The organism is Parafrankia soli, assembly GCF_001854695.1.
GTDB classification, from domain to species: Bacteria; Actinomycetota; Actinomycetes; order Frankiales; family Frankiaceae; genus Parafrankia; species Parafrankia soli.
Map to the genome: position 1 here is coordinate 1 of NZ_MAXA01000241.1, position 53,568 is coordinate 53,568.

The window sequence follows — 53,568 nt, forward strand, 5'->3', positions numbered from 1 at the left end:
GTCCGATCCCGCAGCGCCAGGACAGCCAGTGCGCACATGAGCGCAGCCCGATCCCCGACCAGCCGCCCCGCCGCTCGAAGGCGGAGAGGAGGACCAGCCAGCCGCAGGTCGCAGCCGCGAGCCGCCCTGCCCACCCGCAGATCGCGGCTTCSAGATCCGCCAGCGGCGCGGTCTGCGCGTCCAGGCCCGGTATCAGGTCCAGGCCCGGCATCAGGCCGATGTCAGGCGTGGGGGACGCGGCTGTCGGGGAAGGTACCTGTTCGATCACTGTGATCACCKGGCCCAGGGGTGTCGTCGATCAGCGGACACGAGCAGGCTCGCATCCGCCACCGACAGTTTTCCTCCCCGCTGGTCAGGAGCCCGCGGGTGGCCARGGGGCCCGGGGCCCGGGGCTGCGGGCCGGCCCGGGACACCGGCGACGCCCCCGACACCGCCGATCATGACGCCTTTTCCGATCATGGTGTTCCGCGGAACCGCACGGCACCGCAGAACACCCGAACGGCGCGCGGGCGGCGGACCGGCGTGGTCATGACCGGCTGGCGAGGAGGGCCAGGACGTCCTGGGTGGTACCCGTCGCGATCCCCACGACGGTCACCTGGGTGACCTCGTCACCCAGGAGCCGCTGCGCCAGACCCGTCCCGGTGAAGGCGCTACGCGCGTACTTGGTGACGAGGATGTCGCCGGGCCACGAGCTGGACGCCGGGTGCGGCGGGCTCCGGTCAGCGGTGGGGCGGTGGGCGGCTGACCGAGATCACCGCCGCCGGCGGGATGACCATGGCGAGGATCATCATTCCCAGCGCCGCCGGGACGGAGAACAGCCGCACCACTGTTCCCGCCAGCACGAACAACAGGAGGCACACGGCCATCGCGATGAGGTAGCGGCGCCGCTCCCGCGCGTCCGGGTGGGGAACACCGCCATCGGCCCGGCTGACGGGCCGGCTCACCCCGCCCGCGCGGCCGCCCGCGTCAGCCGGGGTGGACGGGGACGCGCCGGGCCGGGCCCTGGCCTCGGCCGACCGGGCGACTCCCAGGTCGTAGGCACGCCGGCGGGCAGGATCGCCCAGGACCCGATACGCCGCATGGACCCGCTGGAACGACCGGGGCCAACCGCCCGCATCCGGATGGGCGTGCTTGGCCGCGCGGCGGTAGGCGGCCCGGATCTCGGCGTCGGTCGCGGTGCGGACGATCCCGAGCACCTCGTACAGCGATCCCTCATCCACCGTCCACCTCGCCAGACGCAGCGGCACCCTGGGGCAGGCTCTTCCCACGGTAGACCGCCGACGTGGAGCGGTGGGATGCCGCCGATCGCTCGCCCACCGCCTCAGGTGGTGCCCGCTCCCCCGAACGGCGGTTCGGTCAGGCGAACGGCTTGTCCTTGGTACCGCCGACAATCTCGAACTTGCCGCCCTTGACGATCTTCAGCAGGACAACGCAGTCGAGCCTGGAGCCGTTTGACCAGGCCGTCCGCACTGTAGTCGGTGAACTTGTTCGTGGCGGCGATCACCGATGCCCGGGCGAAGAAGGCGTTGGCGCTCTGCGCCGGTGGCGCGTCAGAGGTGGTGCTGTCAACGGATTCGTGCGGGTCTTCCGGCACGCACTGGAGCCATGGGAGCGCAGCCCGCGCATGCTGGTGGCGTACCACCGGGCCCGGCTGACGCCCAACGGAAATCCTGCCGATTCTCGAGCGCCTCATGTTCCGGCTGACAAGCGACAACCGGTCCGCCGCCATCGCCGCTCGGACCGGCCGCACACAGACAGAAGACCGCGCGGACGGCGGGTAGGGTTCTGCCCAGTTATGCGGCATGTGTCGGTGCTCCGACACTGGCAGCTTCGGGGGTGCGCGGATGGCGGTCAGCGGGGGGACGCCGCTGCGGGCGGCCGATCCCCGGTCCATCGGAGCGCACGTCCTGGACAGTGTCCTCGGCAGCGGCGGGATGGGCCGGGTGTACCTGGCCCGCGACGAGCGGTACCTGGCCCGGTTCCAGCGGGAGGCCAGGATCGCGTGCAGCGTGGCGCCGTTCTGCACCGCGGAGGTCATCGACTTCGGCGTGGCGCTGTCGCTGGAGTCCGGCTCGCTGCTGACCGGAGCCTCGGACACCGTCGGCACACCCGCCTTCATGGCACCCGAGCAGGCCATGCGGGAGACGACAACCGCGGCCGCCGACGTGTTCGCGTGGGGCGGCGTCGCCGCCTTCGCCGGGACGGGGCAGCCGCCGTTCGGGATCGCCGCCATACCGGTCGTCATGCACCGGGTCGTGTACGACGAACCGCGCCTCGATGGCCTCGATGTCCGGTTGCTCCCGCTCGTCCGCGCAGCGATGAGCAAGGACCCCGCCGACCGTCCGAGCGCCGCCGACCTGCTCGGCGAGCTGACCGGATCGACCCGCCCGGTGGCCGGCGTGCTGGCGGCCCAGTCGCTCGTGCCCGCGGCCGCCCGGGCGCGCGTACCGCTGGACAAGCCGGTCGTGCGGTCGGGCAAGCCGGTCCAGCCGCGGGCCGCGGCGCCGGTCCTGACGATTCCCGGCATCGGACCGCCTCCCGGGCCACCACCCGCGTCGGCCCTCGCGTCCTTACGGTCTCCGACCGTAGAACCGGCGGCACCGGCTACGGCGGCACCGGCTAAGACGGCCCCGGCGAGCACTGTCGTCCAGCCGCCCTCGGAGCAGTCCCGTGCGCAGTACTGGACAGGTGTTCTCGCCACCCTCGACCAGGCCCGGGTGGCCGCCTACGAAACCGTGGACGTCAATCTGCTCGCCCGGGTGTACACCGCGGGCAGCAGCGCGCGGGCCGACGACGAGGCCGCGATCCGGTCCATGGCCGCGATCGGCGGGCACGGGCAGGGCGGCCAGCAGGTCATCGAGGCGGTGACGGTGCTGACCGAGACCTCGTCCATCGCGGTCCTGCATTTCACGTCGCACATGACGCCGTTCGCCATCGTCAGCGCGGGCGGCGCGGTACTGAGCCGGCAGCCGGCCACCAGGTCGGTGGTGCAGGAGATCAACCTCGTCGGCACTCCGGATGGCTGGCGGGTCTCGCAGGTGACCCCGGCCTGAAGGGCAGGAGACAAGGACGCCGACGTGATCGCGACCGTCGACGAGCCCGCCGTGGTCAGGTGGTCCAGCTGACCACGGCGAGCTCGTCCGCGGCCGCCACGACGAGCCCGTTGCCGCCGCAGGAGGGGCAGGGGTCGAGCCGGGCGCCGTCGTACTCGTGCGCGCAGGTGAAGCAGCGCAGCCGGTCCGCCGCGTGCTGCCAGGAGAGGTGGGTGTTCTCGAGGCAGGTTCCGGCGGCGGCGGACTGCCACGCGGCGGTGGCCGAGGCGATGTCGACACCGGCCGCGGCGGCGAGAACCACCGTCCGCACCGGGGTTCCCTCGCTGGCCTCGGCGATGGCGCTGACCGCGGAGCGGGCGAGGCCGGCCTCATGCATGTCCGGGTACCTGCACCTTCTGTTCGGCGAGCACGGGCTCTTCGGCGAGCACGGACCATTCGGCGAGGACGGAGCGGGCCGCGTCGACCAGCGCGTCCACGCGGGCGTCGAGGAGGGGGCTCAGGCCCCAGCGTTCGGTGACGGATTCGGGCACGACGCCCACCAGGGCGACGCGCCGGGGGGCGCAGCCGGCGAGCTCGGTGGCGGCGAGCGCGTCGACGAGGCCGATGTCGTGGGCGGTGGCGCGCACGCCGTGGCCTCGGCGGACGTCCCCGTCGGGGATGACGATGACATCGCCGGGCCGCCCGTGGGCGGTGGAGACGGCGTCGAGGATGAGGACCGCGTCGCGGCCCGCCAGGTAGGGCATGAGCATCAGCCCGAGCGTCCCGCCGTCGAGGACGTCGACCCCGGGGATCGGCGGCGTGCCGAGCCGCCGGGCGGCGACCACGCCGACACCGTCGTCGCCGAGCAGCTCGTTGCCGATGCCCAGCACCAGAACGGGGGCGTCCGTCGGGGTGGTGGACGCCCGGAGGTCGGCCGGGTCCGTCACAGGTGGTCCTTCGGGAGGAACTTGTGTCCGGAGAAGATCGAGGTCAGGACGCCGGTGCCCTCCACCCGGTCGACCAGGATGGCGCTGTAGAGATGGTGGATCATGAATCCCCAGGTGAGCCACATGATCAGGTGGTGGACGAGCCGGAGCGTCGGCAGTGACACCACGTGGAGCAGCCAGCCGGTGAGCCAGGCCGCCCAGCCGGTGCCCTCCACGCCCCACAGCACCAGACCGGTGACGATCTCGACCCCGAACATCGTGTAAAGCACGGTGTAGGTGAGGCCGGCGAGCGGATTGTGGCCGATGACCGGGGGTGCCTCCCGGGAGAGGAACGTGTAGAAGCGCACCGACGGAACGATCTGACCGAGCCGCTCCCGGGTGCTGGGTATCCACTCCGTCCACCGGGACCAGGGGTTGGGCGAGCGGAGGTGCCAGATGACCCGGGCCAGGACGAGCGCGATGAAGACGTACGCGGTGACCTTGTGGATGCTCCTCGTCCAGGTGACCCAGTAGACGTGGCCGCCCGGGTGGATGTCCGGGTTCCCGATGAGGTAGCCGGTGACGGACAGTGCKACGAGGTCCAGCACCAGCAGCCAGTGGATGAGGCGGACCGGAAGATCCCAGACCCGGAACCGGACGAGCTCCGCGTGCTCGGTGTGCGGGGCGGGCGCGGTCACGCTCACTGGACCCGCACCTCGATGATGTCGCGGCCCTCGGCGTCGTAGATGTGCGCCGCGCAGGCCATGCAGGGGTCGAAGGAGTGCAGGGTGCGCAGGATCTCCAGCGGCCGCTGGGGATCGGCGACGGGTGTGCCGACCAGCGCGGCCTCGTAGGCGCCGGGGTTCCCCTCGGCGTCGCGCGGGCTGGCGTTCCAGGTGGTCGGCACCACGGCCTGGTAGTTGCGGATCCGGCCGTCCTCGATGACGACCCAGTGCGACAGCGACCCGCGGGGCGCCTCGTGGAAGCCGACGCCGAGCAGGGCGCCCTCCGGCCAGGAGGTCGGACGCCAGCGCCCGGTGTCGGCGACGGCCAGGTCGCCGGCGGCGACGTTGTCACGCAGCCGGTTGACGAGCTCCAGGGAGTACTGCGCCATCAGCCTGGTCTCCAGGCCGCGGGCCACCACCCGGCCGAGGGTGGACATCAGCGCCTCGGGCGGCAGGTGCAGGGCGTCGAGCGCGCCCTGCACGAGCGGGCGGATGCGGGCGTCCCCGGAGGTGTAGCCGACGAGCATGCGGGCCACCGGGCCGACCTCCATGGCCGCTCCCTGGTAGCGCGGCGCCTTCAGCCAGGTGTACTTCCCGGCGACGTCGAGCTGCTCGAAAGGGGGTTCGGGTCCGGTGTACTGCGGGGTCGTCTCACCCTTCCAGGGGGGCAGCGCGGCGCCGGGATCGTCGTAGCGGAACCACGAATGGGCGACGGACTCGGCGATACCGGACGGGTCGAATGGTTCCGGTTTCGCCGAGAGGTTCCCGTTCCGGATGATCCCGCCGGGGAAAAGGCCGTCCCGGGGTGGCCGGGCGATGCCCGGCGGCGACAGTGAATAGTCACCGAACACCATGTAGGAGCCCAGGCCCCGACCGTAGGTCGTCCACTCGGGATAGGCGGCGCCGATCGCCTGCAGGTCCGGCAGGAAGACCTGCTCGACGAATTCGAGGCCCCGCTGCAGGATCTGCGTCACCTCCTGCAGTGTGTTCGCGTTGATGGCGTCCTGGCTGTTGAGGTCGATCGGGGACGCCATTCCGCCGACCACGTAGGTCTGCGGGTGCGGGTTCTTTCCACCGAGCAGGGCGTGCACCCGGATGTAGTCCCGTTGGAAGTCCAGCGCGTCGAGATAGTGGCTGAACGCGATCAGGTTCAGCTCCGGGCTCAGCCGGTAGGCCGGATGCCCCCAGTAGCCGTTGGTGAACGGCCCGATCTTCCCACTTTCCAGGAAGACCTTGAGCCGGGTCTGTACCGAGGCGAACAGGCCGGCCGTGGAACGCGGATAGTCGGAGATGGACTGCGCCAGCGCCGCGGCACGCACCGGGTCGGCCGCGAGCGCCGCGGTCGGATCGACCCAGTCCAGGGCCTGTAGGTGGTAGAAGTGGACGACATGGTCGTGCACACACAGTGACGTGGCGATCAGGTCCCGCAGCAGCCGGGCGTTCAGCGGCGGGACGGCGCCGACCGCGTCCTCCACCGCCCGCACCGAGGCCAGCGCGTGCACCGAGGTGCACACACCGCAGATCCGCTGCGCGAACAGCCAGGCGTCCCGGGGGTCCCGGCCGGTCAGGATCGTCTCGATACCGCGCCACATCGTCGAGGACGCGTAGGCCTCGGTGACCTGACCGCCGTCCACCTGCACCTCGACCCGCAGGTGGCCCTCGATTCGCGACACCGGGTCGATGACAAGCCGACTCATCTCGCTTCGCCCGTCCTTTCGTCGCTGTGCGCTTCGTTGTCTGCGGCGTCCTCCGCGTCTGCCGCCTGGTCCCGCGCGGCCTGCTTCTCGCGGCGGGCGGCGACCCGGTGCTGGACGACCTTGCCGACGCCGTGCGCCGCGAAGCCGGTCGCCGTGGCTGCCAGCACGCCGACGCCGATCTTGTCGGCGGTGAGGTCGAAACCGGAGGTCGCCACATGCGGCAGCCGGTCGTAGAAGGGCGACATGGTGTCCCAGAAGCCCGGCTCGGAGCAGCCCACACAGCCGTGCCCGGCCGCCACCGGCCAGGACGTCCCCCCGTTGAACCGGACGCTGGGACAGTTGTGGAAGGTGCTCGGCCCCTTGCAGCCCAGCCGGTACAGGCACCAGCCGTTGCGGTGGCCCGCGTCGCCCCACTGCTCGGCGAACTCGCCGGCGTCGAAGTGGCCGCGCCGCTGGCAGGTGTCGTGGATGCGCTGCCCGTAGGCGAACAGCGGCCGGCTGAACCTGTCCCGCGCCGGGAACTCACCGAAGGTCAGGTGATGGACGATGGTGGCGGTCATGTTGTCCGCGTTGACCGGGCAACCGGTCAGGTTCACAACCGGAACCCCGCCGACGACGTCCTCGACCCGGACCGCCCCGGTCGGGTTCGGCCCGGCCGCCGGGATTCCACCGAAGGCCGAGCAGGTGCCGACGTTGATGATGCCGGCCGCGCCACGGACCGCCTCGCGCAGGATGTCCTCGGCCGACTTGCCGCCGATCGTGCACGCCCCGGGAATTCCGGTCGGAATGGAGCCCTCGACGACGACGAGATGCCCGCCTTTCGCCACCGCGTCGTCGCGGGCCTTCTCCGCGGCCGTGCCGGAGGCCGCCATCACCGTCTCGTGGTAGTCAAGCGAGATCATGCCCAGAATCAGGTCCGCGGCCGACGGATTACGCGAGCGCAGGAACGCCTCACTGTCACCGGCGCAGTCCTGGAATTCCAGCCAGATCACGGTGGGACGGTCGACCTTGTCCAACGCGTAGGCGACCTTGGGCGCCAACTGGGCCGGCAGGGCGAGCGTCGCGGTGACACCCGCGCAGAATCTCAGGAAAGACCGCCGGTCGACCCCCGCGTCCGCCAGCCGCGCGGACAACGGCCGGCCGGATTCGCTCGTCATGCGAGTGGACGTTAGTGCGCGCCTTGGTGCCGGACGGCAGCCTCATCGCCTCGGCCGCGGGAGTCCGTACGAGCCGATCGGACGGGCCGGACGTCCCTTGCCGCACCTGTCCACCGCCCCGGAGACTGGCCCAGCATGTGCCTCGGAATACCTGGCCGGATCGTGGCGACCGTCGACGTCGCCGGCCTGCTCATGGGCACGGTCGACTTCGACGGGCTGACCCGCGAGGTCTGCCTCGCCTACCTCCCCGACGCGCGGGTCGGCGAGTACGTGATCGTCCACGTGGGGTTCGCCATCAGCATGGTCGACGAGGCCGAGGCGCACCGCACCCTGGAGATGCTCCGCTCGATGGGCACCTCCCTGGAGGCGGAGCTGTGAGATACCTCGACGAGTACCGCGACCCCGCCCTCGCGCGGCAGCTCCTCGACGAGATCCACACGACGGCCACCCGGCCCTGGACCCTGATGGAGGTCTGCGGCGGCCAGACGCACACCATCGTCCGCCAGGGCATCGACAACCTGCTGCCCGCGGGCCTGCGGATGATCCACGGGCCGGGCTGCCCGGTGTGCGTGACCCCGCTCGAACTCATCGACAAGGCCCTGGCCATCGCCGCCCGTCCCGAGGTCATCTTCACCTCCTACGGCGACATGCTGCGGGTGCCCGGAACGGGGACCGACCTGTTGGCCCTGCGCGCCCGCGGCTCCGACGTCCGCGTCGTCTACTCCCCGCTGGACGCGGTACGCCTGGCCGAACAGCACCCGGACCGCCAGGTGGTCTTCTTCGCGGTCGGCTTCGAGACGACCGCGCCGGCGAACGCCATGGCGGTACTGCGCGCCCACCAGCTCGGCCTGCCCAACTTCAGCATCCTGGTCAGCCACGTCCTCGTCCCACCGGCCATGACGGCGCTCCTCGACGCGCCCGACCGCCAGGTCCAGGGGTTCCTCGCCGCCGGCCACGTCTGCGCCGTCATGGGCTGGACGGAGTACGAACCCATCGCGCACCGTTACCAGGTACCCGTCGTCGTGACCGGCTTCGAGCCGCTCGACCTGCTCGAGGGCATCCTGATGGCCGTCCGCCAGCTCGAGGCGGGCCACGCGCGGGTGGAGAACCAGTACGCCCGCGCCGTCCACCGCGACGGCAACAGCCGGGCGCGGGAGGCCATCCGCCGCGTGTTCCGGGTGCGGGACCGCGCCTGGCGCGGCATCGGCACCATCCCGGACAGCGGCCTGGCCCTCACCGACGAGTTCGCCCGCTACGACGCCGAGACCCGCTTCGCCGTCTCCGGGCTGACCGCCCGGGAGCATCCCGCCTGCATCGCCGGCGACATCCTCACCGGCGCCCGCGAGCCGACCGACTGCACCGCCTACGGGACGGCCTGCACCCCGCGCACCCCGCTCGGCGCGCCGATGGTCTCCACCGAGGGCACCTGCGCCGCCTACCACTCCGCCGGGAGGGCGTCGTGACCACCGTTGACCCCACCTTCGCCAGCTGCGCGCTCCCCCGCGTCGAGACCGAGCGGGTCACGCTCGGGCACGGCAGCGGCGGGCAGCTGTCCGCCGAGCTGCTCCGGGACGTCCTGCTGCCCGCCCTCGGCGCGGGCTCGGCCCTGGCCGCGCGGGCGGGCCAGCCCGACGGCGGCGTCCTCGAGGATGCCGCCGTCCTCGACGTCGCCGGCGTCACCCTGGTGACCAGCACCGACGCGTTCGTCGTGAGCCCGCTGTTCTTCCCCGGCGGGGACATCGGCACGCTCGCCGTCCACGGCACCGTCAACGACCTGGCCATGATGGGCGCGACGCCGCTCGCGCTCACCGTCGCCTACATCATCGAGGAGGGCTTCCCCCTCGACGACCTGCGGCGGATCATCGCCTCCGTCGGTTCGGCCGCGGCGGCCGCCGGGGTCCCCGTCGTGACCGGTGACACCAAGGTCGTGCCCCGCGGCGCCGCCGACGGCATCTTCGTGACCACGTCCGGCATCGGACGCCGCCTGCCCGCCGCGCGCGTCTCGGCCGCCTTCGCCCGCCCCGGCGACGCGGTGCTCGTCTCCGGGCCGATCGGCGCGCACGGCACCACCGTGCTCTCGGCGCGGGAGGCCCTCGGCTTCGAGGCCGACATCGCCTCCGACACCCGCCCGCTGCACCGTCTCGTCCAGGCCATGGTGGAACGCCGCGGCGGCGACATCCACGTGATGCGCGACCCGACCCGCGGCGGGGTGGCGTCGGCGCTCAACGAGATCGCCGCGGCGTCCGGAGTCGGTGTCGAGATCGACGAGACGGCGCTGCCCGTGCCGCCGCTGGTCGCCGCCGCCTGCGACCTGCTCGGTCTCGACCCGCTGCATGTCGCCAACGAGGGCTGCCTGATCGCCGTTGTCGCGCCCGAGGCAGCCGACGAGATCCTGGCCGTCATGCGTTCGCGGCCCGAAAGCCGACACGCCACCCGCCTGGGCGACGTCGTCGCCGGTCATCCTGGTCGCGTGGTGATGCGCACGCTGCTGGGCAGCACCCGGCTCGTCGACATGCTCGTCGGCGAGCAACTCCCCCGCATCTGCTGAGCCGCGGTTCCGCGGAACCGCACGAGCCATCTATCTCCACCGCCAAGAATCTGGTATCACCCATTGAAAGAGCTACGTTTCCCGTATAGCGAACCGTTGTTCTCTCCCTGGAGGACCAGATGTACCCACCAGACTTCGCGACGCTGACCCCTGACAAGCCCGCCGTGATCCTCGCCGGTGGCCCCCGCGGGCAGGAACGGATCCTGACCTACCGTGAGCTCGTCGAGGGCTCCAACCGGCTGGCCCGGTTACTCGTCGACTCGGGCCTGCGCCCGGGTGACCGCCTCGCGATTCTCGCCGAGAACCACCTGCGCTATTTCGAGCTGGTCTGGGCCGGCCTCAACTGCGGCCTCTACATCACCCCGGTGAACTCGCATCTCACCCCGCCCGAGGTCGCGTACCTGATCAACGACAGCGGGGCGAAGGCACTGATCAGCAGCCGGGCGCTCGCCGAGGTAGCCGAAGCCGTCGTCCCCGAGACCCCCGGGGTCGTCCGACGCCTCATGCTCGACGGGGGCTCCGAGCACTACGAGGACCTCGACGCCGCCACCGCCGGCTTCTCCGCCGAGCCCCGGGACGACGAGATCCGCGGCACGTTCATGCTCTACAGCTCCGGGACGACCGGCCGGCCGAAGGGAATCCAGTTCCCGCGGCCCGACTGGCCCGCCAGCGAGGGCGACGCCCCGCTGCTTCCCGGCGCCCGCGGGGCCTTCGGCTTCGACTCCGAAGCGGTCTACATCTCCCCCGCGCCGCTCTACCACGCAGCCCCGCTGCGGGTGTCCGCGCTGATGCACAGCGTCGGCGGCACGGTTGTCGTCCTCCCGAAGTTCGACGCCGAGGAGGCCCTGCACGCGATCGAACGGTACCGGGTGACCACCTCCCAGTGGGTCCCGACGATGTTCGTCCGGATGCTCAAGCTGCCACCCGAGGTCCGCGCCCGCTACGACCTGTCAAGCCTGCGGATCGCCGTCCACGCGGCCGCGCCGTGCCCGGTCGAGGTCAAGCRCCAGATGATCGAGTGGTGGGGCCCGATCATCTTCGAGTACTACGCCGGCTCCGAGAATGTCGGCAGCACCGGTCTGACCAGTGAGGAGTGGCTGGCGCACCCGGGATCGGTCGGCCGGGCGCAGGGCGGGGTGCTGCACATCTGCGGTGAGGATGACGCGGAGCTCCCGGCCGGCCAGGACGGGGTGGTCTACTTCGAGGCCAAGGGCGCGGGCTTCAGTTACCACAACGACCCGGACCGCACCAGGGCCGTCAGCCATCCCGCCCATCCCGGCTGGCRCACCCTGGGCGACATCGGCCACGTCGACGAGGACGGCTACCTCTACCTCAGTGACCGGAAGGACTTCACGATCATCGCGGGCGGGGTGAACATCTACCCGCGCGAGATCGAGGACGTCCTGGTGCTGCACGACGAGGTCGTGGACGTCGCCGTGTTCGGCGTGCCGCACCCCGAGCTCGGCGAGCAGGTCAAGGCCGTCGTCCAGCCGGTGCGGATGGCCGACGCCGGCGACGGGCTGGCCGCGCGGCTGCTGGAGCACTGCCGCACCAGGCTCGCGCCGTTCAAGTGGCCGCGGTCGATCGACTTCGTGCCCGAACTCCCCCGCCTGGACAACGGCAAGCTCTACAAGAAGCCGCTGCGCGACGCCTACTGGGCCGCCGAGGCCTCCACCGTCGCCCGTTAGCCGCCGGGAACCAGCGAGAGGACTGCGATGTTTCGCAGAGAGAAGTTACTCACCACCGTCATCGCCTGTTGTGTGGCGCTCGCCGTGGGCGCCTGCGGCGGCGGTGACGGCTCGTCCACGACGACCGGCACCACCACCGCCACCGGGCCCACCGGCGAGCCGGTCGCCGGCGGCTCCCTGCGGGTCATGCAGCTCTCCGAGCCCCGTTCGATGGATCCGGTCACCATGACGAACGCGTGGCAGGTCAACGCGTTCGTGGGCAACGCCCTGTACGGCACGCTGATGRCCAACGACGAGCACACGGGCGAGATCAGGTACGCGATGGCGGAGTCGTTCGCCACCGCCGACAAGGGCGCCGCGTTCGAGCTGAAACTTCGACCGGGCCTGACGTTCACCGACGGCACCGCGCTCGACGCCGCGGCGGTGAAGTTCAACTGGGATCGCCATCGGGATCCGGCGATGGCCTCGCCCTACCTGCCGGAGGCGTCCCTCATCGCCGCCACCGACGTCGTGGACGCCACGACCCTGAAGGTGACGATGACCGAGCCGGTGCCCAGCTTCCCGGCCGCGATGCTCACCACGTCCATGAACTGGATCGCCTCCCCCACCGCGCTACGGAAGGGCAAGGCGTCCTTCGACGCGAAGCCGGTCGGCGCGGGGCCGTACACCCTGCGGACCTGGACCCGCCAGGACCGCATCGAGCTGGCGAAGAACCCCGGCTACTGGGACGCTCCCCGGCCCTATCTCGACAGCATCACCATCCGCACGTCGAACGACTCGAGCCAGCGGTACAACACTCTGATCAGCGGCGGCGCCGACGTGGTCATCGACACGAACGCGGACAGCGTCGCCAAGGCCGGGAAGGCCGGCTACTCGACGGACGTCACGCCGCTGAGCGGCGGCCTGTTCCTCGCGATGAACATGCGCAGGGCGCCGTTCGACGACCTGCGGGCCCGGCAGGCGATCGCCGCCGCGGTCGACCTGGACGCGCTGAACCTGGCCGTGTACAACGGCGCCGCCCAGACCGCCGACACGCTGTTCACCAAGTCCTCGCCGTTCTACTCCGACAAGCCGCTGCGGACGTACGACCGGGCGAGGGCGCAGCGGCTGTTCGACGAGCTGGCCGCCGACGGCAAACCCGTCACCTTCAYGTTCACCAGCTTCACCTCGTCGGAGATCAGGGACACGACCGAGAACGTCCAGGCCCAGCTCAGCTCGTACGAGAACGTCAAGGTCCAGGTGCGGGTGGTCGACTTCTCCGAGTATCCCAAGATCCAGGCGAGCAACGACTTCGACATGGTCGTCTGGTCGGCGAACTTCATCGACCCGGACCCACGGATGTGGACGGTGTTCCGCAGCGACTCCCGCGGCAACTTCCCGGGCGTCAAGGACGAGCGGATCGACGCCGCTCTGAAGGCGGGCCGCACGGGGACGACCGAACAGGAACGCAAGGCCGCGTACGCCACCCTCCAGGAGCGGCTGACCGCGCTGGTTCCCGCGGTCTTCACCGTCCGGGTGAACCCGAGCGTCATGGCCGCCAGGAACGTCGGCGGCGTCACCCAGTACGGCCTCGGATCACTCCTGCCCGAGCCCCTGTGGCTCCAGCCATGACCTGACCTCAGCCGCTTGAGGTGGACGTCGCCGCGGGCTGGGTCGCCTGCGGGGACGTCCGGCGGGGTTCCGGGAGCGCGACGGCCGACGTCGACGCCGCGCGGCCGGGGATGCCGAGTGCCAGGAGGCCGGCGATCAGCGCGGCGCCGGCGCCGATCAGGTATCCGACGTGCAGGCCGGCGAGGGAGGGCACCTGGGTCGACCCGAACGGGATGGTCATGTTCGCCAGGACCACGCCGATCACCGCGCTCGCCCCCGTGGTTCCGATGGAGCGCATGAGGGTGTTGAGGCCGTTCGCCGCGGCGCCCTCGGAGGCCGGCACGGACTGCATGATCAGGGTGGGCATGGACGCGTACGCCAGTGCGACGCCGGTGCTGATCACGCAGCTGACGAGAAGGACTCCCGGCGGGCTGCCGGTGAGCCCGAGTGCGAGGCAGTAGCCACCGGCGATCACGACCGAGCCGGCGATGAGCGAGGTCCTCGGTCCGCGTGCCGTGATCAGCCTGCCGGCGATGGGCGACACGGCCATCATCACCAGCCCCACGGGGGCCATCCACAGGCCGGTGGCGAGCAGCGACTGGCCGAGCCCGTGCCCGGTGGCCTTCGGCAGCTGCAGCAGCTGGGGGTTGATCAGCGAGTTCGCGTACATCGCGAAGCCCAGCGCGACGGAAGCGATGTTCGTCAGCAGCACCGGGCGCCGGATGGTGGTGCGCAGGTCCACGAGGGGGGCCTCGGCGCGGGTCTCCCACCAGGTCCAGGCGACGAGGAGGGCGGCGGCCACCATGCCCAGGCCGAGGGTGGTGGTGCTGGTCCAGCCCCAGGCGCTTCCCTTCGACACGGCGAGCAGCAGCGCGACGAGCCCTCCGGAGAGCAGGATCGCCCCCGGCAGGTCGAAGCGGCCCGTGCCGCGGACCGGCGACTCGGGAACGACCCGCCAGATCAGCACCATCAGGGCGACGACGGCGACGGCCGAGCCCCAGAACAGCACGTGCCAGTCGGTCTGCTGGGCGACCGCCGCCGCGATCGGCAGGCCCAGCGCGCTCCCGATCCCGAGCGAGGAGCTCATCAGCGCCATGGCGGGGATCAGCCGCTTCGCCGGCAGCAGGTCACGCATGATGCTGATGCCCAGCGGGATGATCGCCATGCCTAGGCCCTGCATCGACCGGCCCACCAGCAGCGGCACGAGCGAGCTGCTCAGAGCGCACACCACCGAGCCACAGGCGAGCGCGGTGCCGGCGACGAAGACCATGCGCCGCTTGCCGTAGAGATCACCGAGCCGCCCGTACACCGGGTTGGCGACGGACGCGGTGAGCAGCGTGGCCGTGATCGCCCACGAGGCGTTCGCCGAGCTGGTGTGCAGCAGCGATGGCAGCGTCGGCAGCAGCGGCACCATCAACGTCTGCATCATCGCGACGACGACGCCTATCCCACCCAGGACGGCGATGATCGCGTTGACGTGCGACTCGTCGCCCACGCGACGGGTCGCGACCAGGGCGGAGCCGCCGCTGTCGTCACTGGAGGTCATGCCCCCTCCTCAACTTCTTTGTACTATACATACATATGTATCATGCATACTTCCCGAATGTCAGTGCACGACGGAGCGGAACCGGTCACACTTGCCGCGCCTCGGAGTGGTCGGGCCATGCCGGCCTGTCAGGGCTACTCGATGCCCAGGTATTTCTGGTAGATCTCGTCCGCACCGATGCCAAGGGTTGACTGTGCGTGGGGGCTCGACAACCGGACGCGGGCGTCAGGTCAGGCGCGGCCGTTCTCCACCGGGGGGCAGTGCCGGGTCGGGGTCTCCGTCGCCGGGAGGACGAGATCCCCGGCGGTCGCGGTCAGCGACAGGCCCTCGGCGTCGGTGGACGCCTTGACGATGGTCAGGTCGAACGGCAGGCCGCCGACGGGAATCGGAATCGGGGGAAGCAGGTCACCCAGGCCGCCGGCACCCGGCAGGCGGCACTGCGGCCCTCGGACGGGGCCCGTACCGTGGGCACCACGGCCCAGCAACGGCCCAGCATCGGACGGGAACTGCTATGACGATCACCAGCCGGTGGCGGCGCCTCCGGGACCATCACCGCACAAGCACCGTGGTGATCGCGCTTCTGGCCTTCGCGGCCGCCGGCCCCGCCAGCAGACTCAACCCGCAGCATGTCGCCCACGACAGCTCCCCATACCCCGCGGTCCTGCTCGCCGCCGTCACCTGCACGGCCCTGCTCTGGAACGAGCGCCACCCCCGCGCGACCGCCGTGGTGGCCATCGCCTGCACCGTGGTCCTGGCCGGCCTGGGCTACCTGCTCACCTCGCTGATGATCGCTCCCGCGATGGCCGCGCTCTACTGGCTGTCCGCGCGCACCGACCGCAGGACCACCCTGAGCTTCCTGCTCCCCGGCTGCGCGGCGGTGGTCGCGACGGCGCTGGTCGCCGACCCCAAGGGCTATCCCCTGGAGCTCAAGACCATCGGCCCGACCGCCTGGCTCCTGATGGCCGCGTCACTCGGCGGCGCGCGGCGGATCAAACAGGACTACCTGGACGCCGTCCACGCCCGCGCGGAACACGCCGAACGCACCCGGGAGGCCGAGGCACGCCGCCGGGTCGCCGACGAACGCACCCGCATCGCCCGCGAACTCCACGATGTCGTCGCCCATCACATCACCCTGGCGCACGCCCAGGCCGGCACCGCCGCGCACCTCGTCCGCACCCGCCCCGACCAGGCGGAACCGATCCTCGCCAGTCTCACCGCCACCACCTCCTCCGCACTGCGCGACCTCAAGGCCACCGTCGGTCTCCTGCGGCAGAGTGACGACCCGGACGCGCCGCTGGAACCAGCCCCCTCGCTCGCCCAGCTCCCCCGGCTCGCCGACACGTTCGCCGCGACCGGGCTCACGGTCACGATCACCACCCGTGGCGAACCGTCCCCGCTCTCCCCCGGCGTCGATCTCACGGCCTATCGGATCGCGCAGGAGGCCCTCACCAACGTGGCGAAACACGCCAGGACCGACAACGCCTGTGTCGACATCACCTACGCCCCGCACAGCGTCACCCTGATGATCATAAATGGCGGCGGGGAGAACGCGGGCCCGGTCGGCCGCGGCGCGCGTCCCGGCGCCGGGACGTCGATCCCGGCCTCGGACAGCGGGTTCGGCCTGATCGGCATGCGGGAACGCGCGCTGTCCGTCGGCGGGCATCTCGAGGCCGGTCATCATCCCGAGGTCGGCTTCCACGTCACCGCCGTCCTGCCCCTGCACCCCAGAACTCCCACGAAAACGGAAGCCGATGACCATCCGAGTGCTCCTCGCCGACGACCAGACCCTCCTGCGGTCGACCTTCCGGATTCTGATCGACTCCTGCAGCGACATGGAGGTCGTCGGTGAGGCCGCGGACGGGCACGAGGCCGTCGCGGCGACCCGGGAGCACCGCCCGGACGTCGTGGTCATGGACATCCGCATGCCCGGCACCGACGGGCTCGCCGCCACCGCCGCCATCTGCGGCGACGAGACGCTGGCGGCCACCCGTGTCCTGATCCTCACGACCTTCGAGATCGACGAGTACGTGGCCCAGGCGCTCCGCGTCGGCGCGAGCGGCTTCCTCGGCAAGGACGTCGGAACGGACGAGCTGCTCTCCGCGATCCGCACCGTCGCCGGCGGCGACGCCCTTCTCTCGCCGGCGGCCACCCGCGTTCTCATCAGCCGTTTCCTCGCCGCCCCGGAGCCCGCGGCCACCGCCACGGCCAATCCCGTGGCGCTCGCCACGCTCACCGCTCGCGAACGCGAGGTCATGGCGCTGGTAGCCGAAGGCCACTCGAACCACGAAATCGCTGACCGGCTCGTCATCAGCCCACTGACCGCCCGCACGCACGTCCACCGGGCCATGGCGAAGCTCAACGCCCGCGACCGGGCGCAGCTGGTCGTCATCGCCTACCAGTCCGGCCTGCTGCAAACCGCACGACCGGACTGAGCAGGCGTTTCAGGAACGCCTGCTCAGTCGGTGAGCTCAGACGGTGAGGACGGTGGCCGCGGCCGTGCCGGGGGCGCCGTAGACCTGGGCGAACCCGACGCGCGGGTTGCCGGCGACCTGACGGTCACCCGCCTGACCACGCAGCTGGCGAACCAGCTCGTGCACCTGGCGGAGCCCGGACGCGCCGATCGGCTCGCCGTTGGCGATGAGACCGCCGTCGGTGTTGACCGGCAGCGAGCCGCTGATCTCGGTCGCGCCCTCGGCGATCAGCTTCTCCTGCTCACCGTCGGCGCAGAAGCCGCACTCGGCCATGTGGATGATCTCCGCGCCGGCGTCGGTGTCCTGGAGCTGGATCACGTCGACGTCCCCCGGGCCGATGCCGGCGGCCTCGAAGGCGGCGCGGGCGGCGTAGACGGTCGGCGCGACGTCCTCGTCGACCGGCGCGAAGGTGCTGTGCACCTCGTAGGCACCGAAACGGCGGGTGCGGATCTCCGTGGCGCGCAGGTAGATCGGCTGCGAGGTGAACCGGTGCGCGATGTCGGCGCGGCACATGATGGCGGCGGCGGCACCCTCGTCCGGCGAGCAGAACATGTAGTGCGTCAGCGGATAGTTGAGCATGGGCGAGCCGAGGATCTCCTCCTCGCTCAGCGCCTTACGCCGGAACGCGTTCGGGTTGATCACACCGTTGCGGTAGTTCTTGGCCGCCACCTTCGCCAGCGTCCGCTGCGAGATGCCGTGCTCGTGCAGGTAGCGGTTGGCCTTGATCCCGAAGAACTGCGTGGTGACGTACTGGCCGTTCTCGGCGTACCACGCCGGCAGGCCGAGCATCGACGGATGGGCGGTGAACGCGCCGCGCGGGTGCTTGTCCAGGCCCACGGCGATGCCGATGTCGTACTTGCCGAGCCGGATCGTGTCGGCGCACAGCTGGATGGCGCTGGCCGCGGTCGCGCAGGCGTTGAACACGTCGGTGAACGGGATGCCCGTCAGCCCGACGAGCCTCGTCACCGCGTCCGGGTTGGCGATCTCCAGGCTGCCGCCGACACCGAACTGGATGTCCTTCCAGCCGACCCCGGCGTCCTTCAGCGCCAGCTGGATGGCGTCCGCGCCGAGCTCCATGGCCGACTTCTCGAAGCGACCGAAGGGATGCAGGCCCACGCCGATGATGGCGACGTCGTTCATCTCGATGGTTCCTCTCTGGCTCGTGCGGCGTGGGTCAGGCTGGCGCGAAGGCGAACGTGATCACTTCGTCGCCGTCGGCGTCGGTGTAGAACGGCACCATCGTCAGCTCGACGTCCATGCCGAACTTCAGCTTCTCCGGGTCGGACTCCGTGAGCCGGCCCTCGACGCGGATCACGTCGTCGAGCTGGACCAGCCCGACGCCGAACGGCTTGAAGGTCTCGGCCGTCTCCCCACCGGCGTAGGGCAGCTTCGGGACGAAGCCCTGCGTCGTCCACGCGATGAGGGTGCCGCGGCGGGGCAGCAGCTCGTCACTCATCTTGTCGCCGCTGCACCGGGGGCAGAGGGCCTGAGTGGGGAACGTCGTGGCGCTGCAGTCGCCGCAGCGGCTACCGATGAGCTGTGGCTGCTCGTCGGGCCAGGTTGAGATCTCGGGCGCGAGCGCCTTCTGCATCCTTTTGCTCCTTCTTGCCGGCCGACGGCCTGTTCGTCCTGGGGAGTATCCATCATGGCCGGGAGCCGGCGCCTCGCGAACGACGGCCGGGCGTGCTCCGGGGCCGGCCGGCCCGGGGCGCCACGCTCCGGCTTGATCCGCGCACGCGGCCGCCAGGCTCGATCAGCACCGCTGCGCCAGCACCATCAGTGCAGCTGCACCGATGTGATCCGCTGCCGGGCACGCCCTCCGCAGCCGCTGGCCGGGACGTCGTCCGCGCCTCCAGCGACCCGGGACGTCGCAGCCCGGGACATCCTCGTTCACCGCCGCACGGTCGCTGTAAGCCAGATTTGTTCGCCTGTATCTGGAGTTACTTCTGCGTCAGACCATCCAGAGCACTGAATTCTGCCGAGAGGTCGATTACCATGGAATTCACAGGCGATTCCGGGAAATCGAGGATTGGTCAGCGGCGACCGTGTGGGCGTCGTAATCCAGCGCAGGATGTACGCAGCCCCGCCGGCGGCGGTCCAGGTTGTTCGACCCCGGCTCCTTCACCCCGCCCCGCCTCCGCGGGCGGCCCGGTGCCGGTCGGCCGACCGGATCGACGGCCTCGACATCGTCGCCTTCTGCCCCGACAGGACCCAGATACGCGGGGCGCCGGCGCTCAGGCCGCCGCGCAGATCGTCGACCTGACCCGCGCCCTCGTGTCCTACCGGACGCCGGCCGCAGGTCGGCGTCCGTGGTCGAGATGGTACTCAGCCTCGGCCAGTGGCTCCGGCGGGTTCCGGTACGCCTGATGCTCGACCGAGCGGATGCCGTGCGGGCACCGAACGGGTGCTGCGCGTCGGTATCCTGTTCCGCGAACTGTTCGTGTCCGCATGGAGGTCCCGTGAGCAATCGGATCGAGACGCTTGAATTTCAGGCCGAGGCCCGTCAGCTTCTGCAGCTGATGGTCCATTCGATCTACTCCGACAAAGATATCTTCCTGCGCGAGCTGATCTCCAACGCGTCCGACGCCCTCGACAAGCTGCGCATCGCCTCACTTGTCGACAAGGACCTTTCGGCTGACACGTCCGACCTGCACATCGCCCTCGAGGTCGACCGGGAGCAGCGCACCCTCACCGTACGCGACAACGGCATCGGCATGTCCCGCGACGACGTCGTCCAGCTCATCGGCACCATTGCCAGGTCGGGAACGGCCGAGATGCTCCGGAAGGCGAAGGAGTCGAAGGACGCCGCTGCGTCGCTGGACCTCATCGGCCAGTTCGGTGTCGGTTTCTACTCGACCTTCATGGTGGCGGACAAGGTCACGCTGCTGACGCGCCGGGCCGGCGAGAGCGGTGGCACGCGCTGGGAGTCGGGCGGCGAGGGCACGTACGTCATCGAGGATGTCGACGACGCGCCGCAGGGCACCGCCGTCACCCTGCATCTCAAGCCGGAGGACAGCGAGGACCACCTCTTCGACTACAMCGCCGAACGGAAGATCCGGGAGATCGTCAAGCGGTACTCCGACTTCATCGCGTGGCCCATCCGAATGGCTACCGAGAACCCGGACCAGGCAGCGAGCACGGACGAAGACGGCACGGCCACGACCGACATCCAGACGCTCAACTCGATGAAGGCGTTGTGGGCGCGCCCGCCCGCCGAGGTCGACCACGCCGAGTACAACGAGCTGTACCGCCACCTCAGCCATGACTGGACCGACCCGCTCGAGACCATCCACATGAAGGGTGAAGGCCTCTTCGAGTACGAGGCGCTGCTCTTCATCCCGTCCCACGCGCCGTTCGACCTGTTCACGCAGGACGGCAAGCGTGGCGTCCAGCTGTACGTGAAGCGCGTGTTCATCATGGACGACTGCCAGGCGCTCATGCCGAACTTCCTGCGGTTTGTCAAGGGTGTCGTCGACGCGCACGACCTGTCGCTGAACATCTCCCGCGAGATCCTCCAGCAGGACCGCCAGATCCAGCTGGTTCGCCGCCGGCTGGTGAAAAAGGTGCTTTCGACGGTCCGCGGCCTGCAGACGGACGACGCCGAGCGCTACCGGACCTTCTGGAAGGAGTTCGGGCCCGTCGTCAAGGAGGGGCTGCTGGACGACGTCGACAACCAGGAGGCGATCCTGGAGATCGTCTCCTGCGCCTCGACGCGCGACCCGGAGCAGACGACGACCCTGCGGGAGTACGTCGACCGGATGAAGGACGGCCAGGACGACATCTACTACATGACCGGCGACTCCCGGTTGATGATCGAGAAGTCGCCACACATGGAGGCCTTCCTCGCCAGGGGGTACGAGGTGCTCCTCCTGACGGACCCGGTCGACGAGGTGTGGGTCGAGCGGGTGGCGCGGTTCGACGGCAAGCCACTGCGGTCGATCGCCAAGGGCCAGGTCGATCTCGGCACGGCGGACGAGAAGGAGAGCACCGAGCCCGAACGGGAGCAGCAGCGGAAGGACTTCGCCGAGCTGCTCTCCTGGCTGACCCGAACCCTGCACGAGCAGGTGAAGGAGGTCCGCCTCTCCTCCCGCCTCACCACGTCGCCGGCCTGCATCGTGGGGGACACCCACGACATCACGCCGACCCTGGAGAAGATGTACCGCTCCATGGGGCAGAACGTGCCGCACTCCAAGCGCATCCTGGAGCTCAATCCGACGCATCCACTGGTGGAGGGGCTACGGAAGGCCCACGAGCAGGACGCGAGCTCCGACGTTCTCAGCGAGACGGCGGAGTTGCTGTACGGGATGGCGCTGCTGGCCGAGGGCGGGGAGCTCGCCGACCCGTCCCGCTTCACCCGCATTCTCGCCGACCGGCTCGCGAACACCCTGTAGGGGGCGTGCATCCGAAACCACGGTGAAGCTCCGCGGGCCCAGGCTCGCGCAGCCGACCTCGGATGACCGGCTTGCTTCGTCCGGTACGAGTCAGCGTGCAGGTCCGGGCCCGCGGCGACGGCGACCGCCGTCGCCGCGGACGCCCGCCTGCGCAGCGGTCGACTAGCTCTCGTCCGGGTGGCTGATACCGCGCAGGATGACGGTCACTCGATCACGGAGCGTCTGCCGCAGCCAGGAAGCGGAGCGGTCTCCCGCCCCCCAGCGGGTGATTGCTTCCATTGTCACGGCCGTCATCATCGCGGCGACTTCTTCCACATCGATCTGCTCGCCAAGCTCGCCGCGTTCCCTACCGTGACGGAGGAGGGATTCGAAGGCGACACTCAGGCGAGGGATCGCCAGGGTTCCATCATCCGGTCGCCCCACGAAGCCAAGGGCGCCGGCCCGCAGCGCGGCCCCCCTGGGCGCGCGAACAACGCGTCGAGCCATCGAGGTCATCATCTGATCGCTCAACGAGCGCAGGGGGACGCCTCGCGCGGTTCCGGCCTCGACCTGGTCGATCATCGCCTGGATCGTCGCCGAGCTCATCTCAAGGAGAATCGCCTCCTTGTTGGGAAAATGGAAATAGAAGGTTCCCTTGCTGACCCCGGCTGCGTGAGCGATATCAGCCACGGTGCTCGCTTCGTACGCCGCATCGAAGTCACCCTCGCTCCAAAGACGAAGGGCGGCGCGAGTGAGGGCCAGACGACTCTCCCGTGACCTGGTGTTCACAAGCGTCGCCCGCTGGCGGGGCGGGGTACGCGTTCGGCCGGGTTCCATCACGGGAATCATACGCAGCGCGGACCGCGACCATTCCGATCTTGCAGGACACCCCTTCTCGGATCACGGGATGGTTCCCGGACGAGTCGGGGGCCGGGCAGGTGGGGCGGACCTCGACCGGCACGGAGGAGGCGTGCCGGCAGGGGCGCCCCGCCGCCCCGCCGGGGCCGACAAGCCCGGCCCGGCCCCGCTGTTCAGCGCCTGGTCTCAGCGCCTGGTGTAGATCACGCCGAGCTTGTCGGTCTCCGTCCCGGCGCGGCCGTGGAAGCCGGCGATCTGCCAGCCGGACGGCGCGGTGCGGGCGGGGAAACAGACGCATCAGTACTCCGCATCGGCAGATTTCGGACGGAATCTGGCGTCGGAAAACTACGGTCGGAGATACGCGGCGGTCAATGAACAACAGGTAGAACACTGACCTAATAGTCACCGCCGTTCCTCGCACGCCCGGGGTTCTGACCCCCCTACTCGGCCAGGTCGGCGTCGACGAGTGCCCGGGCGGCCCAGGCCGGATGCCGGGTCGTTCGTCAGGCACGCATGTTGGCGCCGCCGTCGATCGCCCAGACCTGACCGTTGATCCATTCGGCGTCGTCCGAGAGCAGGAAGGACACGACGRCGGCCAGATCGCTCGGGCGGCCCAGCCGGGTGGTGGGGACCTCTTTCAGGAACCTCTCCTGGAGCGCGACGTCGTTCTGGACCTCCTGCGTCTCGCCCATCACCAGACCCGGCATCACCCCGTTGCAGCGCACGCCCCTGGATCCCCAGTTCCCGGCGACGTGCCGCGTGAGCGCATTGACCGCCGATTTCGAGGCCGCATAAGCGGGCCGGAGACGGTCGCCTGCGCTGACCGCCGCACCGGACGAGGTGTTGACGATGCCACCGCCACCGTTCGCGAGCAGATGAGGCAGGACGGCACGAATGGTCCGCACGAACCCGACCACGTTGACGTCCAGTGTTCGATGCCACACGTCGAGATCGGTGTCCAGTACCGACTTGTCCCGCCCGAGGTTGCCGGGCGACAGGTCCGCGCCGACGTTGAACAGGCCGTGGACGGCACCGAACTTCTCCAGCGTCGTATCGACCATCTCATTGACCGAGTGCTCGTCGGCGAGGTCGAAGTGGACAGCGACCGCGCTGCCACCGGCCTCGTTTATCTCGCTGACGGTGCTCTGCGCTCCGGCGAGGTTGATGTCGCCAACTACTACCTTGGCACTCTCCTCGCCGAGCCTCTTTGCCGCCCCGGCACCGATTCCGGTGGCCCCGCCCGCCACGATGAAGACCTTGTCCGCCAGTCCGCGCATCTCACTGCTCCCGCACTCTGGTACTGAAAAGCCATTCCCCCGCGTGTCGTCGCGCCAGGATCATCGGCCGCGCCCCTGGCGCGACGACAGCACATCCCTTCCAATCGCCCAGCGATCAGATCACCCCATCCACTGACCGCCCGCGACGTCGATGGTCTGACCGCACATGTAGTCGGCGGCCTCCGAGCAGAGGTACGCGACCATGTTGGCGACCTCTTCCGGCAGGCAGACCCGGCCCAGCTGCACCTGGTTCTTCAGCGCATCGATGATGGACTTCCGGCCCGCGAGCTGCGCCTCGTTCTGCGGCTCGAAGAGCATCGCCTTCATCTCAGACTTGATCATGATACCYGGAGCCACACCAAGCACGTTGACGCCACGGGACGCGACCTCGTGYGCGAGATTACGGGTGAAACCGATGACCCCAGCCTTGCACGAGCAGTAGACCGTCAGGCCGGGCTGCTGAATTCGCCCACCCACCGCCCCGATGTTGATGATCTTCCCTGAGCCCTGGGGCAGCAGGTACTCCAGCGCCGCGTGGGCGCCGTACATCATCATGGTCAGGCTGCCCAGGACGGTCCGGTCGATCTCTTCCTTCGTGTGCTTCTCGAAGGCCCCGGCGGCCACCATGACCGGGTTGTTCACCATGATGTCCAGACCGCCGAGCGCCTCCCGGCTCTCCCGCACCGCCCGATGGACCTGGTCCCAGTCCGACATGTCCGCGCGGATCGGAACGGTCTTCACGCCCCAGCGCTTCGCGATCTCCCCCGCGCGCCGCTCGACCTTCTCGAAGGTCCGGCCGACCAGCGCGATATCGGCACCGGAACCAGCCAGCCGATTGGCGATCGCATGACCTAATCCGTCACCCCCCGCACCGATGACAATCGCCTTCTGGCCACTCAGGTCCAGCAGCTCACTCACCCGCTTGTCGATGATATGGGTGGGCAGCCGGTCCAGCCCCAGCGCCTGAGTCAGGTACTGCGTATCCGAATCCATGAGATCCCCTATCGCCGACCCAAAAAAAGTTTTATCCAGCACAGCAAGGCGCACCATCTCATCTGGTTCCAAGGATGTTACGGCCATGCCGCCGGAGCATGCCAATACAAATTTCGACGCCTGGGTATACCGGTTCGGCATGACTGGTGTAGCATGCGCGCCATGGACACACATCGCCTCAGGTACTTCTTACAAGTCGCCGACGAAGGATCGATCAATCGCGCCGCGAGCGTGCTGGGGATCGCTCAACCCGCGCTGAGCCGTCAGGTCCGACTCCTCGAGGAGGACCTCGGCGTCACGCTGTTCCGGCGAACAGCTCGCGGTGTGCAACTGACAGAAGAGGGAGAACGGCTGCGCGCCACCACGACGGCGCCGCTGCGTCAGCTGGAGCTCGCTATGCGATACGTCGGGTCCCGTCTGGCGCGAGTCGAGCGGGCGCTGAATATCGGCCTGCCGACGACCGCCGCCTGCGTGCTGGCCGCACCGTTACTGGACAGCCTGAGCATGGTTTTTCCCAAAGTCGACTTCCAGGTGCGCGTCGGGAGTACCGACGAACTCGTCGACGGCATGTTGAAGGGCTCCGTCGATATCGCGGTGATCCATCCTGTCCTGGACGGCCGACTGTTCCAGGAGGAGCTACTGGTGGAGGATCTTGTCGTTGTCGGGGGCGCCGCATCGGACCTCATGCCTGACCGGACGATCGGATTCGCCGAGCTCACCGACTGCCCGCTCGTTCTGCCGGCCTCCCAGACCGGAATCCGCAACAGTCTCGAGAACACGGCGCTGAAGCTCAAGCTGAAACTGACGTCCAGATTCGCGACCGACTCGCTTCAGGTGGCAAAGGATCTCATCGCCGCAGGCCGCGGATACGGCATTCTCCCGCTTTCCGCCTGCGCTACCGACATCGAGAACAAAAGGCTGCGCTACGCCCCGCTTCGCAATCCCGCACTCACGCAACAGCTGGGCACCGGCACCACGTCCCACCTGGAACTGCCGCGTGGTTTCGCGACGAAGGTCGGCCAGGTCATCCGCGACGAGGCGGAGCGGCTCGTCAGGTCCGGCGTGTGGGCGGCGCGGATCTCCCCGCCACAGCGTGGGGCCTGATCTCGGCTGCCCGCGCGCGGCTTTCGCCGCTCCTGGCCCCACGGCTTGCGCAGGGCCCGGTCCGACGGTCAGGCCTTTACCTGCGCCGCCGCCTGCGCCGCTGCCTGTTCCGCCGGCTCGCGCCGCAGGACCGAAGGACCGATGGCTCCCGCCGGAGTCATGCCGCGGCGCCGGCTGGCGCGTCCGCCAGCCGTTCCACGACCGGTGCGAAGGATTCGGGGCTCGCACCGAGCGGCGTTGTGAAGTAACTGATCCCGAACCGGTCACGGACGTCCAGGATTTTCCGGCAGACGTCGTCCAGCGAACCGATGGCGACCATCGGCGACGAGCCGAGGTCCGCTCGCGACGGGACAGCGCCCCCGGACGATCCTCGGACCTGCCGGCCAAAGCTCTGAAAGCAGGTCTCAAACGCCGCTTCCGGATCATCGGTGATCGTCACGTTCAGCAGTTGGGCTCCCAGCTCGATGTCGCCGAAGCGGTCCCCGGCGGCAGCGCGGACCCAGCCGATTCTCTCCTCGTAGGCCTCGCCGCTGAACGGGTGCGGTTCGGCCGGCCGGACCTCCTGCGGAAGCCGGGGCATGATCTGCACGATGTCGGCGTGGCGCCCGGCGACCGAGAGCAGTTTGCGGCCGCCGCCGCCGATCATGATCGGCGGGTGCGGGCGCTGCAGAGGTCGTGGGGTGCCACGAAGAGCATCAATCGTGAAGTTCCCGCCTGAGTAGCTGAACGGAGCGTCTCCGAACAGGCCTTTCAGGATGATGACCACTTCCTCGAGCCGCGCGATCCGCGCGGCGGCCGGGTCGTACCGGATGCCGGCCTGTTGGTACTCGGCCTGCATCCATCCCGCGCCGAGCCCCACCTGCAGACGCCCCTGGGACAGCACGTCCAGGGTGGCGAGCTCCTTGGCGAGGACGGCGGGATGCCGTAGATCCTGGTTGAGGACAGTCTGGGTCAGCCGCAGCGTGCTGGTCGCGTCGGCGACCGCCTGGAGAGCGATCAGCGGAGCGTACCGGATCATGAAATGGTCGGCGAGAGCGAAGGTCGAATAGCCGAGACGCTCGATGGCCTGCCCGGCCTCCCGGAGCGCCGAGAGGTCGGAGATCCGGCCCGGGCCGGTGTTGAACCGGATCGGCCGCGCCGGTGACAGATGAGCCTCGCTCGACTCGCCCGTGACCGGCATCCTCGGCCTCGGCCTCGGGTAGGCCTTCGCGGGCTCCGCCATCACTTGTCCCGCTCTCCGCTCCAGCGGCATCGACTGCGCAAGGGGGCCACCTCACCGTTCACACGCCCCGGCGGCGCCGACGTCCGCGGAGCACGCCGTCAGTTGGGAGATCCGGCACAACCTGACACCAACATCAACACGCGACGGTAGTCGCATCCTGGTCGAGCAGCAAGAGCTGCCGCCCGGCGCCTCCCGGTAGCCGTGCGTCGGGAGGCGACGGGACGGCCGCCCTTGCTGCCCTTCTTCTTCCGGTTGGCGGCCTGATCCTTCTTCTCCGGGAGACTGCCTTGATGTGGCGTTTCCGCAGGTAGGGATGGTTGCTGCGGGACGCGTAAGCCTTGTCCCCGGCGACCGCGTCGGGGCGGGTGCGGGGACGGCCGACGGGCCCCGGGGACCCGTACCTTCGTCAGCACGGGGATGAACTGCGGGCTGTCCGCGGCCTGCCCCGCGGTCAGGACGAACGCCAACGGGCGGCACCTGCGGTCGGCGGCGAGGTGGACCTTGCTGGTCTGCCCGCTCCTCGATCGTCCGAGTAAGGCAGCTTTCAGCCGGAGTCCACGCCGGCGCCGGACACGTCGTCGCTCCTCCCGCTCCGGATCGTCTCCGCCGTTCTGCCCGCCTTGTTCCTCCGGGCCGCCCCCGCGTCATGCAGAACGATCTACCGGATCAGACCCCACCACGAGAGCGAATCCCACAGATAGATCACAACTGGATACACGCCCTAGCGGGATCCTCGAGTAGCACCCCTTCACAGCTCAGGAAGGGAGATCTCCCATTCGGTCGGGTCGTTGTCCTCGAGGATCGCCCACTCGCCTTCCGTAGCGCCCTGCTGATCCTGAAGGCCCGTGGTGGGCGCCTGACCGGATCCAGTCGAGCTGACCGAACACTGCGGACCAGACACGACGATCACCGGTCGAGGACCTGCGACAGCGGCCGTGTCGGCGGCGGCCGGGGCGTTGATCGTGGTTCCCCCGATATTGCCGGAGTTACCGGCCCCGACGGTGGGCCCGCCCGCGGCGATCCCCCCGAATGCGGCAGTCGTACCGCCGGCCGTGTTCCCCGTTCCACCGACGATTCCGGTGCCGCCCACAGTCGGCCCAAGGCCACCGATCGTGAGACTTCCGATGATCAGGTTGACCGTCCGCTTTTCATTGAACCAGTCGTCCTCGAACAGGTCGTCCTCGAACAGGTCGTCCCCGTCCGAGTCCACCGCCCCACCGGCCAGATCCACGAGGCATGGGCCGGCCTGCGACTGCAACCACGCCGCCGTCGTGGCTTCATCAGCGGGACCGAGCTGATAGCACGTCACACCGTTTCCGGTGTTCCCGGCCAATCCGCCACCGCTTCCCCAGCAAATTGGAGCCGCAGCCGATCTCGCACCCTTCTTCCCCTCCTGCGACGGATTTACGGAAACAGTGCTCGCCGACGCGGGAGTCGCCAACAGCAGGGCTGCCGCGGACAGTCCGCCGGTAAGAAACACGCTTCTCGAGTATCTCCCGATATCCATTTGACTCCTTGTTCGAGCGAAGGTCCAGGACCAGCACCGCGCGATGGTAGCCAGTGAATCTCCGGCCACCCCGGCAACCCTGCTACCCGCGTGTCGACGACGATCTGGGCCATCAGCGCATCGGAACGTGGGGTTTCGGTCCGCAGGCGGTCGCCTCACCCGAAGTCCACTGAGCGTCGAACATCACCTCGACCGCGTCGCGAACTCGTGGGCTGCACTGAAGGGGGATTTCAGGCACGTATCGTCACGACGACGGCATGGTGGAACCGCCGAACCCGAACCACCTGTGGATCGGCGCAGGCCCGGCGGGGATCAGAAGGCGGCCAGAGACAGCAAGCCCGGCCGGGGCGGTGAGGAGGCGACGGGCCTTTCCTTTACGGCGCCCCGAGTGCAGAGGTGGCTTGGCCGGGGCCGTCTTCGTCGCCGGACGTTGTCCGGCGAGGTGGGACAGCCTTTTCCCGGTTCTCTGCGGCTTTGAAGGTTGTCGCGGCGCGGATCAGCATCCCGGCCAGGAGGTGGGCTTCTGCGGGGGTGAGGCATTCGTGGCCGCCGCGGGTCGCGCCGAGATCATCGAAGTCGGTGGTGACCACCCGGCGGGCAGGTCGTGGACGCGGTGACGTACCGCTCGATCCGCGCGCACTGGCCGGGCAGATGACGAGCTCGTTGACGTCCACGCCGGGCGGCTGCCCGATTTCCCGCACGTTGCGCTGGACGGTGGCGATATAGCTCGCGGGATACGGGTCGGCTTCCACGATCCGGTAGACATCGACCGGGGCCAGGGCTGCGGACGACGCGTCGATGCCATAGGGTCAGGTCGCCCGCGGGATCAGTAACCGTACTTCGACCCGTAGCAGGTAGGCCGACGCGGAGAGTAGTTATCCTCGAGCGCGGCTACTTCCTTGTCGCTGAGGTCGATGTCCAGGAAAAGGGGCCTGCCCGATCCGTCGGTCGTCGGATTGGACGACCCACGAGTCGTGCTCACATCACCGTCCCAAAGCGTGATGCCGAGCTCGACGGCCTGCCGGAAGATCGGCTCCGCCGCATCCGTGTCGAGCGCCCAGTCCCGCCCGGTGTTGGGCTTGCCAAAGCTCATGCAGCCGAGCGCTATGCGACTGATCTTCAATCCTGATGATCCCAGCCGGGTGTACTCCATGTGCTCATCCAACATCGGTACCCACCGCTGCTGGGGGGCACTGCCAGTGCCCCCCAGCCTGACCGGAAGCGAGATTTTCCCCTGATATACAGGCGGAAAATCCGGTGCACCGTGCCCGGCCGGGCTGCCGGCGCTCAGCTCAATCCCCGGCTGCGGCCGATGCTCGGGTAGAACCCGCTACGCGGTGGCGACGGAGATCGATTTGACGTCGAGGTAGCCCTCAAGGCCCTCACGGCCGAGCTCGCGGCCGTAGCCGCTGGCCTTCACTCCCCCGAAGGGAGCCGCAGGGTCCATGGAGTAGCCCTGGTTCACGCCGAAGGTACCGGCCCGGACCCGGCCCGCCACCTCGAGCCCATGCTCGGTGTCCGCGGTGAACACGGAGCCGGCCAGGCCGTACTCCGAGTCGTTGGCGATGCGAACGGCCTCGTCCTCGTCGCCGTAGGGGATGACGACGAGCACCGGGCCGAAGATCTCCTCCCGGGCGATCGTCATCGAGTTGTCCACCTCACTGAAGACGGTCGGTCGCACGTACCATCCACGATCGATCCCGTCGGGCAGATCGGTGCCGCCGACGACGAGCCGGGCGCCCTCCCGCACGCCGGTGTCGATGTACCGGCGGACCCGTTCCTGCTGGCGCCTGGCCACGAGCGGGCCCATCTCGGTCGCGGGATCGGCCGGATCGCCGATTCTGATGGCCGACAGGGTTGCCGCGAGCGCATCGGCGTAGTCGCCGACGCGGCTCGTGGGCACGAGTACCCGGGTGAGGGAGTTGCAGATCTGCCCGGCCATGCCCATGCCCGAGAGGCGGACGGCGCGCGCCACGGTGGCCGGGTCGGCGTCGTCCAAAGCGATGACCGCCGACTTTCCCCCGAGCTCGAGGCTGACCTTGGTGAGGTTGGGAGCGCATGCCGCCGCCACCTGCCGGCCGGCCGCCGTCGAGCCGGTGAAGGAGACCTTGTCGATGCCGGGGTGGGCGACGAGGTAGGCGCTCACCTCACGGTCGGCGGGGATGACGTTGACGACGCCCGGCGGCAGGCCGACCTGGTCGAGCAGGTCGGCGAAGAACAGCGCGTCGAGCGACGACTCGGGCGCCGGCTTGAGCACGACGGTGCAGCCGGCGAGGAGCGCCGGGACGACCTTGGTGACGGTCAGGAACTGCGGCATGTTCCAGGGGACCACCGCGGCGACGACGCCCACGGGCTCCTTGCGCAGGATGATGTCCTGGCCGTATACGCCTGGCCGCTTCTCCTGCCAGGAGTAGCCGGCCGCTGTGTCGGCCAGCGCGGTCATCAGCGCCCCGGGCAGGGCGACCTGCGCGCGCCTGGCGAACGAGATCGGCGCGCCCAGCTCGGCGGTGATGAGCTCGGCCAGCTCGTCGCGATGCCCGCGGTAGAGCGTGGCCAGCCGCCGGATCACCTCGACCCGCTCGGCCGGATCGGTCCGCGGCCACGGCCCCTCGTCAAAGGCCCGCCGCGCCGCGGCGACGGCGCGGTCGACGTCCTCCGTGCTCGCCGCGGCGACGCGACCGATCAGCTTCTCGGTGTGCGGCGAGGTCACCTCGATCCTGCTGTCGGTGCTCGGCGCGACCCATGCGCCTCCGACGAACATCTGCTCCCGCTCCCACATGAGTGCTCCCTGCGCCGATGCCAACACCCTGGACCGCGATCTTTGGGACACGGTCAGCTTCCCGGTTCTCCACGTGCCGGCGCCACATCTGCTGCCCGGCTCATGTCCTTCCGCGCACCAGGTCGATGCGCCAGGATCCGCACCGTGTTCCGGTGGAGGCCGACTGGTCGCGCGCGGAAGTGAACGTGACCCAGCGTGGCGATGTCGAACGCATCGCACTGTCCGGTGCCGGGGACCTCGACGCGGCCGCTGGAGCCGCGGAGGCCCCCGCGGGACGACACGTACCCGAAGGCCGCCGTCCGGCCGTCCGGCCGCCGGCGAACGGGGGCGCCGCACGCATCGGATATCGCACCGAGTGGTGGCGCGGGTAGCGCGGCGAGGTGTTCTTTTGGCACGCGCAAATGACCTCCCGATGAATCAAAGGAAAAGCGGAGACTACGAACTCGAAACCTGAGATCCACGGCACAGCCGTCTGGTCCCGCGCGGACCAACTGACCGCAGACAAGGCCGCCTGTCTTGGTATCGTCGGGGCGCACCTGCCGACCATTCAGACGGCCGGCGGACGGATCACCGTTCAGAGGCAGCGCTCCACGGAAGATTCACCAGTGACCGGGATGCCACGTTCACGGCGCGTGTGACACGCGAAACTTCCCGATCCCGTTTTTCTTTCGAGACCATCATCCAGGGGGCCCGATGTTCTCCCGTCGTCGAACGTTGTGCTCGGTGCTGGCCGCGGTTTCCGTCGGCGCGGCGGGTCTCCTCGCCGGCTGTTCGTCGCCCGAGGCCAGCGCAGCGACCGGCTGCGCCACACCGGGTGTGGGCGCCCAGCAGATCGATCTCGGTGTGCTGTACCCGGACACCGGGCCGGCCGCGGAGCGTTCCGACGCCGTCCGGGGCGGGATCGACGCCCGCATCGGTGAGGTGAACGCGGCCGGGGGCGTGCACGGCCGCAAGGTCGTCTACCAGTGGCGCGACGACAAGGGGTCCGCCACGGAGAACGCGATGGGCGCCCGCGACCTTGTCGAGCACCAGAACGTCTTCGGTCTCATCGAGCTGTCCGTCGCGGCCTCAGGAAGCGCGCGCTACCTCGCCGACCGGGGAGTTCCCGTGACGGGCCTGGCCCACGAGCAGGTCTGGTCGACGATGCGGAACATGTTCGCCTTCACCTATGTGACCGGCGTCGCCGTCGACACCCAGGGCCAGTTCGTGCGTTCCCAGGGGGGCCGGCGCGCGGTGACCCTGCAGCCCGCGCTGTCCGCGGGCATTTCGGATACCGCCGACAAGTACGCGCGCAGCCTCGCCGCCAGCGGAATACCCGTGGTCGACACGGTGAACTTCACCCCGAACGTCGACAACCCGGCCGCGGCGGCCTCCAGGATCGTCGCGGCGAAGGCGGACACGGTCATCGGCCTCATCCCGCCGGACAGCCTCGTCGGCATCCTGAGCACACTACGGCAGGCCGGCCACCCGCCGAAGGTCGTCCTTTCCGGCAACGGCTACGACAAGAGGCTCCTGGAGACCTTCGGCGCACAGGCGGCGGGAATCACCGTGCCGCTCGTCTACCGGCCACTGGAGCTCGGCGGTCCGGCGATCCAGACCTACCTGGAGGCGATGAACCGGTACGCGCCGCAGGTCGCCCAGCCCGAGAACGACAGCTCGGTGCTCGCCTACATCAGCACCGACATATTCCTGGAGGGCCTGCGCCTCGCCGACGCCTGCCCGACGCGTCAGGGCTTCATCGACCGGCTGCGCGCCCAGAACAGCTACGACGCCGGTGGCCTGATCAGCCCGATCAGCTTCCGGACGGGCGCGGGCCGGCCCACCACGTGCTACTCGTTCGTCCAGGTCAACGGCTCGGGCAACGCGTTCCTCGTCGTCGAGCCGGACCTGTGCGGCAACACGCTCTGATCTTCGTTCCAGGAGCGCCACGGTTTCCGCGCCCGCCCGCCAAGGGTGGACCGACGGAGGCGGAAACGGATCAGCGGAAGCCGAGCCCGTCCAGCAGCCGCTCGCTCTCGGTCCAGAGGCGGGCGGCGGCGGCATCGTCCCGCGCGGCTTCGGCGGGTAGCTCCTCCGCCCTGCGGTGGAAGTAGCGCCCGCCGGTGCGGCCTCCTTCGGGCTCGGTGGCCAGCCAGGCCAGCGTCTCCGCCGGTTCGTCGGGTGGCACCGTGTCGGCCGCGGCCATGTGCGCCCGCATCGCCGCGTCGCCGTGCGCGCTGAAGTTGCTGGCCACGACGCCGGGATGCATGGCCTGGGCGACGATCCCGTCCGGCCCGGCCCGCCGGGCCAGCTCGCGGGTGAACAGGATGTTGGCGAGCTTGGCCCGGCAGTAGGCGACGGCGGGACGGAACTCGCCGAGGCTCTGCAGGTCGTCCCAGTCGAGCCCGTCGACCGCGCGGTGGCCGCTCGACGACACGGCGATCACCCGCGTCGATCCGGCGGGCAGGCTGGCCGCGCTCGCCCGCAGCAGGGGCGTGAGCTCCCGGGTCAGCAGGAACGGGGCGAGGTGGTTGACGGCGAAGGTCGCCTCGGTGCCCTCCGCGCTGATGATCTGCCGGTCCCGCACGCCGCCGGCGTTGTTGATGAGGACGTCGAGGCGCGGGGTGAGGTGCTGGATCTCGCCGGCCACGCGCCGGACGTCCGCCATGAGGGTGAAGTCGCCGCGCAGCATCGTGAAGCCGCCGTCCTTGCGCGCCGCCGCGGCGATCTCGGCCTCGGCGGCGGCACTGCGTACCGGATCGCGGCCGACGCCGATCACCTGCCAGCCCTGCTCGGCGAGAGTGCGGGCGGTCGCCCGGCCTATCCCCGAGCTGGCGCCCGTGACGACGGCGACGGGCCGGTCTGCGTAAGGCGGCAAGGACATCTCCATCAGATCGGCGGGGCCGGAGGCCGTCGCGGAGCAGGCGAACGGTGGCGTGCCGCACCGCGGCCCGGAACAGTGGGGCCTTGTCCGCGCAGCGGGCGCAGATCGCGCGCCCGGCCATAATGACACCCACAAGGTGCCATTTGTCAAGCCCGACAGCGCCTGATCACGGGCGGCCCGTCGACCGCCCGTGATCGACAACGGGTGTCCGCGAACGGAACGGATGCCTACATGCGGGCAGATACCGTCGAGGGGGTGCACCGGACGGGCTGGACAGCTCGGCGTTGCTCCATGGCCCGGCGGCAATCGATTGGAGACTTCCGTTCTGTGAGCATCCTCGACGACGCCCGCGAGGGCATGGACCTCGACGTCCGACCGCAGGACGACCTGTTCGGCCACGTGAACGGCCGGTGGCTCGCCGAGACGGAGATCCCGTCCGACCGGTCGAGCTGGGGCCCGTTCGTGCAGCTGGCCGATGACGCCGAGCGGCAGGTCCGCGACATCATCACCGACCTCGCCACGCGGGACCCGGCCACCCAGGGCGAGGACGCGCGGAAGATCGGCGACCTCTACAACTCCTTCATGGACACCGAGGCGATCGAGGCGCTCGGACTTGGCCCGGTGCGGCCGCTGCTGGACGGCGCGCGCGGGCTGAGCGACGTCCGCGGCCTCGCCGCGTTCCTCGGCGAGCTCGAGCGGATCGGCGGCGCCGGACTGTTCGGCTCCTACGTCGACACCGACGACCGCAACTCGGACCGCTACCTGTTCCACCTGCGCCAGGGCGGCCTCGGCCTGCCGGACGAGTCGTACTACCACGACGACAAGTTCGCCGAGACCCGCCAGAAGTACGTCGACTACCTGACCCGGATGCTCGGGCTGGGCGGGCACCCCGACCCCGAGGGCGCCGCGCAGCGGATCCTCGACGTGGAAACCCTGCTCGCGAAGGGCCACTGGGAGCGGGCCGAGACCCGCGACGTCCAGAAGACCTACAACCTGATGACGGGCGGACAGCTGGCCGCGCTCTGCCCGGCGTTCGACTGGGACGCCTACGTCACCGGTCTCGGTGGGTCGCTGACCGGCCCGCACGCGACGCTGGCGGAGGCGTGCGTGCGGCAGCCGTCGTTCTTCGAGCACCTGTCGACCGTGCTGACCGACACGCCGGTCGACGTGTGGCGCGACTGGCTGGTCAGCCGCGTGCTGCGCTCGGCCGCGGCCTACCTGCCCGACGTGTTCACCGAGACCCACTTCGACTTCTACGGCCGCACGCTCAGCGGCACGCCCGAGCTGCGGGCCCGCTGGAAGCGCGCGGTGGCGTTCGTCGAGGGCGCGATCGGGGAGTCCGTCGGCAGGGAGTACGTCGCCCGGCACTTCCCGCCGCACGCCAAGGCGCAGATGGACGACCTCGTCGCGAACCTGCTCGCGGCCTACCGCTCGTCGATCTCCCAGCTGGACTGGATGACGGAGGAGACCAAGCAGCGGGCGTACGAGAAGCTCGAGACGTTCCGACCGAAGATCGGCTACCCCGACCGGTTCCGGGACTACTCGGCGCTGCCGGTGCGCCGCGGCGACCTGATGGGCAACGCCCGCGCCGCCGCCGCGTTCGAGACCGATCGGGAGCTGGCCAAGATCGGCTCGCCGGTGGACCGCGACGAGTGGTTCATGCTCCCGCAGACCGTCAACGCCTACTACAACCCGGGCACCAACGAGATCTGCTTCCCGGCCGCCATTCTCCAGAAGCCGTTCTTCAGCCCCGACGCCCACCCGGCCGAGAACTACGGCGGCATCGGCGCGGTGATCGGCCACGAGGTCGGTCACGGCTTCGACGACCAGGGCGCGCAGTACGACGGCGCCGGCAACCTCAACGACTGGTGGACGCCCGCCGACAAGGCGGCCTTCGAGGTGAAGTCGAAGACGCTGGTCGAGCAGTACAACGGGTTCGAGTCGCGCAACCTGCCGGGCGAGAAGGTGAACGGCGCCCTCACCGTGGGCGAGAACATCGGCGACCTCGGCGGCCTGACCATCGCCCACCAGGCCTACGTCATCTCCCAGGGCGGCGAGCCGTCGCGGGAGGACCGACGTCGGCTGTTCATGAACTGGGCCTACGTGTGGCGCAGCAAGCGCCGGCTCGAGCTCGAGCGGCAGTACCTCACCACCGACCCGCACAGCCCGCCGGACCTGCGCGCCAACATCGTGCGCAACCTCGACGAGTTCCACGACGTCTTCGGCACCGAGCCCGGCGACGGGCTGTGGCTGGACCCGGCCGACCGGGTCCGCATCTGGTAGGCGTTCCGCGTTCGGACTGTTCACCGGCATCGCGCCCGCGGGTCTCGGCCCGCGGGCGCACCTCCGGCCCGCCGCCGAGGTACCCGCCCCCGCCGCGGGGTCCGCACCGAAGGGGTCAGGCGGAAGCACTCGGGCGCTGGCTCAGCCTCCCGCTGACGGGTTCAGCACAGCCTGCGCCACGACGAAGGCCGCCACGGCGAAGACCAGGTAGGCGAACCAACGGCGCAACCGGTCGGCGGGCAGCCGGTCGGCCACGCGCCCGACACCCAGCGCACCGACCACTGCCGCGCCGGTGAACGCCGCCACGACGGGAACATCCAGCGCACCGTCCCCGGCGTGTGCGGCGAACCCAGCCACCGCGTTCGTCACGATCACGACCAGCGAGGTGCCGACCGCGGCCGGCATCGGCAGGCCCAGCAGCAGGACCAGGGCCGGGATGATGAGGAAGCCGCCGCCGACCCCGAACAGGCCGGTCAGGAACCCCACGCCCAGGCCGGCGCCGAGCGCTTTGGGGAGGCAGCCGCGCCAGTTCGTCCCGCCGCCGGGCAGCGCGCAGTTGCCGCCGAGCCTGGAGCGCCCCCGCAGCATCTGGGCACCGGCGGCCACCATGAGCGCGGCGAAGCCGATCAGCACGATGGCCGGGTCGAGCCGCCGGTTCACCGCGGCGCCGACGAAGGCCGCGGCCGCGCCGGTCACCCCGAAGACGGCGGCGATCCGCCACCGCACCTGCCCGGCCCGCACGCGAGCCACCGCGGCCGTGGCCGAGGAGATCCCCACAACGAGCAGGGACGCCGGCACCGCCGCGCGCAACGGCAGTCCGGCGCCGTAGACCAGGGCCGGCACGGCCAGGACCGACCCGCCGCCACCGAACAGCCCGAGCAGCGCACCGACGATCAGGCCCAGTCCCAGCGAAGTAGTCATCGGATGCCCGGCCCCGAGCCCGGACGCTCAGGCCCGGTCGCCGGCGAGCGCGGCCAGAACGGATCCCAGATCGGCCCGCGGCCCCCGGTTGCAGGCAGCCGCGTGAGGAGCATGCCCATCAGACAGGGATGTGGGCCGTCCTGGCGGCATCGTGGGTGTTCATTCCGCTCCCTCCCCGGAGACGATCGGCAGGCCGGCGTCGGCGGCAGCTGTGTAGGAGTCGTCGATGAACGCCGCGGTGCGGCCGGCGCGGGCAAGGAGGCTGGCGGCGGCAGCGGCGCGGTACCCGGACCCGCAGTACACCCACACCGCTTCGCCCGGCACCTCCCCGATCCGGCCGGGCAGCTCGGGCAGCGGGATGTGCACGGCCCCGGCGAGGTGTCCGTTCCGCCACTCGTTGCGCAGCCGGACGTCCAGCACGACATCGGGAGCGGGCAGGCCACGCGGCGGACGTCCGGCCAGCGCCGCGGCCAGCTCCGGGTACGTCGCCGAAGGCAGCGGGCCCAGGCGCGACTGGTCGCCCGCGGCCCACTGCTCGGGGGTTCCGGTCGCGGCGGCCGCCGGGCGGTCGATGCCGATGCGGGCCAGCTCCCGCTGTGCCTGGCCGATCTGGGCGTCGGACTCGCCGAGCAGCGTCACCGGCATCCCCCAGCTCATCAGCCAGCCGAGCCAGGTCGACATCGGACCGTCCAGGCCGAGGCTCAACGTCCCGGTCAGGTGCCGGTGCGCGAACGCCTTCCGGGACCGCAGGTCGACCACCCACTCGCCGGCCGTGATCCGGGAGCGCAGCTCGCCCGCGTCGGCGACTCTGACCGGGGTGAGATCCACCAGGTCGGCCCCGCCGGCGTTCCGCGCGCCCATGTGGGCGTAGTAGGCGGGGAACGCGTCCAGGCCGGCGAGGACCTCGGTGACGAAGTCGTCCGCCGCCAGCCGCAGCACCGGATTGATCGTCCGTTCCTGTCCGATGGTCGACGCGGGAACGTCGGACTGGCTGGCCGAGCAGAAGCTGCCGAAGCCGTGCGTCGGCCAGACCTGCGCCCCCTGCGGCAACAGGTCGGCCAGCCGCCGCGCCGACGCGTGCTGGTGCCGGGCAAGGGTGTGCGCGTGCTGGGCGCCCAGCAGGTCGGTGCGGCCGGTGGTGCCGAACAGCAGCGACCCGCCAGTGAACACTCCGACCGGGCCCTTCGGGCCGTGGAGCAGGAACGACAGGTGATGAAAGGTGTGGCCGGGGGTGGCCACCACCGTCATCGCGGCCTCGTCGGAGATCGTGATCTCGTCGCCGTCGGACAGCGGCAGCCGGTCGAAGTGGACGTCGTCGGCCGCCGCCACCCCGTAGCGGGCGCCGGTCACCCGGGCCAGCGCGAGCCCGCCCGAGACGTAGTCGTTGTGCAGATGGGTCTCCACCACGTGACTGATCCGCACGCCGATCCCGCCGGCCAGGGCCAGGATCCGGTCGATGTCACGCTGCGGGTCGACCACCACCGCCAGCCGGCCGTCGTGCGCCAGGTAGCTGCGGTCGCCGAGCGTGGAGGTCTCCACGACCTCAACGGCAATCGTCATCTCGTCCATCCACCCTTCGTTCGCCGCCGGGGATACCCATCCAGATACCCCCAGGGGTATATCGACGACAGAGTTGGGCCATGGCAACGCCGAGGGATGGGCGACACAGCCGCCCATCCCCCATCGAGCCGGTCACGACAGGGCGAGGAACAACTTCTCCAGCTGTTCCTCGCTGAGCGGCGGCTGCTCCCCCCGCTCGCGGGCGGCCTGGCACTGCCGCATCCCCGTCGAGATGATCTTGAATCCAGCCCGGTCCAGCGCCTTCGAGACCGCGGCGAGCTGGATCAGCACCCGCTCGCACTCGTCGCCGTTCTCGATCATGTTGACCACGGCGCCCAACTGACCATGCGCCCGCCGCAACCGCGTCAGAGCATCCGCGAGCACCGTCGCGTTCATCTCCACCTGACCACCTCCGCGCCGCCACTCTATATACCCCGGGGGGTATCGGCACAGCTGCGGATCCCTCGGGCCGCACGCGTGAACCGCCGACGCCACCCTTCGRGCAGCGCCGACGGTTCAGTTCGCAGCGAGTCTTATTCGCCGCCGTCGAGCGGGAGCTTCGTGTGGTCGGCGAGACCGGCGGCGAGAGTCGCGACGGTGTCGTACTTCCAGATGAAGTTCCCCGGCAGGGAGATCCCGAGCCCCGGTTCCAGGCGGGACCGCAGTTCGAGAGCCAGCAGCGAGTCGAAGCCGAGGGACCGTAGCGGGATGTCCGGGTCGAGCGCGGACTGGCCCAGCCGGAGGACGGCCCTGAGGTGCTCGGTCAGGTACGCCTCGAAGGCCGTGCGCCGCGGGAGGCCGGGAGCCACCGCGCGTAGCCCGGCCAGGACAGCGCCCGGCCCGTCCCCGACCGCGGCGGCGGCACCCCCGGCGCCCGGAACGGCCACGGCACCCCCGGCAGCGGCCGACGGGGCGTGCTCGTCGTCGACGAACCGTGCGAACAGCGACGAGGAACGGCCCGCGGCCGGAATCCAGGAGCCCGGCTCGCCGGGGAGCACACCCGCGCGCCGCCGCCCGTGGACGAGCAGCGTCTCCAGTGCGGCGAGCCCGGCCCGCACCGGGATCATCGCGTACCCACGCTCGGCGAAGTCGGTGGCGGCGCCCACCTCGGCCCACGGCCCCCAGTTGACGACGGTGGTCGCCAGCCCCTGAGCGCACCGCCAGTCGGCGAAGTCGTCGAGCCAGGAGTTCGCGGCGGCGTACGCGCCCTGCCCGGGGTTGCCGAGCAGGGAGGCCATCGACGAGTAGAGCACGAACCAGTCGAGGTCCGCCCCGGCCGTCGCCTCGTGCAGCCGCCACGCGCCGAACGTCTTCGGATGCCAGACCCGACGCACCTGGTCGGCGGTGATCGTGGTGAGCGTGGCGTCGTCCAGGACCATCGCCGCGTGAACGACGCCACGCAGCCGGCCGCCCCCGGCGGTGGCGGCGGCGACGAGGCGCTCCGCCACCCCGGGCTCGGCGACGTCGCCGAGCACCACCTGGACGTCCGTACCGCCCGCGACCAGTTTCGCGATGCGCTCCCGGACCGCCTCGGTGGGCTCGGACCGCCCGTTGAGCACCACTCTGGCCGCGCCCTTCTCCGCCAGCCAGGCGGCGGTCTCCAGGCCGACGCCGCGCAGGCCACCGGTGACGATGTACGAGCCGTCCACGCCGACCGGCGACGGCGGCCCGTCGGGCAGCACGGCCTCGGTCACCGCGTCGCCGGGGACCTCGAGCACGACCTTGCCGATGTGCGCGGCACCGGCCATCAGCCGAAACGCGTCCGTGGCGGCCTCGATCGGGTAGGTCGTGACAGGCAGCGGCGCGAGCTCGCCGGCGGCGAGCGCCGCCGTCAGCTCCCGCAGCAGCCGGGCGACCCGCTCCGGCTGGTGCCGGTAGAGCTCGATCAGGTTCACCCCGGCGAAGGTGATGCTGTTACGGAACGGCGCCAGCCCGAGCGTCGAGTCCGCGAGGATGTCGCGCAGCCCGAGCTCGACGAAACGTCCGAAGGGCCGCAGGCACTCCATTCCGGCGCGGATCGCCGGCCCCGACAGCGAGTTGAGCACGACGTCGACGCCCTGCCCGCCGGTCGCGGCCAGGGTCTGTGCGCTGAAGTCGACCGACCGCGAGTCCATGACGTGGGTGATGCCCATGCCGCGCAGGTAGGCGCGTTTCTCCGGGGTGCCGGCGGTGGCGAGGACCTCGGCTCCCAGCAGTCGCGCGACGGCGATCGCGGCGAGACCGGTCCCGCCCGTGCCGGAGTGGATCAGCACCCGCTCACCGGCCCGCAGCTGGGCGACGTCCCGCAGCGCGTACCAGGCGGTGAGGAAGCCGGTGGGGATGCCCGCGGCGGTGGCCGGGTCGAGTCCGGCGGGTACAGGCATGGTCAGGTCGGCGTCGATGGTCAGGAACGAGCCGAACGCGCCGCCGTCAGTGAAGTTCACCGCGAGTACCGCGTCGCCGGGCCGGCGGTCGGTGACGCCCGGCCCGACCGCCGTGACCACGCCGGCGCACTCGAAGCCGATCGGTGTCTGCGGCAATGCCCCCAGGCAGATGAGGACGTCCCGGAAGTTCAGGCCGGCGGCCTGGACCCGGACCTCGACCTCGCCGTGCCCGGGTGGGCGTCGGTCGGCGGCGACGAGCCGCAGGTCGTCGAGATTCCCGTTGCCGGGCGGCTGCAGGGCGAACCGGTCGTGGCCGTACCGGACCGTACGCCGCCCGGCGGCACCACGCTCGGCGGCGGTCACCGGCGCGGGGGTCAACCGGGCGACGAAGCGGACACCGGCCCGCAGCGCGACCTCGTCATCGGCGGGGCCGGAGCGGGCGCCGTGGACATCGCCGAGCAACTCGGCGGCGACGGCCGCCGTATCCGGGCCGGGATCGGCGTCGATGTGGGCGGCGCGCAGCTCGGGGTGTTCCAGCATGAGCACCCGGAGCAGTCCGCGGATCCCGCCGTGATCAAGATCAGGGGCCGCGTTCCCGGCCAGGGCGTGTGCACCTCGAGTCACCACGGTCAGGCCGGGCGGCACGCCGGGCAGCTCGGCCAACGCCGCGGCGATGCCCAGCACCGTCATGGTCTGCTGCTGCGCCCGCGCCGGATCCGGCGGGAACAGCGGGAACAGCGGGAACAGCGGGAACAGCGGGCCGGCCAGGGTCGACGGGTCGACCTGGGCACCGGGCGCTCGCTGCGCGGTCGCGCCGTCGAGGACGACGACCACCCGCCGGCCGACGGCTCCCCCGTCGTCCCCGGTGAGGGACGCCGCCCAGGCCCGCCGGGCGTCGTCGGGACCGGGCAGCGGCTGGACGTCGACGTCCGCACCGGCGGCGGACAGGGCCGTGCCGAGCGCGCCCGCCGAACCGCTCTCGTCGCCGAGCAGCAGCCATCGGCCGGCGGCCCGCGGCTGGGCCGGCTCCGGGCGGGGTGACGGCTCCCAGTCGATCCCGTAGATCCAGCCCTCGGGGCCGCCGGACGCCCGGGCGTACCCGGAACCGTCGAGGAGACGCTGGCCGTCCTGGTGGACGAGTCTCATGCCGTCGATGGCGACGACGAGCGCGCCGGCCTCGTCCAGCAGGCGGACCTCGCCGGTGAGAGTGCCCGTCCCGGTGGCGTCCAGGCGGGCATGGCAGTAGCGCACGGTCGCCGGATCGCCGTGGATCCGGATGCTGTCCGTCCCGGCAGGCAGCACCAGACCACCGGACGCCGACCCGGCGACCAGGCCGGGCATGCAGGTCAGCAACGTCTGGGCGGCGGCGTCCAGCAGCACGGGGTGCACGGCCAACGCGTCCTCGGTGGCGTACGCCTCGGTCGGGATCCCGATGCCCGCCCAGGCGCTCCCACCGTCCTCGGACAGGTGCAGATCGGACAGCGCCGTGAACGCCGGGCCGTGGTGGATGCCCCGCTCCCGCATCGCCTCGTACAGGCGCGCGGGGCCGACCCGCCGGGGATGGGCACCGGCGAGTTCCGCCAGGCCGCCGGCGGCGGTGTCCGGCGGCGGGTCGTCGTCGGCGCACGTGACGGTGGCGGCCATGTGACGGATCCAGACGCCGTCACCGGCCCGCGCGTGGATCTCGCACTCCGCCTCACCGGGGCCGGTGACGGCGACCGTCATCGTGATCTCGGTGTGCTCGCCCAGGTAGAGCACCTCCTCGAAGGCGATGCCGGTGACCCGCACCCGGGCCGGCCCCACCTCGAACACCTCGGCGGCGGCGGTGACCGCCAGCGAGCAGTAGGCGGCACCGGGCAGTACCACGCGGTCGTGCACCCGGTGGTCAGCCAGCCAGGGGATGACCGCGGTCCCGGCGTCGGCCCGCCAGACGTGGCGCAGATGCTCGCCGGGCACCACCAGGTGCTCCCCGGGCAGCGACCGGTCCACGGCCTCCCGGCCGTCGAGCGTCGCCGGCCCGCCACGGCCACCGGCGGCCGACGGAGCCGCCGCCGGAGCCTCGCGGTCCGCCCAGTGGCGCCGGCGGTCAAAGGAGATCGTCGGCAGGTCCACGAGGTCGCCGGTCGGGTAGAGCACGGACCAGTCCACCGGGACTCCCGCGCAGTGCGCGGTCGCGAGACTGGTACGGAAGGCCGCCACGCCGTCCTCGTCGCGACGCAGCGTCGGCAGTACCACCGGCTCCCGCCCGGCCGCGGCGAGGATGTCGGTGACCGACCGGGTGACGACCGGATGCGGGGAGATCTCCACGAAGACCCGGTGCCCGTCGGCCGCGGCCGCGGTCACGGCGTCACTGAAGCGCACGGTACGGCGCAGGTTCGCGCACCAGTAGGCGGCATCGAGCTCGTGCTTCCCCCGCGGGTCCTCCGCCGCGGTCGAGTAGAAGCGGACCTCGGCCGGCCGGGGGCGCAGTTCGGCCAGTTCCGCGGTGAGGTCGGCGAGCAGCGGGTCGACCTGGGGTGAGTGCGAGGCGACGTCCACCGCGATCTGATGGGCCGCCAGGCCACGCGCGGTCCAGTCGGTGACCAGATCCCTGATCCTGTCCGCGGCGCCGGAGACGACGGTGGAGCCGGGAGCCGCCAGGACCGCGACAGCGACCTCGCCGCTCGCGCCGGCCGCGGCGAGCTCGGCCTCGGTCGCGTACCGGTCGAGGCCGACGGTGGCCATCGCGCCGAGGCCGGCCACCCGGGTGAGCAGACGGGAACGGCGGCAGATCACCCGGACACCGTCGGCCAGGGTCAGCGCGCCGGCGACGACAGCCGCGGCCGTCTCCCCCATCGAGTGACCGATGACCGCCGCGGGCTCGACACCGTGGGCGCGCCACAGCGCGGCCAGCCCGATCTGTACCGCGAAGAGCAGGGGCTGCACCCGGTCGCACCCGGTGACCGCCTCCCGGCGGCGCAGCACCTCCAGCACCGAGAAACCGGCCTCGGCGGCGATGAGAGGGTCGACCTCGGCCAACGCGGCCGAGAACACCGGCTCCGCGTCCAGCAGGTCGGCCCCCATGCCCGCCCACTGCGAGCCCTGGCCGGAGAACACCCACACCGCGCCGCGCCGCACGCCCCGGGCGGCGGCCCCGGAGACGACGTTGGGGACCAACCGGCCGTCCGCGTAGGCGCGCAGGTCCCGGATCAGGTCCTTCCGCGAGGCCGCCACGACAGCCAGCCGGCCGTTCCCGGGGGACCGCCTGCGCGCCGAGGTGTAGGCGACGTCCCGCAGACCCGCGCCCCGGGCAGGCGCGCCGGCACCGGCCGCGGGATCGCCTCCGGTGGCCGCGTCATCTCCGGGCTCGCGCTCCAGCCAGTCCGCGAGCCGCGCCGCGGCGGCGGGCAGCACCGCGGGCGACCCGGCGGGCACCAGGACCACCTCCGGCCCGCGGGCCCCGCGGGCCCGGACGGCCGACGACCGGCCGTCGACCCGGCCGGACTCGTGTTCGGCCCGTGCCGGAGTACGCGCGGCTGGAATCGGGGGACGGCTCACCCCGGCCGTGGCCTGTTCGAGCACCAGGTGCGCGTTCGTCCCGGAGAACCCGAACGAGGAAACGGCGGCCAGCCGCGACGGTGCGGCGCCAGGCCAGTCGGTCAGCCCGGTGGGCACGAAGAACCGCGACCCGTCAGCGTCGATCGCCGGGTTCCACCGGATGAAGTGCAGGTTCGCCGGTATCTGGCCGTGCCGCAGGCACAGCACCGCCTTGATCAGGCCGGCGACACCCGCCGCGGGCTCCAGGTGCCCCAGGTTCGTCTTCACCGAACCGAGCGCGCACCGCGCGCCATCGGTGCCGTAGGCGCGACTCAGTGCGGCGAACTCGACGGGGTCGCCGACCTTCGTGCCGGTGCCGTGCGCCTCCACCAGCCCGACCTCGGCCGGGTCGACCTCGGCGCGCCGCAGCGCGGCGGCCGCCACCTCGTACTGGGCCTGCGCGGAGGGAACGGTCAGCCCGTCGGTGTGGCCGTCCTGGTTCACCGCCGACCCGCGGATCACGGCCAGGACCCGGTCACCGTCGCGGTTGGCGTCGGCAAGCCGCTTCAGGACGACGACTCCGCAACCTTCGCCGCGGACGAACCCGTCCGCGGCGGCGTCGAAGGTGTGGCAGCGGCTCGTCGGCGAGAGCATGCCCATCCGGACGAACGACTTGGTCACCCGGGGCCACAGCATGAGAGTCACCCCGCCCGCGAGCGCCACCGTGCACTCCCCGGACCGCAGGCTCTGGCAGGCGAGATGCACGGCGACCAGCGACGACGAGCAGGCGGTGTCCACCGACATGCTGGGCCCGCGCAGGCCGAGCAGGTAGGAGATCCGGCCACCCGCCACGCAGATCCCGTTGGTGAGGACCGAGCCCTCGAGCTCGTCCGGGTGCCCGGCCAGCCGATCCATGTAGTCGGTGTAACTGAGCCCGGTGAACACTCCCGTCGGCGTGGCCTCTAGCCGGTCGGCAGGGAGACCGGCGTTGTCCAGAGCCTCCCAGGCGACCTCGAGCAGCAGCCGGTGCTGCGGGTCGAGGACAGCGGCCTCCCGATGTGAGACGCCGAAGAAGTCGGCGTCGAAACCGGACACGTCCTCGAGGTAACCGCCCTGGCGGGGAACGGAGCGGCCCGCCGCGGTCAGGACAGGGTCGACGAACGCGTCGGCCTCCCACCTGCCCGCAGGTGGATCGCCGACCGCGTCCCGTTCCTCCACCAGGAGCCGCCAGAGTGCGGCCGGCGAATCCACGCCGCCCGGAAAGCGGCACCCCATCCCCACGATCGCTATGTCATCCCGTTTGACGCAGGATTCCTTGTCGGCGGCCGTGGTATTCGACCACGCGTCGGCAAATGCGCTCATTCTCGGTCGGTCCGTGCCTCTCTACAGATGTGCGGCCGAATCGGCCGCACTGCCCCGGTCGCGCGAAACGGCCGACCGAGATCCCAGGCCGGCCTCAGCAGGTGTTCAGGTTTTCAGATATTCAGGAACCATCGTCAGGAAGCATCGGCGGAACTCATGAGGATCACGCTCTTCAGGCCGCCGATCTGGTAGGTGAAGCTCAGCGCGTGATCGAACCGCAACGGCCGCGGCCGCGTTCCCGGAATCGGGTCGAAAGGCAGGCCCTCGATCGGCTGCTCACAGTTCGCGGTGGGGCACGCCAGGCTTTTCTCCATCATGAGGAGAGTCAATGCCAGGCCGAGGTTTCCGGACTGGGCCCCGCTGTGCCCGAAACACGCCTCCTGCGAGCTGAGAAGAACCGACGGGACCGCCGGCCCGTACAGTTCCCGGACGGCGTTCGCCTCGGTGTTCGTGACGTTCATGTCACCGTCGCTACCACCGTTGATGTACGGGATCTGGTCGATGCTCCAGCGGTCCCCGAGACACTTGCGCACCGCGGCGACCAGTGAGGCGCCCGAGTCGTCCAGCGACAGCGGGCTGGCAAGGCCGTCACGTGTGGTGGCCTGCGCGATCAGGCGCCCGTAGACGTGTGCTCCGCGCCACTCGGCGTGCCGGCGGCTCTCCAGGACCACGGTGACCGAGCCCTCGCCGAAGTTCACGCAGTCGGCGCGGACGTCGTAGGGGCGCATCGGCCGGTCCATCGACGGCAGCGTCTCGGGCAGGGTGTCCGCGCCGGGCTGCGGGCCGCCGCGCGTCGCGGCGAGCAGAAGCCGCTGCGCGTTGCGCATCAGGTCCATGCTGAACGCGTCGACACCGGTGACGACCGCGATGTCGACCTCCCCGGCGGCGATCATCCGCAGGGCGTTGCCGAGCTGGATGGTGGAGGAGGAACAGCCACAGGAAACCGTGAAGCTCGGGCCCATCGACCGGGCGATCGACGCCTGCAGGAGCGTGACGTCGTACGAGGTGATGCCGAGCTGGGCCCGGATGAACAACGCGGTCGCGGCGTCCGCGGAAAGCGTCTCGGGTGTCGCCTCGTGCAGGGCCCGGTACGGGTCGACGTTGTCGTCGAGCCCCCCTCGCCCGGTGAGTATCGCGGCGTGACGCAGGGCGCCCGCCCGAAAATCGATCTTCGCGTCCGAGCATGCCTCCACGAAGGAGAGAAGCCCGAAGCGGTGCGACTTGGTGAGCTGCGCCAAGTACAGCTTGGGAATCTCCGGCAGCCGCTCCTCGAACATCTCCGGCGCCAGGTCGACCCGACCGTGGTAAATACCGTCCTGGACCAGGCAGGAACGCCCGTTCGACGCGATGTCCCACACCTCCTCGGCGGTGAGGACCGGACCGTCTTCGCCGGGGAGGCAGAAGCCCATTCCGGTGACAAGGACGTCCCGCTCGCCACGGTCAGCCGSCTGTGCGCTCACTTCGTCCACTCAGGTCTCCAACATGGTCGGCATCTTGACACACAAGATCGCGCACCATCAGGGAGAAGTCACGATTTCGGTCATAGTGTTCTTTATCTGGTCGAAGCGACGCGGACGTCTCGCCATTGGTACAGGTGCTCCGGCCGGCCGGGCCGCCCGTACCGTTGCGTCCGGCTCGTAAGCCGCTGATCGGTGAGACGCTCCAGGTATCGACGCGCCGTCACCCTGGACAGGCCCACAGCGCTGGCGATCTCGTCCGCCGACATCGGCCCGGCCGCCTGCCGGAGGTAGGCGACAACCGCGTCGAGAGTCGCGATCGACGTGCCCTTGGGCTGCTCAGGCCACAGGGTGGTTCCGGGCCGCAGCGCCGCGAGGGCCGCATCCACCTCACGCTGGCCGATCGGGCCGGTGCGCCCCAGCATGAGCTCGCTGCGGAACGCCGCGTAGCACTCAAGCCGGCTCCGGAACGCGGCGAAACCGAAGGGCTTCACCAGATACTGGACGGCCCCGTAGGCCACCGCCGTGCGCACGGTCGCGACGTCCCGGGCCGCCGTGACGGCGATGATGTCCGGCACGGCCCCCCGGCACCGCAGCGTGCGACACACGTCGAAGCCCGTCATGTCAGGCAGGGTGAGATCAAGCAGCACGAGATCGTGGTCGTCACGGGTGAGCTGCCGCAGGCACTGGGCGCCGGTGTGGGTCACCCCGCTGACGGTGAAGCCGGCGAGCTTCTCCACATAGACGCTGTGGGCCTCAGCGGTCATCGGGTCGGCTTCGACGATCAGCGTGCGAATCCGGCCGTCGGGCATACGCTCACGCTCCAGGTGCAGGCGTCGGACATCGGGCATCGGGCGGGGAGCGCCGCCCTCACGGCGGGAACCTGGACGGCTCCCGCCGGATGCGGCCGCGCGGAGGCTCAGGAAGCGGTGGTGCCGTCAGAAGACACGTCCGACGTCCTCACGGATGATCGTGGACATGCTGTGCTCGGCCAGGGCCGCGATCGTCATGGAGGGGTTACAGGCACCGGTGGAGCCCGGGATCCGCGACCCGTCGAGTACGTAGAGGCCCTTGTGGCCGATGATCCGGCCGTACAGGTCGACCGCCGATCCCATCGGCACCCCGCCCAGGGCATGCCAGGTCGAGTTCGCCTGGGCGTTCGTGTCGATCATCATCCCGCCACCCGCGGCGGCGATCGCCTGCATCCGGGCGGCGATCTGGGTCTGGAGCGCGGCGTCACCGGTCGCCGGCCAGGTGAGCCTGGCGTCATCCGTGTTCGGGTCGTAGGCCCACGTGCCAGCGGCGTCGACGATCCCGAAACCGACGACCGTCATCAGCTTCACGCCGCCGGTGTCGGCGGGCGCACCCGCATGGATGATGGTGGCCGGAATCGGCCCCTGTGTGTCCCGGCCGCCCACACACGCCGGGCCGCCCTGCCGGGTGCCAGGATCACCGTTCATGCCGACCCAGGCGTAGATCCGATCACCGTTGTTTCCCCACTTCGTGCCGATGGCGTCGGGGAGGTCGGGCACCAGCCCCTTGGCTCGCGCCTTGACCAGGAGCCGCGTGGTACCAGCGGAACCGGCGTTGAGGAACACCGCGTCCGCGGTGATCCGCTTCCGCTCCTGCACGGTGCCGCCGGTGTCGATGCGGTCGACGGAGAGCACCCAGCGGCCGTCCGGGTCCATCTGGACGTCCCGCACCACGTGCAGTGGGCTCACCCGTACCCGGCCCGTGGCCTCGGCCGAGGCGAGGTAGGTGACGTCGATCGAGTGCTTGCCGCCGTTGTTGACGCCGAAGACGATGTCGCTGGTGGTGTAGGTCGGCTCGTACTGACCGGTGAGCTCACCCCGGACGTAGCTCCAGTCGACCGGCAGCGGAACCCGGAACGGCTCCAGGCCGCTGTTGGCTGCCACATCCAGAAAGAGCCGGGACGACCGGTACTGATCCGCGTTCAGCACGTCGTTCGGCACCGTGGAGACGCCCAGCATGGTGGCGACGGTGGGGTAGGCCCACCGGTTCAGGTCGCGGTAGAGACTCGCGGCCTCCGGGATGGAGGCCGCGAAGTTCTGGCTGGTCGGCTGCAGTGTCATCCCGTGGTACACCAGCGAGCCGCCACCGACGCCGGCACCGCAGTTGACCGTTATGCCGTCGCCCGGCAGGCTCTCGATCACTCCGGTGTAGGGCGTCCAGGTCTTGTCCACACCCGGGGTCGTGCTGTGGTCGGTCAGCCAGGCGGACCGGTTGTCGATGTTCGCCCAGCGGCAGAAGGTCGTCGCGTTCGGCCCCGTCGGCCACCGCAGGCCACGTTCCAGGACAAGAGTGGGCACTCCGGCCTGTGCCAGCCGCAGCGCGGTTACGCCGCCGCCGAATCCGCTGCCGATGACGACGGCCCGCTCCCGCTGCTCGGTGACGGCCGCGTCCGCCGGGGCTGTGGCGGCCCGTGCCCGTCCGCTGCCAGGGCCGGCCGCCAGCCCGCCAGTCGCAGCCGCGCCAAGCGCCACTGTGCCGAGGATCCTCCGGCGGGTCAGCCCCGGGCCGGATTCCAGGGGTGTGGAAGCGTTGTCAGACATGGTGTCTCCATCTCTTCCGTCGCACTACGAAAGGCCGCCGCCCCGTATCGGCGGTGCGATGTATGGATCCAAGGGAACGCAGTGGTTCGGCCGGTTCCGGGCCTGCCGGCGCGCCGAACAGAGGCCACTCGGCGACCCCTAAGGACCTATGGCACACAGAAATCAGTTGGACGTTTTTCGCGCAGGCACACAGGGCCGCCTGAACCTCCCCATCCAGCGGCGCAAAAAAGGATGCGTCAGCTCACGACACCGGTGCGCGGCGCGGTGCAATGCGGAAAATGGACAGCAACCACTGCCCGGACAGGCGATTCGAAGTTCCCAGCGCCGGCGCGGCGCGCTCGCGATCTTCGACATCCGCCCGCGCCACGAAACTCGCCGCGGGAAAAATCACCACGCGGACACAACACCATGCGGCTCAGGCGGTCACGCATGAGCACAGGCAGCGTAATTACCCCGGACGACCTCCGCGAAAAATCAACACCCGCTCATCCGTGGCAACACTCCACCTCGAACCACCGTCGAATACCGGTCGCACCGCCCCCGCGATGCGCCCATGCCGGCCAGCACAGGGTCGTGCATATCGCCCGCGCCCCGCCCCACCTCTCCCTTCGAACACAGACGACGCCAGCGCGGCTGTCGCTCTCCGAATTGCCGACCCGGTCGTCCATGCCGCCTCCAGCACTCGGCTCCGGGATGGCGCCCAGTATTGTGAGCGATCACTTTTCTGTCAACTGGTCGACCTACGAGCATGCATTTCCGCAGTTGGTCGGCCGATTCCGAACCGCTTGAAGATCCATACCTGGCTCACGTTCGGCACGCGCGACGAGCAGGATGCCGGCACAGGTCATATCCGCGGGTGACACGGATGGCCGACCAGCCGATGGTCGCCCTTCTTCGCGATGACCGAGGTCAGGGACGTGGCCGCCGAGCACCCGCCACATTCGCGGGGCAGCTGGTGGACCATGCCGTCGAAGATCACCGACTTCGCGTCAGGCGCGGCCGCAGCCACGTCGGGCCCGCCGCACCCGGAGCAGCCGGCACCACGCGGCACAGCGTGGGCGCCGTCAACGGCGAGGCCGGCGAGCGCACCACCACCGAGATAAGTGCTCGCTCATTCACTAAGTTCCAGTCACGTCAGGTCGGCTCTCATGACGGAGTTCGGTCTCCTCACGCCCGTCCCGTTCCCAGCCGGGAACGCATCCCGGCTGGGAACGGGACGGCGGGTCCGATGACGTGCGCCGGATCGCGGAGGCGGCGGACAGCCTCGGCCACGACTACCTCACCGGTTCGCCGCCGGACCGCAGATGGCGCATCTCGTCGGTGCGGTTGACCCGGCCCCGCTCGAACTCCGTCCCGCACCTGGAGTCCGATCTCGGCGTCACTCTCGACAGCGACACCCTGTCCCCGGTTTCGCAACGGCAGTAGCAGGAGGTTATCCAGCAGGGCGTCGAGATGCCTGGGGACGCCCGCCGGTACGGCGCGCGTCGTCCCACGGGTGGTCGCCCCAGGTACCCGTTTCGCAATGGCGCACGAGCCTGGCGAGATAGTAGCGCCACAGATCAGTCACAGCGGGACCAAGAAGTTCCGGAAGGTTCTCGTGCCGCAACTTGACGCGTGTTCCCCCCTCCACGGAGACCCAGCCGATGTCCACCACGGACGGCTCCGGAAGACACTCCTCGAAGCGAGGAAATGGGTCGTCCTGCGAGGGTTCTGTCAACCTCCGGTAATGCCAGGAGGTGACGACGCCACCGATGCCGAAGGCAGCCTCTCCCGCGATACCGAGACCGTCCTCACCGGAAGCGGCCCGCCCATGAGGGTGCCGACCTCCATCGGACCGACACGGACGCGGAAACTCACCTCGGATACCTCGGTCCACTCGGCCGTGGGCGGCGGCGGCTCGTTGTTGTGCAGCTCGACCCGCACGGCGAGCGGACCGTAGTTCGTCCCCGTGACTATCCTCAGTCCCCCATCGCTGACGGCAACGAGACCGTCGCCGGCGGAGGCAGCGGTGATCACCGGCGAGTTCCCGCTGTACACGAGGAACTGGTGATGGTCGGCGGTGACGGTGAACTCGCTGCGTCGCATATCAGGCCTTCCAGGTGACGGGTTCAAGCGGCACTGGCGCTGAAGGGCTGGACGGCGGGCCCGACCAACAGGGTTGCCCACGAGGCGGAGCACCTCGGTGCCGACCTACCGGCTGCCGGCGCGGGCACCGGCGCGGGCCGAACGCAGGCGGACCAGGCCTTCCCCCTGCGAATTCTCGCGCCGGGCGGGATCGGCGCCCGGCGTGGTCGCCAGTACACCGCGCTCTTCCCTTCGGCTCGATCACGCGGGGTGGTGATGGCCTCGGTTCCGGGGGTGCCGAGAGCTATACAGTGGCTGGCACTCAGCTAGGTCGAGTGCCAACCTCCGGAGCGACGGGTGCCTGGGCCACGCGAGCCCATCGTCTTCGTTGTCAGGCACCCGCCGGCGGCCGGCACTCCTCCGCATGGCCCAAGCCCAGGAGGAAACACCCCATATGCCGAAGATCATTGCCTTCGACGAAGAGGCACGGCGCGGCCTGGAGCGCGGCATGAACCAGCTGGCCGACGCGGTCAAGGTCACGCTCKGCCCCAAGGGYCGCAACGTCGTSCTSGAGARSARGTKSGGCGTCCCCACSATCACCAACGACGGCGTCAGCATCGCCMRGGAGATCGAGCTCGAGGACCCGTACGAGAAGATCGGCGCGGARCTCGTCAAGGAAGTCGCGAAGAAGACCAACGACGTCGCGGGTGACGGCACCACCACCGCSACSATYCTCGCCCAGGCTCTSRTSCGCGAGGGCCTGCGYAAYGTCGCCGCCGGYGCGAACCCSATSGSMCTGAAGAAGGGCATCGARRCCGCCGYCGMRSSYGTCTSCGMGGAGCTCTCCAGCGTCGCCAAGGACGTGGAGACCAAGGAGCAGATCGCCTCSRCCGCYTCCATCTCCGCCGGTGACCCGGCCATCGGCAGCATGATCGCCGAGGCGATGGACAAGGTCGGCAAGGAAGGCGTCATCACCGTCGAGGAGAGCAACACCTTCGGGCTCGAGCTCGAGCTCACCGAGGGCATGCGCTTCGACAAGGGCTACATCTCGCCCTACTTCGTCACCGACACCGACCGCATGGAAGCCGTCCTCGACGACCCGTACATCCTGATCAC

42 protein-coding genes and 3 pseudogenes are annotated in these 53,568 nt (G+C 70.4%); 14 read left to right on the forward strand and 31 right to left on the reverse strand.

Annotated elements, in window-relative coordinates:
• The 3 genes and pseudogenes from BBK14_RS25960 to BBK14_RS25965 form a co-directional block, all read right to left on the reverse strand.
• Positions 1 to 211 (reverse strand): annotated as a pseudogene (locus BBK14_RS25960) (HNH endonuclease); the annotation flags it as partial.
• Positions 212 to 526: 315 nt separating this feature from the next.
• A pseudogene (locus tag BBK14_RS42995) lies at positions 527 to 694 on the reverse strand (hypothetical protein); the annotation flags it as partial.
• A 25-nt stretch (positions 695 to 719) separates the two neighbouring features.
• On the reverse strand, positions 720 to 1,220 hold the full coding sequence (locus BBK14_RS25965) for a DnaJ domain-containing protein (RefSeq protein WP_071065871.1): 501 nt from the start codon (positions 1,218 to 1,220) through the stop codon (positions 720 to 722).
• Positions 1,221 to 1,844: 624 nt separating this feature from the next.
• Between BBK14_RS25965 and BBK14_RS40645 the strand changes: the two genes are divergently transcribed.
• Positions 1,845 to 3,053: a protein kinase domain-containing protein gene (locus BBK14_RS40645; RefSeq protein ID WP_071065872.1), complete on the forward strand. Its 1,209-nt coding sequence runs from the start codon at positions 1,845 to 1,847 to the stop codon at positions 3,051 to 3,053.
• Between the two features lie 55 nt (positions 3,054 to 3,108).
• Here the strand turns inward: BBK14_RS40645 and BBK14_RS25975 are convergent, their stop codons facing one another.
• The 5 genes from BBK14_RS25975 to BBK14_RS25995 are packed head-to-tail and all read right to left on the reverse strand — an operon-like array spanning position 3,109 to position 7,537.
• Entirely contained in the window at positions 3,109 to 3,429 is a 321-nt protein-coding gene (locus BBK14_RS25975) for a hydrogenase maturation nickel metallochaperone HypA (RefSeq protein ID WP_071065873.1), read from the reverse strand.
• Positions 3,422 to 3,979, reverse strand: coding sequence for a HyaD/HybD family hydrogenase maturation endopeptidase (locus tag BBK14_RS25980; protein WP_071065874.1), 558 nt, complete (start codon positions 3,977 to 3,979; stop codon positions 3,422 to 3,424). Before BBK14_RS25980 ends, BBK14_RS25975 begins: the two co-directional genes overlap by 8 nt.
• Positions 3,976 to 4,662: a cytochrome b/b6 domain-containing protein gene (locus tag BBK14_RS25985; RefSeq protein ID WP_071065875.1), complete on the reverse strand. Its 687-nt coding sequence runs from the start codon at positions 4,660 to 4,662 to the stop codon at positions 3,976 to 3,978. The genes BBK14_RS25980 and BBK14_RS25985 overlap by 4 nt, the downstream gene beginning before the upstream one ends.
• The gene (locus tag BBK14_RS25990) at positions 4,659 to 6,380 is read right to left on the reverse strand and encodes a nickel-dependent hydrogenase large subunit (RefSeq protein WP_071065876.1); all 1,722 of its coding nucleotides are present in this window, start codon (positions 6,378 to 6,380) and stop codon (positions 4,659 to 4,661) included. Before BBK14_RS25990 ends, BBK14_RS25985 begins: the two co-directional genes overlap by 4 nt.
• Positions 6,377 to 7,537 carry a hydrogenase small subunit gene (locus tag BBK14_RS25995; RefSeq protein WP_071065877.1) on the reverse strand — a complete coding sequence of 387 codons (1,161 nt, stop codon included), beginning with the start codon at positions 7,535 to 7,537 and terminating at the stop codon, positions 6,377 to 6,379. The genes BBK14_RS25990 and BBK14_RS25995 overlap by 4 nt, the downstream gene beginning before the upstream one ends.
• Positions 7,538 to 7,672: 135 nt before the next feature.
• Here BBK14_RS25995 and BBK14_RS26000 point away from each other — a divergent pair, with 135 nt between their 5' ends.
• From BBK14_RS26000 to BBK14_RS26020, 5 genes are all read left to right on the forward strand, one after another.
• Positions 7,673 to 7,915, forward strand: a complete 243-nt coding sequence (locus BBK14_RS26000; protein ID WP_071065878.1) for a HypC/HybG/HupF family hydrogenase formation chaperone — start codon at positions 7,673 to 7,675, stop codon at positions 7,913 to 7,915.
• On the forward strand, positions 7,912 to 9,000 hold the full coding sequence (hypD, locus tag BBK14_RS26005; protein WP_020460944.1) for a hydrogenase formation protein HypD: 1,089 nt from the start codon (positions 7,912 to 7,914) through the stop codon (positions 8,998 to 9,000). Before BBK14_RS26000 ends, hypD begins: the two co-directional genes overlap by 4 nt.
• Positions 8,997 to 10,085, forward strand: coding sequence for a hydrogenase expression/formation protein HypE (gene hypE / locus BBK14_RS26010; protein WP_071065879.1), 1,089 nt, complete (start codon positions 8,997 to 8,999; stop codon positions 10,083 to 10,085). The genes hypD and hypE overlap by 4 nt, the downstream gene beginning before the upstream one ends.
• Before the next feature lie 119 nt (positions 10,086 to 10,204).
• On the forward strand, positions 10,205 to 11,773 hold the full coding sequence (locus tag BBK14_RS26015) for an acyl-CoA synthetase (protein WP_071065880.1): 1,569 nt from the start codon (positions 10,205 to 10,207) through the stop codon (positions 11,771 to 11,773).
• Positions 11,774 to 11,800: 27 nt separating this feature from the next.
• Positions 11,801 to 13,384 carry an ABC transporter substrate-binding protein gene (locus tag BBK14_RS26020; protein WP_071065881.1) on the forward strand — a complete coding sequence of 528 codons (1,584 nt, stop codon included), beginning with the start codon at positions 11,801 to 11,803 and terminating at the stop codon, positions 13,382 to 13,384.
• 7 nt (positions 13,385 to 13,391) lie between these two features.
• On the opposite strand, the gene BBK14_RS26025 is transcribed toward BBK14_RS26020, so the two are convergent.
• Positions 13,392 to 14,909 (reverse strand): MFS transporter, encoded by a 1,518-nt coding sequence (locus BBK14_RS26025; protein WP_071065882.1) that lies wholly within the window; start codon positions 14,907 to 14,909, stop codon positions 13,392 to 13,394.
• Positions 14,910 to 15,139: 230 nt separating this feature from the next.
• Positions 15,140 to 15,394: a hypothetical protein gene (locus BBK14_RS26030; RefSeq protein ID WP_071065883.1), complete on the reverse strand. Its 255-nt coding sequence runs from the start codon at positions 15,392 to 15,394 to the stop codon at positions 15,140 to 15,142.
• A gap of 26 nt (positions 15,395 to 15,420) precedes the next feature.
• On the opposite strand from BBK14_RS26030, the gene BBK14_RS26035 reads away from it, so the two are divergent.
• Positions 15,421 to 16,758 (forward strand): sensor histidine kinase, encoded by a 1,338-nt coding sequence (locus tag BBK14_RS26035; protein WP_071065884.1) that lies wholly within the window; start codon positions 15,421 to 15,423, stop codon positions 16,756 to 16,758.
• The gene (locus BBK14_RS26040) at positions 16,661 to 17,341 is read left to right on the forward strand and encodes a response regulator transcription factor (RefSeq protein ID WP_071065885.1); all 681 of its coding nucleotides are present in this window, start codon (positions 16,661 to 16,663) and stop codon (positions 17,339 to 17,341) included. Before BBK14_RS26035 ends, BBK14_RS26040 begins: the two co-directional genes overlap by 98 nt.
• Before the next feature lie 36 nt (positions 17,342 to 17,377).
• Here the strand turns inward: BBK14_RS26040 and BBK14_RS26045 are convergent, their stop codons facing one another.
• Together BBK14_RS26045 and BBK14_RS26050 are read right to left on the reverse strand one after the other, a co-directional pair.
• Positions 17,378 to 18,520, reverse strand: a complete 1,143-nt coding sequence (locus BBK14_RS26045; protein WP_071065886.1) for a thiolase family protein — start codon at positions 18,518 to 18,520, stop codon at positions 17,378 to 17,380.
• A gap of 34 nt (positions 18,521 to 18,554) precedes the next feature.
• On the reverse strand, positions 18,555 to 18,971 hold the full coding sequence (locus BBK14_RS26050) for a Zn-ribbon domain-containing OB-fold protein (RefSeq protein ID WP_071065887.1): 417 nt from the start codon (positions 18,969 to 18,971) through the stop codon (positions 18,555 to 18,557).
• Between the two features lie 868 nt (positions 18,972 to 19,839).
• Here BBK14_RS26050 and htpG point away from each other — a divergent pair.
• Entirely contained in the window at positions 19,840 to 21,771 is a 1,932-nt protein-coding gene (gene htpG, locus BBK14_RS26060; RefSeq protein WP_071065889.1) for a molecular chaperone HtpG, read from the forward strand.
• 162 nt (positions 21,772 to 21,933) lie between these two features.
• On the opposite strand, the gene BBK14_RS26065 is transcribed toward htpG, so the two are convergent.
• From BBK14_RS26065 to BBK14_RS26075, 3 genes are all read right to left on the reverse strand, one after another.
• Positions 21,934 to 22,599 carry a TetR/AcrR family transcriptional regulator gene (locus BBK14_RS26065; RefSeq protein ID WP_071065890.1) on the reverse strand — a complete coding sequence of 222 codons (666 nt, stop codon included), beginning with the start codon at positions 22,597 to 22,599 and terminating at the stop codon, positions 21,934 to 21,936.
• 512 nt (positions 22,600 to 23,111) lie between these two features.
• Positions 23,112 to 23,885 (reverse strand): SDR family NAD(P)-dependent oxidoreductase, encoded by a 774-nt coding sequence (locus tag BBK14_RS26070; RefSeq protein WP_071065891.1) that lies wholly within the window; start codon positions 23,883 to 23,885, stop codon positions 23,112 to 23,114.
• Between the two features lie 120 nt (positions 23,886 to 24,005).
• Entirely contained in the window at positions 24,006 to 24,878 is an 873-nt protein-coding gene (locus tag BBK14_RS26075; protein WP_071065892.1) for an SDR family NAD(P)-dependent oxidoreductase, read from the reverse strand.
• Positions 24,879 to 25,040: 162 nt separating this feature from the next.
• Between BBK14_RS26075 and BBK14_RS26080 the strand changes: the two genes are divergently transcribed.
• Positions 25,041 to 25,982 (forward strand): LysR family transcriptional regulator, encoded by a 942-nt coding sequence (locus tag BBK14_RS26080; protein ID WP_071065893.1) that lies wholly within the window; start codon positions 25,041 to 25,043, stop codon positions 25,980 to 25,982.
• A gap of 157 nt (positions 25,983 to 26,139) precedes the next feature.
• Here BBK14_RS26080 and BBK14_RS26085 read toward each other — a convergent pair whose 3' ends face one another.
• The 6 genes and pseudogenes from BBK14_RS26085 to BBK14_RS26105 all read right to left on the reverse strand — a co-directional run bounded on the left by BBK14_RS26085 (position 26,140) and on the right by BBK14_RS26105 (position 31,490).
• Entirely contained in the window at positions 26,140 to 27,162 is a 1,023-nt protein-coding gene (locus BBK14_RS26085; protein WP_071065894.1) for a TIGR03621 family F420-dependent LLM class oxidoreductase, read from the reverse strand.
• 257 nt (positions 27,163 to 27,419) lie between these two features.
• Positions 27,420 to 27,842 (reverse strand): annotated as a pseudogene (locus BBK14_RS35915) (transposase); the annotation flags it as partial.
• 110 nt (positions 27,843 to 27,952) lie between these two features.
• Complete coding sequence (locus BBK14_RS26090) at positions 27,953 to 28,645, reverse strand: hypothetical protein (RefSeq protein ID WP_157904344.1); 693 nt, start codon at positions 28,643 to 28,645, stop codon at positions 27,953 to 27,955.
• Positions 28,646 to 29,085: 440 nt separating this feature from the next.
• Entirely contained in the window at positions 29,086 to 29,463 is a 378-nt protein-coding gene (locus tag BBK14_RS26095; protein WP_071065896.1) for a hypothetical protein, read from the reverse strand.
• 74 nt (positions 29,464 to 29,537) lie between these two features.
• On the reverse strand, positions 29,538 to 29,864 hold the full coding sequence (locus BBK14_RS26100) for an aldo/keto reductase (protein ID WP_083391261.1): 327 nt from the start codon (positions 29,862 to 29,864) through the stop codon (positions 29,538 to 29,540).
• Between the two features lie 177 nt (positions 29,865 to 30,041).
• Positions 30,042 to 31,490: an aldehyde dehydrogenase gene (locus BBK14_RS26105; protein ID WP_071065898.1), complete on the reverse strand. Its 1,449-nt coding sequence runs from the start codon at positions 31,488 to 31,490 to the stop codon at positions 30,042 to 30,044.
• A gap of 693 nt (positions 31,491 to 32,183) precedes the next feature.
• On the opposite strand from BBK14_RS26105, the gene BBK14_RS26115 reads away from it, so the two are divergent.
• A complete protein-coding gene (locus BBK14_RS26115; protein WP_071065900.1) occupies positions 32,184 to 33,398 on the forward strand; it encodes an ABC transporter substrate-binding protein in 1,215 nt (404 codons plus the stop codon).
• Between the two features lie 70 nt (positions 33,399 to 33,468).
• On the opposite strand, the gene BBK14_RS26120 is transcribed toward BBK14_RS26115, so the two are convergent.
• Positions 33,469 to 34,353, reverse strand: coding sequence for an SDR family NAD(P)-dependent oxidoreductase (locus BBK14_RS26120; RefSeq protein WP_241831857.1), 885 nt, complete (start codon positions 34,351 to 34,353; stop codon positions 33,469 to 33,471).
• Between the two features lie 327 nt (positions 34,354 to 34,680).
• On the opposite strand from BBK14_RS26120, the gene BBK14_RS26125 reads away from it, so the two are divergent.
• Positions 34,681 to 36,636: a M13 family metallopeptidase gene (locus BBK14_RS26125; RefSeq protein WP_071065902.1), complete on the forward strand. Its 1,956-nt coding sequence runs from the start codon at positions 34,681 to 34,683 to the stop codon at positions 36,634 to 36,636.
• Positions 36,637 to 36,777: 141 nt separating this feature from the next.
• On the opposite strand, the gene BBK14_RS26130 is transcribed toward BBK14_RS26125, so the two are convergent.
• The 8 genes from BBK14_RS26130 to BBK14_RS38540 all read right to left on the reverse strand — a co-directional run bounded on the left by BBK14_RS26130 (position 36,778) and on the right by BBK14_RS38540 (position 50,782).
• Positions 36,778 to 37,557, reverse strand: coding sequence for a sulfite exporter TauE/SafE family protein (locus tag BBK14_RS26130; RefSeq protein ID WP_071065903.1), 780 nt, complete (start codon positions 37,555 to 37,557; stop codon positions 36,778 to 36,780).
• Between the two features lie 159 nt (positions 37,558 to 37,716).
• Positions 37,717 to 39,117 (reverse strand): MBL fold metallo-hydrolase, encoded by a 1,401-nt coding sequence (locus BBK14_RS26135; RefSeq protein ID WP_071065911.1) that lies wholly within the window; start codon positions 39,115 to 39,117, stop codon positions 37,717 to 37,719.
• Between the two features lie 132 nt (positions 39,118 to 39,249).
• Positions 39,250 to 39,513 carry a metal-sensitive transcriptional regulator gene (locus BBK14_RS26140; protein ID WP_198541442.1) on the reverse strand — a complete coding sequence of 88 codons (264 nt, stop codon included), beginning with the start codon at positions 39,511 to 39,513 and terminating at the stop codon, positions 39,250 to 39,252.
• Between the two features lie 137 nt (positions 39,514 to 39,650).
• Positions 39,651 to 46,358, reverse strand: a complete 6,708-nt coding sequence (locus tag BBK14_RS26145) for a type I polyketide synthase (RefSeq protein ID WP_083391260.1) — start codon at positions 46,356 to 46,358, stop codon at positions 39,651 to 39,653.
• 134 nt (positions 46,359 to 46,492) lie between these two features.
• The gene (locus BBK14_RS26150) at positions 46,493 to 47,827 is read right to left on the reverse strand and encodes a beta-ketoacyl-[acyl-carrier-protein] synthase family protein (RefSeq protein WP_071065906.1); all 1,335 of its coding nucleotides are present in this window, start codon (positions 47,825 to 47,827) and stop codon (positions 46,493 to 46,495) included.
• An 83-nt stretch (positions 47,828 to 47,910) separates the two neighbouring features.
• The gene (locus BBK14_RS26155; RefSeq protein ID WP_071065912.1) at positions 47,911 to 48,627 is read right to left on the reverse strand and encodes a response regulator; all 717 of its coding nucleotides are present in this window, start codon (positions 48,625 to 48,627) and stop codon (positions 47,911 to 47,913) included.
• Between the two features lie 126 nt (positions 48,628 to 48,753).
• Positions 48,754 to 50,388, reverse strand: a complete 1,635-nt coding sequence (locus BBK14_RS26160; RefSeq protein WP_071065907.1) for a GMC oxidoreductase — start codon at positions 50,386 to 50,388, stop codon at positions 48,754 to 48,756.
• Positions 50,389 to 50,629: 241 nt separating this feature from the next.
• Positions 50,630 to 50,782, reverse strand: coding sequence for a hypothetical protein (locus BBK14_RS38540; protein WP_157904345.1), 153 nt, complete (start codon positions 50,780 to 50,782; stop codon positions 50,630 to 50,632).
• A gap of 839 nt (positions 50,783 to 51,621) precedes the next feature.
• Between BBK14_RS38540 and BBK14_RS26170 the strand changes: the two genes are divergently transcribed.
• On the forward strand, positions 51,622 to 51,813 hold the full coding sequence (locus BBK14_RS26170; protein ID WP_071065909.1) for a hypothetical protein: 192 nt from the start codon (positions 51,622 to 51,624) through the stop codon (positions 51,811 to 51,813).
• A 288-nt stretch (positions 51,814 to 52,101) separates the two neighbouring features.
• Here the strand turns inward: BBK14_RS26170 and BBK14_RS26175 are convergent, their stop codons facing one another.
• Positions 52,102 to 52,500 (reverse strand): hypothetical protein, encoded by a 399-nt coding sequence (locus tag BBK14_RS26175; RefSeq protein ID WP_131802430.1) that lies wholly within the window; start codon positions 52,498 to 52,500, stop codon positions 52,102 to 52,104.
• Between the two features lie 406 nt (positions 52,501 to 52,906).
• Here BBK14_RS26175 and BBK14_RS26180 point away from each other — a divergent pair.
• On the forward strand, positions 52,907 to 53,568 hold a 662-nt coding region (locus tag BBK14_RS26180; RefSeq protein ID WP_275078512.1), incomplete at its 3' end, for a TCP-1/cpn60 chaperonin family protein.

What these genes read in the sequence shown, in the direction of transcription:
- BBK14_RS26000 (WP_071065878.1), top strand. Translation starts at nt 7,673, where the DNA reads ATGTGCCTCGGAATACCTGGCCGGATCGTGGCGACCGTCGACGTCGCC.
- BBK14_RS26045 (WP_071065886.1), bottom strand. Translation starts at nt 18,520, where the DNA reads ATGAACGACGTCGCCATCATCGGCGTGGGCCTGCATCCCTTCGGTCGC.
- BBK14_RS26145 (WP_083391260.1), bottom strand. Translation starts at nt 46,358, where the DNA reads ATGAGCGCATTTGCCGACGCGTGGTCGAATACCACGGCCGCCGACAAG.
- BBK14_RS26035 (WP_071065884.1), top strand. Translation starts at nt 15,421, where the DNA reads ATGACGATCACCAGCCGGTGGCGGCGCCTCCGGGACCATCACCGCACA.
- BBK14_RS26160 (WP_071065907.1), bottom strand. Translation starts at nt 50,388, where the DNA reads ATGTCTGACAACGCTTCCACACCCCTGGAATCCGGCCCGGGGCTGACC.
- BBK14_RS26120 (WP_241831857.1), bottom strand. Translation starts at nt 34,353, where the DNA reads ATGTCCTTGCCGCCTTACGCAGACCGGCCCGTCGCCGTCGTCACGGGC.
- BBK14_RS26155 (WP_071065912.1), bottom strand. Translation starts at nt 48,627, where the DNA reads ATGCCCGACGGCCGGATTCGCACGCTGATCGTCGAAGCCGACCCGATG.
- BBK14_RS26130 (WP_071065903.1), bottom strand. Translation starts at nt 37,557, where the DNA reads ATGACTACTTCGCTGGGACTGGGCCTGATCGTCGGTGCGCTGCTCGGG.
- BBK14_RS40645 (WP_071065872.1), top strand. Translation starts at nt 1,845, where the DNA reads ATGGCGGTCAGCGGGGGGACGCCGCTGCGGGCGGCCGATCCCCGGTCC.
- BBK14_RS26080 (WP_071065893.1), top strand. Translation starts at nt 25,041, where the DNA reads ATGGACACACATCGCCTCAGGTACTTCTTACAAGTCGCCGACGAAGGA.
- BBK14_RS25995 (WP_071065877.1), bottom strand. Translation starts at nt 7,537, where the DNA reads ATGACGAGCGAATCCGGCCGGCCGTTGTCCGCGCGGCTGGCGGACGCG.
- BBK14_RS26100 (WP_083391261.1), bottom strand. Translation starts at nt 29,864, where the DNA reads ATGGAGTACACCCGGCTGGGATCATCAGGATTGAAGATCAGTCGCATA.
- BBK14_RS26040 (WP_071065885.1), top strand. Translation starts at nt 16,661, where the DNA reads ATGACCATCCGAGTGCTCCTCGCCGACGACCAGACCCTCCTGCGGTCG.
- BBK14_RS26105 (WP_071065898.1), bottom strand. Translation starts at nt 31,490, where the DNA reads ATGTGGGAGCGGGAGCAGATGTTCGTCGGAGGCGCATGGGTCGCGCCG.
- BBK14_RS26085 (WP_071065894.1), bottom strand. Translation starts at nt 27,162, where the DNA reads ATGCCGGTCACGGGCGAGTCGAGCGAGGCTCATCTGTCACCGGCGCGG.
- BBK14_RS26140 (WP_198541442.1), bottom strand. Translation starts at nt 39,513, where the DNA reads ATGAACGCGACGGTGCTCGCGGATGCTCTGACGCGGTTGCGGCGGGCG.
- BBK14_RS25975 (WP_071065873.1), bottom strand. Translation starts at nt 3,429, where the DNA reads ATGCATGAGGCCGGCCTCGCCCGCTCCGCGGTCAGCGCCATCGCCGAG.
- BBK14_RS26025 (WP_071065882.1), bottom strand. Translation starts at nt 14,909, where the DNA reads ATGACCTCCAGTGACGACAGCGGCGGCTCCGCCCTGGTCGCGACCCGT.
- BBK14_RS26115 (WP_071065900.1), top strand. Translation starts at nt 32,184, where the DNA reads ATGTTCTCCCGTCGTCGAACGTTGTGCTCGGTGCTGGCCGCGGTTTCC.
- BBK14_RS26135 (WP_071065911.1), bottom strand. Translation starts at nt 39,117, where the DNA reads ATGACGATTGCCGTTGAGGTCGTGGAGACCTCCACGCTCGGCGACCGC.
- BBK14_RS26065 (WP_071065890.1), bottom strand. Translation starts at nt 22,599, where the DNA reads ATGATTCCCGTGATGGAACCCGGCCGAACGCGTACCCCGCCCCGCCAG.
- BBK14_RS25990 (WP_071065876.1), bottom strand. Translation starts at nt 6,380, where the DNA reads ATGAGTCGGCTTGTCATCGACCCGGTGTCGCGAATCGAGGGCCACCTG.
- BBK14_RS26050 (WP_071065887.1), bottom strand. Translation starts at nt 18,971, where the DNA reads ATGCAGAAGGCGCTCGCGCCCGAGATCTCAACCTGGCCCGACGAGCAG.